Source organism: Cupriavidus sp. 05L310 (assembly GCF_056398185.1).
Window position 1 is genome coordinate 1 of the sequence record NZ_JBFTOX010000015.1, and the last position, 57,671, is coordinate 57,671.

47 protein-coding genes and 1 rRNA gene (1 of these 48 running past the window's edge) are annotated in these 57,671 nt (G+C 65.7%); 34 read left to right on the forward strand and 14 right to left on the reverse strand.

Annotated elements, in window-relative coordinates:
- Positions 1-92 (forward strand): 5S ribosomal RNA (gene rrf, locus AC1DS6_RS12955); the annotation flags it as partial.
- Positions 93-349: 257 nt separating this feature from the next.
- Positions 350-1,300, forward strand: coding sequence for a DUF3047 domain-containing protein (locus tag AC1DS6_RS12960; RefSeq protein ID WP_441625685.1), 951 nt, complete (start codon positions 350-352; stop codon positions 1,298-1,300).
- Between the two features lie 63 nt (positions 1,301-1,363).
- Here the strand turns inward: AC1DS6_RS12960 and AC1DS6_RS12965 are convergent, their stop codons facing one another.
- Complete coding sequence (locus AC1DS6_RS12965) at positions 1,364-2,557, reverse strand: M20 aminoacylase family protein (protein ID WP_441625683.1); 1,194 nt, start codon at positions 2,555-2,557, stop codon at positions 1,364-1,366.
- Between the two features lie 312 nt (positions 2,558-2,869).
- Between AC1DS6_RS12965 and AC1DS6_RS12970 the strand changes: the two genes are divergently transcribed.
- From AC1DS6_RS12970 to AC1DS6_RS12990, 5 genes are all read left to right on the forward strand, one after another.
- A complete protein-coding gene (locus AC1DS6_RS12970; RefSeq protein ID WP_441625681.1) occupies positions 2,870-4,456 on the forward strand; it encodes an ABC transporter substrate-binding protein in 1,587 nt (528 codons plus the stop codon).
- Positions 4,457-4,675: 219 nt separating this feature from the next.
- Positions 4,676-5,653 (forward strand): ABC transporter permease, encoded by a 978-nt coding sequence (locus AC1DS6_RS12975; RefSeq protein WP_045237205.1) that lies wholly within the window; start codon positions 4,676-4,678, stop codon positions 5,651-5,653.
- A gap of 4 nt (positions 5,654-5,657) precedes the next feature.
- Positions 5,658-6,584, forward strand: coding sequence for an ABC transporter permease (locus AC1DS6_RS12980; RefSeq protein ID WP_441625679.1), 927 nt, complete (start codon positions 5,658-5,660; stop codon positions 6,582-6,584).
- A 21-nt stretch (positions 6,585-6,605) separates the two neighbouring features.
- Positions 6,606-7,604, forward strand: coding sequence for an ABC transporter ATP-binding protein (locus AC1DS6_RS12985; protein ID WP_035875651.1), 999 nt, complete (start codon positions 6,606-6,608; stop codon positions 7,602-7,604).
- Complete coding sequence (locus AC1DS6_RS12990; protein WP_035875649.1) at positions 7,601-8,665, forward strand: ABC transporter ATP-binding protein; 1,065 nt, start codon at positions 7,601-7,603, stop codon at positions 8,663-8,665. Before AC1DS6_RS12985 ends, AC1DS6_RS12990 begins: the two co-directional genes overlap by 4 nt.
- Before the next feature lie 144 nt (positions 8,666-8,809).
- Here AC1DS6_RS12990 and AC1DS6_RS12995 read toward each other — a convergent pair whose 3' ends face one another.
- The gene (locus AC1DS6_RS12995; protein WP_441625675.1) at positions 8,810-9,982 is read right to left on the reverse strand and encodes an ABC transporter substrate-binding protein; all 1,173 of its coding nucleotides are present in this window, start codon (positions 9,980-9,982) and stop codon (positions 8,810-8,812) included.
- Between the two features lie 279 nt (positions 9,983-10,261).
- Between AC1DS6_RS12995 and AC1DS6_RS13000 the strand changes: the two genes are divergently transcribed.
- Together AC1DS6_RS13000 and AC1DS6_RS13005 are read left to right on the forward strand one after the other, a co-directional pair.
- Positions 10,262-12,394, forward strand: coding sequence for a molybdopterin-containing oxidoreductase family protein (locus AC1DS6_RS13000; protein WP_441625673.1), 2,133 nt, complete (start codon positions 10,262-10,264; stop codon positions 12,392-12,394).
- Positions 12,391-13,599 carry an aminopeptidase gene (locus AC1DS6_RS13005; protein WP_441625671.1) on the forward strand — a complete coding sequence of 403 codons (1,209 nt, stop codon included), beginning with the start codon at positions 12,391-12,393 and terminating at the stop codon, positions 13,597-13,599. The genes AC1DS6_RS13000 and AC1DS6_RS13005 overlap by 4 nt, the downstream gene beginning before the upstream one ends.
- Before the next feature lie 42 nt (positions 13,600-13,641).
- Here AC1DS6_RS13005 and AC1DS6_RS13010 read toward each other — a convergent pair whose 3' ends face one another.
- The 3 genes from AC1DS6_RS13010 to AC1DS6_RS13020 form a co-directional block, all read right to left on the reverse strand.
- Positions 13,642-14,916, reverse strand: a complete 1,275-nt coding sequence (locus tag AC1DS6_RS13010) for a branched-chain amino acid ABC transporter substrate-binding protein (RefSeq protein WP_441625690.1) — start codon at positions 14,914-14,916, stop codon at positions 13,642-13,644.
- Between the two features lie 92 nt (positions 14,917-15,008).
- Positions 15,009-18,320: a carboxyl transferase domain-containing protein gene (locus AC1DS6_RS13015; protein WP_477102586.1), complete on the reverse strand. Its 3,312-nt coding sequence runs from the start codon at positions 18,318-18,320 to the stop codon at positions 15,009-15,011.
- A gap of 47 nt (positions 18,321-18,367) precedes the next feature.
- Positions 18,368-20,098 carry an AMP-binding protein gene (locus AC1DS6_RS13020; protein WP_441625667.1) on the reverse strand — a complete coding sequence of 577 codons (1,731 nt, stop codon included), beginning with the start codon at positions 20,096-20,098 and terminating at the stop codon, positions 18,368-18,370.
- Between the two features lie 208 nt (positions 20,099-20,306).
- On the opposite strand from AC1DS6_RS13020, the gene AC1DS6_RS13025 reads away from it, so the two are divergent.
- Both AC1DS6_RS13025 and AC1DS6_RS13030 read left to right on the forward strand, forming a co-directional pair.
- On the forward strand, positions 20,307-20,993 hold the full coding sequence (locus AC1DS6_RS13025) for a TetR/AcrR family transcriptional regulator (protein WP_441625665.1): 687 nt from the start codon (positions 20,307-20,309) through the stop codon (positions 20,991-20,993).
- Positions 20,994-21,169: 176 nt separating this feature from the next.
- Positions 21,170-22,852, forward strand: coding sequence for a long-chain fatty acid--CoA ligase (locus AC1DS6_RS13030; protein ID WP_035875636.1), 1,683 nt, complete (start codon positions 21,170-21,172; stop codon positions 22,850-22,852).
- Between the two features lie 69 nt (positions 22,853-22,921).
- Here the strand turns inward: AC1DS6_RS13030 and AC1DS6_RS13035 are convergent, their stop codons facing one another.
- From AC1DS6_RS13035 to AC1DS6_RS13050, 4 genes are all read right to left on the reverse strand, one after another.
- Positions 22,922-23,377, reverse strand: a complete 456-nt coding sequence (locus tag AC1DS6_RS13035) for a hypothetical protein (protein WP_477102587.1) — start codon at positions 23,375-23,377, stop codon at positions 22,922-22,924.
- The gene (locus tag AC1DS6_RS13040) at positions 23,374-23,919 is read right to left on the reverse strand and encodes a MarR family winged helix-turn-helix transcriptional regulator (RefSeq protein WP_441625659.1); all 546 of its coding nucleotides are present in this window, start codon (positions 23,917-23,919) and stop codon (positions 23,374-23,376) included. Before AC1DS6_RS13040 ends, AC1DS6_RS13035 begins: the two co-directional genes overlap by 4 nt.
- A gap of 68 nt (positions 23,920-23,987) precedes the next feature.
- Complete coding sequence (locus AC1DS6_RS13045) at positions 23,988-25,004, reverse strand: Bug family tripartite tricarboxylate transporter substrate binding protein (RefSeq protein ID WP_441625657.1); 1,017 nt, start codon at positions 25,002-25,004, stop codon at positions 23,988-23,990.
- Between the two features lie 184 nt (positions 25,005-25,188).
- Positions 25,189-26,304, reverse strand: coding sequence for a porin (locus AC1DS6_RS13050; protein ID WP_441625655.1), 1,116 nt, complete (start codon positions 26,302-26,304; stop codon positions 25,189-25,191).
- A 338-nt stretch (positions 26,305-26,642) separates the two neighbouring features.
- Between AC1DS6_RS13050 and coq7 the strand changes: the two genes are divergently transcribed.
- From coq7 to lpxC, 18 genes are all read left to right on the forward strand, one after another.
- Complete coding sequence (gene coq7, locus AC1DS6_RS13055; protein ID WP_441625653.1) at positions 26,643-27,266, forward strand: 2-polyprenyl-3-methyl-6-methoxy-1,4-benzoquinone monooxygenase; 624 nt, start codon at positions 26,643-26,645, stop codon at positions 27,264-27,266.
- A 475-nt stretch (positions 27,267-27,741) separates the two neighbouring features.
- Positions 27,742-28,170 carry a division/cell wall cluster transcriptional repressor MraZ gene (gene mraZ / locus AC1DS6_RS13060; protein ID WP_035875627.1) on the forward strand — a complete coding sequence of 143 codons (429 nt, stop codon included), beginning with the start codon at positions 27,742-27,744 and terminating at the stop codon, positions 28,168-28,170.
- A 7-nt stretch (positions 28,171-28,177) separates the two neighbouring features.
- Positions 28,178-29,179, forward strand: a complete 1,002-nt coding sequence (gene rsmH, locus AC1DS6_RS13065; protein ID WP_035875626.1) for a 16S rRNA (cytosine(1402)-N(4))-methyltransferase RsmH — start codon at positions 28,178-28,180, stop codon at positions 29,177-29,179.
- Positions 29,176-29,499: a cell division protein FtsL gene (gene ftsL, locus AC1DS6_RS13070; RefSeq protein ID WP_035875624.1), complete on the forward strand. Its 324-nt coding sequence runs from the start codon at positions 29,176-29,178 to the stop codon at positions 29,497-29,499. Before rsmH ends, ftsL begins: the two co-directional genes overlap by 4 nt.
- The gene (locus AC1DS6_RS13075; protein ID WP_441625650.1) at positions 29,496-31,295 is read left to right on the forward strand and encodes a peptidoglycan D,D-transpeptidase FtsI family protein; all 1,800 of its coding nucleotides are present in this window, start codon (positions 29,496-29,498) and stop codon (positions 31,293-31,295) included. Before ftsL ends, AC1DS6_RS13075 begins: the two co-directional genes overlap by 4 nt.
- Positions 31,292-32,839 (forward strand): UDP-N-acetylmuramoyl-L-alanyl-D-glutamate--2,6-diaminopimelate ligase, encoded by a 1,548-nt coding sequence (locus tag AC1DS6_RS13080; RefSeq protein ID WP_441625647.1) that lies wholly within the window; start codon positions 31,292-31,294, stop codon positions 32,837-32,839. Before AC1DS6_RS13075 ends, AC1DS6_RS13080 begins: the two co-directional genes overlap by 4 nt.
- Positions 32,836-34,251, forward strand: coding sequence for a UDP-N-acetylmuramoyl-tripeptide--D-alanyl-D-alanine ligase (locus AC1DS6_RS13085; RefSeq protein ID WP_441625642.1), 1,416 nt, complete (start codon positions 32,836-32,838; stop codon positions 34,249-34,251). The genes AC1DS6_RS13080 and AC1DS6_RS13085 overlap by 4 nt, the downstream gene beginning before the upstream one ends.
- A gap of 76 nt (positions 34,252-34,327) precedes the next feature.
- The gene (mraY, locus tag AC1DS6_RS13090; RefSeq protein WP_035875618.1) at positions 34,328-35,497 is read left to right on the forward strand and encodes a phospho-N-acetylmuramoyl-pentapeptide-transferase; all 1,170 of its coding nucleotides are present in this window, start codon (positions 34,328-34,330) and stop codon (positions 35,495-35,497) included.
- Between the two features lie 48 nt (positions 35,498-35,545).
- A complete protein-coding gene (gene murD / locus AC1DS6_RS13095) occupies positions 35,546-37,072 on the forward strand; it encodes a UDP-N-acetylmuramoyl-L-alanine--D-glutamate ligase (RefSeq protein ID WP_441625640.1) in 1,527 nt (508 codons plus the stop codon).
- Positions 37,069-38,310 carry a putative lipid II flippase FtsW gene (ftsW, locus tag AC1DS6_RS13100; protein WP_035875613.1) on the forward strand — a complete coding sequence of 414 codons (1,242 nt, stop codon included), beginning with the start codon at positions 37,069-37,071 and terminating at the stop codon, positions 38,308-38,310. The genes murD and ftsW overlap by 4 nt, the downstream gene beginning before the upstream one ends.
- Positions 38,307-39,377 (forward strand): undecaprenyldiphospho-muramoylpentapeptide beta-N-acetylglucosaminyltransferase, encoded by a 1,071-nt coding sequence (gene murG, locus AC1DS6_RS13105; RefSeq protein ID WP_035875611.1) that lies wholly within the window; start codon positions 38,307-38,309, stop codon positions 39,375-39,377. Before ftsW ends, murG begins: the two co-directional genes overlap by 4 nt.
- A gap of 12 nt (positions 39,378-39,389) precedes the next feature.
- Positions 39,390-40,829 carry a UDP-N-acetylmuramate--L-alanine ligase gene (murC, locus tag AC1DS6_RS13110; protein WP_276291242.1) on the forward strand — a complete coding sequence of 480 codons (1,440 nt, stop codon included), beginning with the start codon at positions 39,390-39,392 and terminating at the stop codon, positions 40,827-40,829.
- A complete protein-coding gene (locus AC1DS6_RS13115) occupies positions 40,826-41,809 on the forward strand; it encodes a D-alanine--D-alanine ligase (RefSeq protein WP_035875606.1) in 984 nt (327 codons plus the stop codon). Before murC ends, AC1DS6_RS13115 begins: the two co-directional genes overlap by 4 nt.
- A gap of 53 nt (positions 41,810-41,862) precedes the next feature.
- Positions 41,863-42,765: a cell division protein FtsQ/DivIB gene (locus AC1DS6_RS13120; RefSeq protein ID WP_441625636.1), complete on the forward strand. Its 903-nt coding sequence runs from the start codon at positions 41,863-41,865 to the stop codon at positions 42,763-42,765.
- Positions 42,762-43,994 (forward strand): cell division protein FtsA, encoded by a 1,233-nt coding sequence (gene ftsA, locus AC1DS6_RS13125; protein ID WP_035875601.1) that lies wholly within the window; start codon positions 42,762-42,764, stop codon positions 43,992-43,994. The genes AC1DS6_RS13120 and ftsA overlap by 4 nt, the downstream gene beginning before the upstream one ends.
- 165 nt (positions 43,995-44,159) lie before the next feature.
- Positions 44,160-45,359, forward strand: coding sequence for a cell division protein FtsZ (gene ftsZ, locus AC1DS6_RS13130; protein WP_035875600.1), 1,200 nt, complete (start codon positions 44,160-44,162; stop codon positions 45,357-45,359).
- A 517-nt stretch (positions 45,360-45,876) separates the two neighbouring features.
- A complete protein-coding gene (locus tag AC1DS6_RS13135; protein WP_045237181.1) occupies positions 45,877-46,383 on the forward strand; it encodes a peroxiredoxin in 507 nt (168 codons plus the stop codon).
- A gap of 174 nt (positions 46,384-46,557) precedes the next feature.
- Positions 46,558-47,475: a UDP-3-O-acyl-N-acetylglucosamine deacetylase gene (lpxC, locus tag AC1DS6_RS13140; protein ID WP_441625631.1), complete on the forward strand. Its 918-nt coding sequence runs from the start codon at positions 46,558-46,560 to the stop codon at positions 47,473-47,475.
- A 78-nt stretch (positions 47,476-47,553) separates the two neighbouring features.
- Here the strand turns inward: lpxC and AC1DS6_RS13145 are convergent, their stop codons facing one another.
- Positions 47,554-48,093 (reverse strand): hypothetical protein, encoded by a 540-nt coding sequence (locus AC1DS6_RS13145; protein ID WP_035875596.1) that lies wholly within the window; start codon positions 48,091-48,093, stop codon positions 47,554-47,556.
- 94 nt (positions 48,094-48,187) lie between these two features.
- Here AC1DS6_RS13145 and AC1DS6_RS13150 point away from each other — a divergent pair, with 94 nt between their 5' ends.
- The 5 genes from AC1DS6_RS13150 (at position 48,188) to AC1DS6_RS13170 (ending at position 54,950) form a co-directional block, all read left to right on the forward strand.
- Complete coding sequence (locus AC1DS6_RS13150; RefSeq protein ID WP_441625629.1) at positions 48,188-49,123, forward strand: M23 family metallopeptidase; 936 nt, start codon at positions 48,188-48,190, stop codon at positions 49,121-49,123.
- A gap of 237 nt (positions 49,124-49,360) precedes the next feature.
- Positions 49,361-52,144 carry a preprotein translocase subunit SecA gene (secA, locus tag AC1DS6_RS13155; protein WP_477102588.1) on the forward strand — a complete coding sequence of 928 codons (2,784 nt, stop codon included), beginning with the start codon at positions 49,361-49,363 and terminating at the stop codon, positions 52,142-52,144.
- 140 nt (positions 52,145-52,284) lie between these two features.
- The gene (argJ, locus tag AC1DS6_RS13160) at positions 52,285-53,514 is read left to right on the forward strand and encodes a bifunctional glutamate N-acetyltransferase/amino-acid acetyltransferase ArgJ (protein ID WP_441625625.1); all 1,230 of its coding nucleotides are present in this window, start codon (positions 52,285-52,287) and stop codon (positions 53,512-53,514) included.
- 96 nt (positions 53,515-53,610) lie between these two features.
- The gene (locus tag AC1DS6_RS13165; RefSeq protein ID WP_045237177.1) at positions 53,611-54,513 is read left to right on the forward strand and encodes an ATP-binding protein; all 903 of its coding nucleotides are present in this window, start codon (positions 53,611-53,613) and stop codon (positions 54,511-54,513) included.
- On the forward strand, positions 54,510-54,950 hold the full coding sequence (locus tag AC1DS6_RS13170; protein WP_441625622.1) for an NUDIX domain-containing protein: 441 nt from the start codon (positions 54,510-54,512) through the stop codon (positions 54,948-54,950). The genes AC1DS6_RS13165 and AC1DS6_RS13170 overlap by 4 nt, the downstream gene beginning before the upstream one ends.
- Positions 54,951-54,980: 30 nt before the next feature.
- On the opposite strand, the gene AC1DS6_RS13175 is transcribed toward AC1DS6_RS13170, so the two are convergent.
- From AC1DS6_RS13175 to AC1DS6_RS13190, 4 genes are all read right to left on the reverse strand, one after another.
- Positions 54,981-55,166: a DNA gyrase inhibitor YacG gene (locus tag AC1DS6_RS13175; protein WP_035875584.1), complete on the reverse strand. Its 186-nt coding sequence runs from the start codon at positions 55,164-55,166 to the stop codon at positions 54,981-54,983.
- Between the two features lie 18 nt (positions 55,167-55,184).
- On the reverse strand, positions 55,185-55,943 hold the full coding sequence (gene zapD / locus AC1DS6_RS13180) for a cell division protein ZapD (protein ID WP_035875582.1): 759 nt from the start codon (positions 55,941-55,943) through the stop codon (positions 55,185-55,187).
- Between the two features lie 258 nt (positions 55,944-56,201).
- Positions 56,202-56,813, reverse strand: a complete 612-nt coding sequence (gene coaE / locus AC1DS6_RS13185) for a dephospho-CoA kinase (protein WP_441625620.1) — start codon at positions 56,811-56,813, stop codon at positions 56,202-56,204.
- A 65-nt stretch (positions 56,814-56,878) separates the two neighbouring features.
- A protein-coding gene (locus tag AC1DS6_RS13190) for a prepilin peptidase (protein ID WP_441625618.1) crosses the window boundary here: on the reverse strand, positions 56,879-57,671 show its 3' portion. 125 nt of this gene lie beyond the right edge of the window; the window shows 793 of its 918 coding nt (coding positions 126-918); its start codon lies off the right edge, out of view; the stop codon is at positions 56,879-56,881.

Here is a 57,671-nt window from a genome sequence, read left to right on the forward strand (position 1 = left end):
GAACCACCCCTTCCCATCCCGAACAGGACCGTGAAACGACTCCACGCCGATGATAGTGCGGATACCCGTGTGAAAGTAGGTAATCGCCAGGCTCTCCCTTGAAACCCCCCAGTACGAAAGTACTGGGGGGTTTTGCTTTTGCGGCGGCGTCAACGTTGTCGCAGAAGTCCCCCAATCAGGGTACTGGAGCCTTCCTTCCCCCATATCGTTCTGTTACCGTAGCCCCAAGCGAGGGCACAGTCCCCCGTGACGCAGTTCGATGCATCGACGCAGTTCGAAAGATTTCAAAGATCCGATGCCGGCGAGCGCGATAGCGCACCGCCGGCAGTGGCATCCAGGCGGGGGATCAATGGCGGCCAGATTTTGCCTGTCGGCACTGACCGGCGTGGTAGGTGCGCTTACTTTGGCGGGTTGCGGCACACTGGAAACGGCGTCCACCGAGCGTGCGCCGGTCGTGCAATCGGGCCCTGGGGCCATGGCTGCCGCCTCGGCGATCGATTGCGGCAGCTTTGCCACGCATATCGATCAACTCAGGCATGCCGTGCCGACGGACACGCTGGTTCCACCCGGGCCGCCGGCTCGGGACCTCGCTTCGTCGAGCGAGGAACACGCCGAAGTCGACCATGGCAGCGAGGTGGAAGAACACCCTACACTAAAGGGGCTGCCGTTGTTTTCGGCGGCTCCCTATGGGCTTAGCAAGCCAGCAGGCTGGCAGCCCTGGACCGTCAACCGAAACAAGCTTCCCACCCGTTATACCTTGACCGAAGTCGACCGACGCATGGTGTTACATGCAGAAGCCGACAGTTCGGCCTCGGGCCTGTATGTGCCGTTGGTGGGGCGCGAGCCGGGCATGCTGAACTGGACGTGGAAGACGCGCGACGTAATCCGCAGTGCCGACAATAGCCAGGCCCCGCGCGAGGACTCGCCGCTGCGCATCTTCGTCGCGTTCGATGGCGACAAGGGCAGTCTCTCGCTCAAGGATCAACTGATGTACGAGATGGCGCGGCTGACGACAGGGCGTGAGATGCCCTATGCCACGCTCATGTACATTTGGGGAGGGCGCAAGCCGGAAGGCTCCGTGCTGTCGAACCCGCACACCGAGCGCGTGCGCATGATCGTGGTGGATTCCGGTACCCGCCACACCAACGAATGGCGTTGCCATCGGCGCGACTTGCGCGCCGACTACCGCAAGGCCTTCGGGACCGATCCGGGGAAGGTAGTGGCGATCGGGCTCATGACCGATACCGACAATACCAAGAGCCGCGCTGAAAGCTGGTACGGCGACATCGCGCTGGACTGATACCCTTTCAACGTCATGACTCCGCGCCGGCGTTGCAGGCCGGCGCGGCGCTGATCTGCGTACTCAGGCAGGAGCCAGCCACTTTTCCACCAGCTTTACGAAGAAGGTCGAGCCAACAGGCAGGATCTCGTCGTTGAAGTCATAGCTCGGGTTGTGCAGCATGCACGGGCCAAGGCCATGGCCGGCTTCGCGGTGCACGCCTTCACCATTGCCGATGAACAGGTAGCACCCCGGTTTTTCAAGCAGCATGAAGGAGAAATCCTCGGCGCCCATGGTCGGCTCGATCTTGTCGTCGACGTTGTCCGCACCCACCAGTTCCCTTGCCACTTCCGCGGCAAACACCGTTTCCGCCTCGCTGTTGACGGTGGGTGGGTAGTTGCGATGAAACTCGAAATCCACGGTGCAATCGAACGCGCTTGCCACAGCCCGCGCGACTTCTTCCATGCGGCGCTCGATCAGATCAAGCACAGGCAGGGTGAAGGTGCGCACCGTGCCGCCGATCCAGGCCTCATCCGGCACGATATTGGTGGCGTCGCCGGCATGGAACTGCGTGACCGAAATCACCGCGGCATCGATCGGACGCTTGTTGCGCGTGATGATGCCTTGCAGCGCCGAGACAATTTGCGTTCCGGTGAAAACGGGATCGTTGCCATTGTGCGGCAGCGCAGCATGCGCGCCCTTGCCGTGCACGACGATGCGGAATTCGTTGCTCGACGCCATCAGTGGCCCGGCCGTGGTGCCGAAGCTGCCGGCAGGCATGCCGGGCCAGTTGTGCATGCCGAACACGGCATCGCAGGGAAAGCGCTCGAACAGGCCGTCCTTGATCATTTCGCGGGCGCCGCCGCCGCCTTCCTCGGCCGGCTGGAAAATCAGGTTGATGGTGCCGTCGAAGTTCCGGTGCTCGGCCAGATAGCGCGCTGCCCCCAGCAGCATCGCCGTATGGCCGTCGTGGCCGCAGGCGTGCATGCGTCCATCGTGCTGCGAGCGGTGGCCGAAGGTGTTGGCCTCCTGCAGCGGTAGCGCATCCATATCGGCGCGCAGGCCGATGCTGCGGCCGCTATTGCCATTGCGGATCACACCAACCAGGCCGGTGGTGCCAAGGCCGCGATGAACTTCGATGCCCCAGGCGGCGAGGTTCTGCGCCACCACGTCCGAAGTCCGTTCCTCCTTGAAGCAAAGCTCCGGGTGGGCGTGGATGTCGCGTCGGATGGTGCGGATCTCGGCTTGCGCCTGAAGAATTTCGGGGATGAGTGTCATGATGCCAGTTTGGGCGAGGGATATCCGGATCATACGACGCCTTGCGTGAAAGCGCCAAAACAGGCGCCCGGCAGGCCACAAGTGCGCGATTACGCGCGTGCGCGTGATGCACTGCGGGCAAGACAGCGCGGGGGTTTCCCCGCATTGCCCCGCAGGGTCCACTGCTGGAACAGTTCATGCTTGATGTGCCTGCCCGGCAACGTTGCCGCTGATCGCCCATCCAGCCGCACCAAAATGCGGCGCCCGGCGCGATGTGCCAACGCTGCCCTTAGTAGTTGTTTGCTACCATTTTTCCCCTGGGAGAGTTGCGCGATGTCCCTTCGCACATGCAAGAAGGCATTCGGTGCCATGGTGGTAACCGCGGCCATGAGCTTCGGTTTTGCCAGCCAGGCCCACGCGGTCGATTTCAAGCTGGCCATGAGTTCGCCCCCGACCTCGATGGATCCGCATTTCTATAACCTGTTCTCGAACATCAACGTCTCCGAGCACATGTTCGAGTGTCTCGTGAAGATGGACGCGGACAGCAAGATCATTCCCGGCCTGGCCGAGTCCTGGAAGCTGGTCAACAACCTGACCTGGGAATTCAAGATCCGCAAGGGCGTGAAGTTCCACGATGGCTCCGAGCTCACCACCGAGGACATCATCTGGTCGCTCGAGCGCCCGGCCACCATCCTGAACAGCCCCGGCAAGTTCGACGTCTACACCAAGGCGATCATCAACAAGAAGGTGATCGACAAGTACACCATCCAGCTCACCACCAACACACCGTACCCGCTGATGCTGAACGACCTGACGTCGATCTTCATCGTGCAGAAGAAGGCGACGCAGGGCCTGACCTCGGACGACTTCGCGCAGGGCAAGGGCATGATCGGCACCGGCCCCTTCAAGTTCGTCAACTATGCGCGCGACGACCGGGTGGACCTGGTGAAGAACCCTGACTACTGGGGCCCCAAGCCTGCGTGGGACAAGGTGACGCTGCGCTTCATCCCGAATCCGGCCACGCGCATGGCGGCGCTGCTGTCCGGCGACGTGCAGGCCATCGAGAACGTGCCGACGCCAGACCTGCCGCAGGTGCGCAAGGATCCCAAGCTGACGTTCTTCTCGAAGATCTCGCACCGCGTGATCTACCTGTACACCGATGACAAGAAAGACAAGTCGCCCTTTGTCACCACCAAGGAAGGTGCGCCGATGGACAAGAACCCGCTGAAGGATGCGCGCGTGCGCAATGCCATCAGCATGGCCATCAACCGGCAGGGCATCAAGGACCGCTTGATGGAAGGCCTGTCCGAACCGACCAACAACCTGGTGCCGCCCACGCTGTTCGGCTACAACCCCAACCTGAAGACGGTCAAGTACGACCCGGAAGGCGCCAAGAAGCTGCTGGCGGAGGCGGGCTATCCGAACGGCTTCGGTATTACCCTGCACACGCCTAACAATCGCTACGTCAACGACGAGAAGATTGCCCAGACCATTGCGCAGAACCTGACCCGCATCGGCATTACGACAAAGGTGGAGGGCATGCCGATGGCAACCTACTCGTCCAAGGGCATCAAGCACGAGTTCTCGTTCGGCTTGCTGGGCTGGGGCGCGCAAACCGGCGAAGTCAGCTCGCCGCTGCGCGCGCTGCTGGCTTGCGAGGATCCGAAGAAGGGCTTTGGCACGACCAACTGGGGTGAGTACTGCAATCCGAAGATGGACGTGGTACTGGAAAAGGCGCTGGCCACCGTGGATGACGGCGAGCGTTCCAAGCTGTTGCAGGAAGCTACCGCGATTGCCATCAACGATGGCGGTATCATCCCGATCCATCAGCAGGTGACGACCTGGGCTACCCAGAAGGGCATCACGTACGTGCCTCGTACCGACGAACGGACGTACGCGCACAATTTCAAGCCGCAGTGAAGTGACAAGTGAAACGCCGGGGGCGCGGCCATGACATCGTGCCCCCGGACAAGAATGCATCCGCAGGTATAAGCGGGAAGCATCCGCGGTCTGTGCGGCCGCTTCCCTACGATTCATCCCCGGACGGTAGCCGGGCCTAGCCACGAGCCGACTGCCGGTGCAGCCAGGCGGCGCCCACAGGCGCCGTGGCCTGTCATCGGCGAAGGAAAGCTTCCGAACATGCTGGTTTTTATCATTCGACGCTTGATGCAGAGCGTAGTTGTGCTCTTCGTCATGTCCTTGCTGGTCTTCCTGGGCGTCTTTGCCATCGGCAACCCGGTCGATATCCTGATCAATCCTCAGGCCGACCAGGAGGACATCAAGCGCACCATTGCCGCGCTTGGCCTGGACAAGCCACTCTGGGAACAGTACTGGATCTTCCTGCGCAATGCGTTGCACGGCGATCTGGGCACTTCTTTCGCGCACGGCACGCCGGCGCTCAAGCTGATCTTCGAGCGCATGCCGGCCACCATGGAGCTGGCCGTGTGCGCCATCCTGCTGGCCGTGCTGCTCGGCATTCCGCTCGGCTTGTGGGCGGGCCTGCGTCCCGGCGGCGTAGCCGGCAAGACCATCATGGGTGTCTCCATCCTCGGCTTTTCGCTGCCGACCTTCTGGGTCGGGCTGATGCTCATCATGGTGTTCGCGGTGCAACTGGGCTGGCTGCCGTCCAATGGGCGCGGCGAGACCGCATCGCTGCTTGGCATCCCCGTCAGCTTCCTCACGATGGACGGTTTGCGCCACCTGCTGCTGCCGGCGGTGACGCTGTCGCTGCTCAATATCGCCATGGTGATCCGGCTCACGCGCGCCGGCACGCAGGAGGCGATGATGCAGGACTACGTCAAGTTCGCGCGGGCCAAGGGCCTGTCCAACTCGCGCATCGTGGGCGTGCATGTGCTCAAGAACATCATGATCCCCATCGTCACGGTGATTGCCCTGCAGTTCGGCTCGATCATCGCCTTTGCCATCGTGACCGAATCGATCTTCGCGTGGCCCGGCATGGGCAAGCTGATCATCGATTCCATCCAGTTGCTCGACCGCCCGGTCATCGTGGCCTACCTGATGGTGATCGTGACGCTGTTCATCCTGATCAACCTGCTGGTGGACATCATCTACAGCGTGCTCGATCCGCGCGTGCGTATCGCCGACAACAAGGGCTGAGCTCATGACAACCGCAATCGAAACCGAATCCGCGGCGGCACCGCTGCCGCTAGCCGAACAGACCCCGCTGCGGCGCTTCGCCAGCCAGTTCTTCTCCAGCAAGATCGCGGTGACCGGCCTGGTCCTGCTGATCGCCATCGTGCTGATCGCGCTGCTCGCGCCATGGCTGTCGCCGCAGAACCCTTATGACCTCGCCACACTGAATGTGCTCGACTCGCGCATGGCCCCTGGCGAGAAGTCCGACGACGGCATGACCTTCCTGCTTGGCTCGGACGAGCAGGGCCGGGATATTCTCTCCGCCGTGATGTACGGCCTGCGCATCAGCATCGGCGTAGGCGTTGTCAGTACGGTGATCGCGCTGCTGCTGGGCGCCACGCTGGGCCTGATCGCCGGCTTCCTCGGCGGCCGGGTCGAGGCCATCATCATGCGCGTGGCCGACCTGCAGCTGTCGTTCCCGCCCATCCTGCTGGCGCTGATCCTGCTGGCTTTCCTGCGTCCGGGCATCGGCAATATCGTGATCGCGCTGGTGGCTGTGCAGTGGGCTTATTACGCGCGCACCACGCGCAGCGCGGCGCTGGTCGAGCGGCGCAAGGAATATATCGAAGCCGCCACCTGCCTCGGGCTGTCGCCAGCGCGGATCATGTTCCGCCACCTGCTGCCCAATTGCCTGCCGCCGCTGATCGTGATCGCTGCGCTGCAGGTGGCATCGGCGATCACGCTGGAAGCCACGTTGTCCTTCCTCGGCCTGGGCGTGCCCATTACCGAGCCGTCGCTGGGCTCGCTGATCGCCAACGGCCAGCAATACATGTTGTCCGGCAAGTACTGGATCAGCTTCTTCCCGGGTATTGCGCTGGTGGTCACCATCGTGGCCATGAACCTGGTCGCCGACCAGCTGCGTGACGTACTCAATCCGCGCCTGCAAACGCAGTAACGCAGCACGACAGGAGCGAACATGAGCAAACCGACCCTAGTGGTAGAAGGTCTCAAGACCCAGTTCTTTACGCGTGGCGGTGTCGCGCGCGCCGTCGACGACGTTTCGTTCTCGGTCGGCCGCGGCGAGATCATGGGCCTGGTGGGCGAGTCCGGCTCGGGCAAGTCGATGACCGGTTACTCGATCATGGGCCTGATCGATCCGCCCGGCAAAGTGGTGGACGGCCGTATCGAGCTGACCAGCCGGGATGGCGTCACGCGCGACCTGCGCAACCTCACGCCGGCGCAGATGCGCGACGTGCGCGGCAACCGCATCGCGATGATCTTCCAGGATCCGATGATGACGCTGAACCCGGTCCTGCGCATCGATACGCAGATGATCGAAGCGGTGCTGGCGCATGAGAAGGTCGACAAGGCGGTGGCGCGCGAGCGTGCCCGCAACGCGTTGGCCCGCGTCGGCATTCCCTCGCCGGACGAGCGCTTGCGCGCCTATCCTCACCAGTTCTCCGGCGGCATGCGCCAGCGCGTGGCGATTGCCATCGCCCTGTTGAACAAGCCCGACCTGATCATCGCCGACGAGCCCACCACCGCGCTGGACGTAACCATCCAGGGCCAGATTCTCTACGAGATGCAGAAGCTGTGCCGCGAATCCGGCACCGCGCTGATCTGGATCACCCACGACCTGTCCGTGGTGGCCGGCCTGGCCGACTCCGTTTGCGTAATGTATGCCGGCAAGATTGTCGAAGCCGGCGACGTGCGCCAGGTGCTCGAGCGGCCCCAGCATCCCTATACCCATGGCCTGATCAGCTCCGCGCCTTCGCGCAATCCGCGCGGCGCGCCGCTGCGCCAGATTCCTGGCATGACGCCGTCGCTGCTGAACCTGCCGGCTGGCTGTGCTTTTCGCGAACGTTGTGCCTATGCTACCGATGTGTGCAAGACGACACCACCGCTGGATACTGCTGCGGACGGACGTCGCCTGCGCTGCTTTCATCCGGTCCTTGCAGAGCAGGAGGCCGCATGAGCGCCACCGTTGTTGATCCCGCACTCGCTGCCATGACGTCCGAACCCGTTGCAGAACCCACGCCCAGCGCACCGATTCTCGAGCTGAAAGGCGTATCCAAGCGATTCGTCAAATCGCTCGACACCGCAGCCAAGATCGCCAATGTGTTCGGCGCCGGCGCGCAGGAAGAAGTGGTGCATGCCGTGGACCGCGTCGACCTGGCCATTCGCGCCGGCGAGGTGGTCGGCCTGGTCGGCGAGTCCGGTTGCGGCAAGTCCACGCTGGGCCGCATGGCCGTGGGCCTGCATTCGCTGACGGAAGGTTCGCGGTACTGGAAGGGGGTCGATCTGGACCGCCTGCCGCCCGAGAAGAAACGAGAGAAGCAACTGGCGATCCAGATGATCTTCCAGGATCCCTATGCCTCGCTGAATCCGCGCCTGCGCGTGATGGACATCGTCGGCGAGGCGCCGGTGGTGCACGGCATGGTGCCGCGCGGCGAGCAGAAACGTTATGTGGAGGACATGCTGGTGCGGGTGGGCATGGACCCCACCGTGCTGCGCCGCTTTCCTCACCAGTTCTCGGGCGGGCAGCGTGCGCGGATCGGCATCGCGCGGGCGCTGGCGGTCAAGCCGGAATTCCTGGTGTGCGATGAGTCGGTGGCTGCACTCGATGTGTCGATCCAGGCCCAGGTGCTGAATCTCTTCATGCGCTTGCGGCAGGAGCTGAACCTGACCTATCTCTTCATCAGCCACGATCTCGGCGTGGTGAAGCACATCAGCGATCGCGTGGTGATCATGTACCTGGGGCGGGTGGTGGAGTCGGCGCCGGCGGAGGATGTGTTTGCCAGTCCGAATCATCCTTATACGCAGGCGCTGCTGGCGGAGGCTCCCAAGCTGGAGGTTGGCAAGAAGACGTTTGTGGCGATCAAGGGGGAGATTCCGTCACCGTTGCATCCGCCGCCTGGGTGTCATTTCCATCCGCGTTGCCCGCATGCGATGCCGCGTTGCCGGGAGGAGCAGCCGTTGCTCAAGGAGATTGCGCCGATGCGCTTTTCGGCTTGCCATTTGAATGATATGGCGTAGGGAGGATCGGGCTTGACTGCCTGACGTCAACGTCAGTTTCACCTCCCCTCCGGGGAGGTGGTGGCCTGCTTTTCCGTCTTGGTTTCTGTCCTGGCAAAAAGGTGGGCAAAAGAGCGCCCACATTTGGCGTGGGACGCCTTTACGTCAGCGAATCACCTGCCCCCTTGAGTTGATGATGGTCATCTCGACAAATTTCGAGCCGATGTGGCTGTCGGGGCTGAAGTTGATGATGTAGCCGCCCAGGTCGAGGCTCTTCATGCCTTCCAGTGCTGTGATCAGCTTTTCGCGGGTCAGGTCTTTGCCGGCCCGGCGCAGGCCTTCGGCGAAGGCCTTGGCGGCAATAAAGCCTTCGATGCTGGCGTAGTCGAACTCGTTGGGCTTGCCGGCCGCCTGCAGCAGGCGCAGGTATTCGCGCACCACCGGCAGCGTGGCATTGCCGGGATGGGGCATGACCTGCGAAATGATCACGCCACTGCCCTTGGGGCCGACTTCCTTGGCCAGCGCCTGGGTGCCGACAAACGAGACGTTATAGAACTGGCCATTGAAGCCGCGGCGCAGGGCTTCCTTGACGAAGGCGCCCGTGGTCCGGTATGCGTTGATCATCACCACCGCGTCGGGCTTGGATTTCATCGAGCCTTGCATGGCGTCGCCGATTTCCACGGTATTGCGCACCACGCCCTCGCGCGCGACGATCTGCACGCCGCTGTCGGGCGCCGCCTTGAGCGCGCGTTCGAGTGCTCCCAGGCCTGCCTTGCCGTAGGCATCCTCGTTGTACACCACCGCCACCCGCTTGAGGCCGGTCACGCGGATCTGGCGCAGGATGGCCGCGGCCTCTTCGTTGAAGCCCGCACGCACGTGGAAGGCGTAGCGGTTGAATGGTTCGCGCAGCGACTGGGCGCCGCTGTAGGGGGCGAAGAACGGCACCCGGGCCTGGGTTGCCAGTGGCAGCGAGGCCTCGCCGGTCTCGGTGCCCACGTAGCCGAACAGCGCGAAGACATGGTCGTCGTCGATCAGCGCGCGCGTGTTCTTGGCGGCGGATTCCGGCTCGTTGAAGTCGTCGAGGACCTTGAGTTCGATCTTGCGGCCGTAGATCCCGCCCTGCTGGTTGACGTAGTCGAAGTAAAGCCGCGCGCCGGCATTCAGCTGCTTGCCGAGCATGGCGGTCGGCCCGGTGAGCGCGGCCGACTGGCCCAGCAGGACGGTGTCGGCGCTGACGCCGCTTTCGGCGTTGGCACTGGCAATGAATGACGAGCCGATGGCGCACGCCACCAGCAGGCCGGCAATGCGCCAGCCCCTGACCCCAGAATGCACTTGCATGGTTTCCCCGTGAAAGACGGTGTTTTCTTTACCCGTGAATGCCTTGCCGGTCTGTGCCGGCGCTGCCCTGTCGCCATCTGCTGGCGCAGCGTCGGGCTATCATAATCGAATACAATCGGAGCCTAACAATTTCCCCAGCGGCGCCCGTCGGGACGACGCCGGCGTACAACACGCGAGGCCGCCAGGATGCCCGGCATGCCCGCCTCGCGTGCCTGGCCGTCCAGCCGCCCCCCGATCCCGGCCATGCCGCCCGTCCCCAATCGTTTGCCAGGAGATTCCATGGCCTCCCGCATCGTCCGTGCCGCCTGTCCGCACGATTGTCCCGATACCTGTGCCTTGCTGGTCACCGTCGAGGACGGCCGCGCCACCAAGGTGGCGGGTGATCCGGACCACCCTGGCACCCAGGGCGTGCTTTGCACCAAGGTGTCGCGCTATACGGACCGCACCTACCATCCCGACCGCCTGCTGACACCGATGAAGCGGGTCGGCCCCAAGGGCGAAGGCAAGTTCGTGCCGATTTCCTGGGACGAGGCGCTGGACACCGTGGCTACCCGCCTGTCGGCCATCGCCGGGCGGGATCCGCAGGCGATCGTGCCGTATAGCTATGCCGGCACCATGGGCCTGGTGCAGGGCGAGAGCATGGCGGCGCGTTTCTTCCACAAGCTGGGCGCCTCGCTGCTCGACCGCACCATCTGTGCCAGTGCCGGTGCAACCGCGCTGCGCTATACCTACGGCGCGAGTATCGGCATGGACATCGAGCATGTTCCCGACGCCAGGCTCATCATCATCTGGGGCGGCAACCCGATTGCCTCCAACCTGCACTTCTGGACACGCGTGCAGGAAGCCAAGCGGCGCGGCGCCACGCTGGTGGCGATTGACCCGTACCGGTCGCTGACCGCCGAAAAATGCCATCGCCATATCGCCCTCATGCCCGGCACGGACGGCGCGCTGGCGCTGGCGATCATGCATGTGCTGATGCGCGACGATCTGCTCGATCACGAGTACATCGACAGCCACACGGTGGGGTTCGAGGCACTGCGCGAGCGTGTGCGGGCCTATACGCCGGCGCATGCGGCCAAGCTGTGCGGCATCGACCCCGAGGACATCGAGTGGCTGGCCGGCCTCTACGGGCAACTGGCGGTGCGCGAGCGCCAGCCGGTGGTGATCCGGCTGAACTATGGCATGCAGCGCTCCCACGGCGGCGGCCAGGCGGTGCGCGCTGTCGCCTGCCTGCCGTCGCTGGTGGGGGCGTGGCGCCATGCGGCCGGCGGCCTGCAACTGTCCACTTCGGGCTTCTTCCCGGTGGACAACGCGGCACTGCAACGGCCGGACCTGCTGCCGGACCTGCCGGCGTTGCCGCGCACGGTCAATATGAGCACCATCGGCGATGCGCTGCTGGACGCCGGCGGCGAGAGCGGACCCAGGATCGAGGCGCTGGTGGTCTACAACAGCAACCCGGTGGCGGTGGCGCCGCAGTCGACCAAAGTGGCGGAAGGCTTCGCGCGGGAAGACCTGTTCACCGTGGTGCTGGAGCAGTTCCGCACCGATACCGCGGACTATGCCGATATCCTGCTGCCGGCCACCACCCAGCTCGAGCATGTGGACGTGCACAAAGCCTACGGGCATACGTACTTCCTCGCCAACAACCAGGCCATCGCTCCGTTGGGCGAGGCGCTCCCCAATACCGAGATCTTCCGCCGGCTGGCGCAGCGCATGGGCTTTGACGAGCCGTGCTTTGCCGACAGCGACGAAGACATTGCCGCCCAGGCCATCGTGGCGACCGACCCGCGCGCCGCCGGCATCAGCTGGGAATCCCTCAAGGCGCAGGGCTGGCAGAAGCTCAACCTGCCGGCGGCGCCGCTGGCCGAAGGCGGCTTCTTCACGGCATCGGGCAAGTGCGAGTTTTACTCGGAGGCCATGCGCCGCGACGGCCTCGATCCCTTGCCCGGCTATGTGCCGCCCTACGAGACGCCCGCCTCCGCGCCGGAACTGGCGGCGCGCTATCCGCTGGCGATGATCTCGCCGCCCGCGCGTAACTTCCTCAACAGTACTTTCGTCAATGTCGACAGCCTGCGCGCAACCGAGGGCGAGCCGCACCTGGATATCCATCCCGAGGATGCAGCGCCCCGAGGCATCGTCAACGGCGGCATGGTGCGCGCCTTTAACGACCGGGGCAGCATGATGGCGCGGGCCCGCGTGACAGACCGCGCGCGGCGCGGGCTGGTGGTGGGGCTGTCGATCTGGTGGAAAAAGCTGGCGCCGGACGGCAAGAACGCCAACGAGCTGACCAGCCAGCGGCTGACCGACCTGGGCCGTGCTCCGGTGTTCTACGATTGCCTGGTGCAGGTAGAAGCAGCAGCGCCCGCCAGGATGGCGCAGGCGGAACCGGCGGCGTCCGCACTGGCATCATGATCCGGCGGCCGGCACGCGCGCTACAGGCCCTGGCTACGCTGGGGCTTGCCGCGTTGCTGGCCGGCTGCGACACGATTGGCTATTACGCGCAGTCCATCGGCGGCCACTTCGGCGTGATGGCGGAAGCCCGGCCATTGCCGGATGCCATCGCCGCGGCGCAGGAAGCCAAGGATACGCGGCTGGCACAGCGCTTGGCGCAGGCCGGCAGCATCCGCGATTTCGCCTCGCACGAGCTGAAGCTGCCCGATAACGGCAGCTACCGGCGCTACGCCAACCTGCATCGGCAGTATGCGGTGTGGAGCGTGTTCGCTACCCCCGAGCTGTCGATGGAACTGCACAAGTGGTGCTTCCTGGTGGTGGGCTGCATCAGCTATCGCGGCTACTACGCCCAGTCCGATGCGGACAGCTATGCGGAAGGGCTGCGCAAGCAGGGGCTCGAGCCCTACGTCGCCGGCATTCCGGCCTATTCGACGCTGGGTTACTTTGACGACCCGTTGCTCAACACCTTCGTCTACCAGCCGGAAGGCGAGCTGGCCAGGCTGATCTTCCACGAACTGGCGCACCAGGTGGTCTATGTGCGCAACGACACCACCTTCAACGAGTCCTTTGCCACCGCAGTGGAAACGGCCGGCGTGGAGCGCTGGTTGGCGTTGGCGGCATCTCCCGATGCCCGCGCCAGCTATCTCCAGTACGACATGCGCCGCCAGCAATTCCGCGCCATGCTGCTGGACACGCGGGACCGGCTGGACGCGCTCTATCGCTCGCCCGTGCCCGACGAGGTCAAGCGCGCCGGCAAGGCGGAAATCTTCGCCGGCCTGCGCGCGCGCTATGCGCAGCTCAAGGAGGAGTGGGGCGGCTACACCGGCTACGACCGCTGGTTCGAGCGCCCGCTGACCAATGCGCAACTGGCCGCCGTGGCGACCTACCAGCAATGGGTGCCGGCCTTCACGGCGCTGCTGGCGCAGAGCGGCGGCGACTGGACCGCTTTCTATGCCGCGGCGCGGCGCATTGGAGACCTGCCGCGCGACGAGCGTGACGCCGCCTTGCGCCAGTTGGCGCCGCCGGCCAGCGGTGGCGATGTGCAGACCGCCGGCGAGAGCGGTGCCACGGTTGGCGCTGCGATGGGGGCGGTACGTGCCGGGGGCGCACCTGATACGCCGTCCGCGCCCGCGGCGGCCGGTCCTGTGACCGGCGCCAAGCCCTGATGCCGTGACGTCGCCGATGTCACGAAGACCGGAATCGGCGCACTAGGCGCCCGCCGGGCGCTTCATCCGGCAGGCCGACGGCAGGTTCAGGTCCCGCCCCGCCGTCACGCCGTCGAGGCGGAAGCCGTATTGCGTGCCTTCCACGCCCACCTTGACAGACTTGCCGTCCACCGGTGCAATCGTCGACACAACCTGCGGCAACAGCAACTGGTGATCGCCCTTGCGCATCAGCACATCTCCCACGGGCGACTGGTATTGCATGCCTTCGAGCGCAAATGCAACACTGGTGGGATCGTCGGATTTCGCGCGGCGGATCGCCTCGCTCAGCATTTGCACGGAGATCAGTACGCGCGGGGCGAAGTATTCGCCGGCCGGCGTCTGCTTCACCCGGGCTGCCAGCGCCGCCAGCACCGGATCGTCGCTGTTGGGCAGGTATTCGGCCACCCACGTCAGGTGCGCGTTCTTCGCCTGCGACACGGCCAGCACCGTGCCGGGCGCGCCGCCCCCGCTGTGGTTCAGGTAGTTCAGCTCATAGCCGGCGTCGCCCGCGGCCTTGATCAGCAGGCTCAAGTCCTGGCCCCAGTTTCCCGTGACCACGGTATCGGCGCCGCTTTCCTTGATCCTGCTGACATACGGCGCGAAGTCCTTGACCCTGGCCAGCGGGTGCAGCGCCTCGCCGACGAACTGCACATCGGGCCGAGCGCCGGCGATCATCTGCCGGCCCAGCGCGGCCCAGATGCGGCCCTGGGTGTAATCCTGGTTGAGCAGGTACACCTTGTGCATGCTTTTTTGCTCGCGCGCGAAATTGGCCAGCGCGCGCATCTTCATCGCCGTGTTGGCCTCGGTGGCGAAATGCCAGAAGCTGCAGCGCGCGCCCGTCAGGTCGGGGTCGAGCGAGGCGTAGTTGATGATCAGGATGCGCTGCGCGGGGTTGCGCTCGTTGTTCCGGTTGGCGGCCTCCACCAGCGCGGTCACCACCGGCGAGCCGGAGGCGCCGGTGAATACCACGCGGACGCCGGCATCGATCGCGCTTTGCAGTGCCGTCAGGCTTTCCTGCGGAGAGAGCTTGTTGTCGTAGCTGAGCAACTCGTAGTTGCGCCCCAGCACGCCGCCCTGGGCATTGGCGTCGTCGAGCGCGAACTTCAGGTTGGCCTGGAAGATCTGCCCGACATTGGCCAGCGGCCCGGATAGCTGGTCGATGAAGGCGACCTTGATGGGCGGCGCGCTGGTGGCCTGGGCCTGGGCCGGGGCTTGCGCCTGTGCCTGCAGGGGCAGGCCCGCGGCGAGCGCGAACGCGGCGGCGGCCGCGCAGCGCATGAGCACACCTGCCGCGCGCGTAGCGATCCGGGCGGCGGCGCCCGCTGCGTGCTTCAAGTCGTGGGGCATGGCTTGTCTCTCTCCTGTGGGCATTACCACGTGTCGATGAAGCGGCGCGATTCGGCGCGGCGCGTTTCGTCCAGCGGCGGTACCGAGGCCAGCCCGCGCAGCAGCCAGTGCCGGGTGTCGGCGGGGTCGATGACCGCATCGATCTCCAGGTGACTCGCCATGTTAAGGGCGCGCCCGCGCTGGTAGGCCGCTTCCACCATACGCGCAAACAGCGCTTCGCGTTCGGCCGGGTCGGCCACGGCTTCCAGTTCCTTGCGAAAGCCCAGCCGGATCGATCCCTCGATGCCCATCGCGCCGAATTCGCCGCTGGGCCACGCCGCGGTGAAGAAGGGCGCGGAGAAACTGCCGCCGGCCATGGCCTGCGCCCCCAGGCCATAGCCCTTGCGCAGCACCACGGTAAAGAAGGGCACGCGCAGCGCACCGGCGGTGACGAAGAGCCGCGAGACGTGGCGCACCGTGGCGGTCTTCTCGGCCTCCGGGCCGACCATGAAGCCGGGCGTGTCGCACAGCGAGACGATGGGCAATCCATGCGCATCGCACAACTGCATGAAGCGCGCGGCCTTGTCGGCGGCCGCGGCATCGATGGCGCCGCCCAGGTGGCGGGGGTTGTTGGCGATGCAGCCGAAAGCGCGCCCCTCGATGCGGAGCAGCGCGGTGATGATGCCGTTGCCAAAGGCGGCGCGCAACTCCAGCACGGAATCGTGATCGGCGAGCGCGGCGAGCACGCTGCGCATATCGTAGCTGCGCAGCCGGTTCTCCGGGATCAGGTGGCGCAGCGCGCGGGCGTCGCCCGCCTGCCATTCGGGCAGGTCGCCCTGGAAGTAGGAGAGGTAGCGGCGTGCCGCGTCCACGGCGGCAGTTTCGTCGTCGACCAGGACGTCGATCACGCCGTTGGGCGCTTGCACGCTCACGGGGCCAACTTCCTCGGGCGCGAATACGCCCAGGCCGCCGCCTTCGATCATGGCCGGGCCGCCCATGCCGATGGTGGCGCTGCGGGTGGCGATGATGACGTCGGCGCAGCCCAGCAGCGCGGCATTCCCTGCAAAGCAGCGGCCGGAGACGATGCCCACCAGCGGTACCTGTCCGGATAGCCGCGCGAACTGGATGAAGGACGTGCAGTCCAGTCCGGCCACCAAGGGTATGTCGGTATCGCCGGGCCGGCCGCCGCCGCCCTCGGCGAACAGCACCACCGGCAGGCGCCACTGGCGCGCCAGCGCCAGCATGCGGTCCAGCTTCTTGTGGCCGTAGAAGCCCTGCGTGCCGGCCAGCACTGTGTAGTCGTAGGCCAGCACCATGCAGCGCGCGTCGGCTGTGGGGAAACTTCCGGCATTGACGGTGCCGATGCCGGTGACGATGCCGTCGGCCGGCGTTGCGCGTTCCAGGTCTTCGACGCTGCGGCGCTGGCGCTGGGCGGCAATGGCGAGCGCGCCGTATTCGATGAATGAGTTGGCATCGCACAGTTGCGCGATGTTTTCCCGCGCGGTGCGTCCGCCCTGGCGATGGCGCTTGTCCACCGCCTGCGCGCGCGCCGCGTCCTGCGTGAGTGCCTGGCGCGCCAGGGCGTCGCGCAGGTCGGCGCGGATATGGGCCGGATCCACGGTGGCGCCCGCATCCATCGCATGGTGGCTGCCGTCGTGCGCGGACAGCGCGATCACCGGCGCGCCGGTGCGCAGCACATCGCCGGCCGCGGCCAGCACGCGCAGGACTTCTCCCGCCACCGGCGCTTCCAGTGGATGTTCCATCTTCATGGCTTCGATGATGGCGAGCGATTGCCCGCGCCGCACGATGTCGCCGGGGCACACCTGCACCGCGGCCAGCGCGCCGTCCATGGGCGCGGTGACGAGTTCGGCATCGTCCGGCAGGTCGTCCAGTTGCGCGGAGCCCGACGCCTGGACGTTCGCGGTTGCGCCTGTCGCGTGCAGCGCCGGATGGGCCTGGTCGCCGTCCCGCAACTGTGCGGCCATCGCCGGTAGCGCGGCATCAAGGTATTGGGTGTGGACGTTATTGCGCCGCACATCCTCGCGCAGCAGCAGGTCCTGCAGCAGCCTGCGGTTGGTGTCGATGCCTTCGATACGGAATTCGCACAGGGCGCGATAGGCATGGGACAGCGCGCGCTGGTAGTCGCCGCCAGGTTCATGCACGATCAGCTTGGCCAGCAGCGAGTCGAAGCGCGGGTTGACCGTCATGCCCGCATGACCGGCGCCGTCCACGCGCACGCCGGGGCCGCTGGGCGGCTCGTAGGCGTCGATGCGGCCGCTGGCGGGGCGCAACTGGCCCTGTGCGTCGAGGTGCTCGGCGTTGATGCGCAACTGCACCGCGATGCCGCGCGGCGCGGGCGGCTGCGCCAGTCCAAGCTGGGCCAGCGTCTTCCCGGCGGCGATGGCCAGCTGCGCCTGGACCAGGTCCACGCCCGTCACCACCTCGGTGACGGTGTGCTCCACCTGGAGGCGCGGGTTGGCCTCCATGAACCAGAACCCGCCGTCCGCGCCCACCAGGAATTCAAACGTGCCGATGCCACGATAAGCGCTGGCGCGCGCCAGCGTCACCGCGGCCTGCGCCAGCCGCGCGCGCATGGCATCGTCCAGCGACGGGCTGGGCGCCATCTCCACCAGCTTCTGGTGGCGCCGCTGCAGGCTGCATTCGCGCTCGCCCAGTGCGATCACGCCGCCTGCGGCATCCGCCACCACCTGGATCTCGATATGGCGGGGCGCGTGCACGATGCGCTCGACATATACGGCGCCGTTGCCGAACGCGGCCGTGGCTTCGGACACGCAGCGGGCATAAGCCTCGTCGATGTCCGCCGCGGCGTGCACCGCGCGCATGCCGCGGCCACCGCCGCCGGCCAGCGCCTTGATCATCATGCCGACATCGGCGCCTGGCGCATGCAGCGACGCGAAGAACGCGTGCGCGGCTGCCAGCGTGGTTGGGCCGGTGGAGCCCGGCACCACGGGCACATTGCACTCGCGCGCCAACGCGCGCGCCCGTGCCTTGTCGCCGAACAGGCGCAGCACATCGGGGGCGGGGCCCACGAAGGTGAGGCCGGCATCCAGGCAGGCCTGGGCGAATTCCGCGTTCTCGGACAGCAAGCCGTAGCCGGGGTGGACCAGGTCGCAGCCGCTGCGGGTGGCCGCGGCCACCACTTGCGCGATATCGAGATAGGCGCGCGGACCGGTGCCGGGCAGCGCAACGGCGCCGTCGGCCTTGCGCACGTGGAGGGCGTCGCGGTCGTCTTCGCTGTACAGGGCGACGCTCTCCAGCCCCGCGCCCGCGGCGGCGCGTGCGATGCGGATGGCGATTTCACCGCGATTGGCGATCAGTAGCTTGCGGAACGTCATGATGCGAAGGAGTTGGACAGCGCTGAATAAGGAAAGACCATGGCGGCTCAGCCAAGCTGCCCGGCCAGCGGCGCCAGGTCCTGCTTGCGCACCTTGCCCGTCGCGGTGAGCGGCAGGGCGTCGACGATATGCACCAGCGGCACCTTGTACACCGCCATATTGGCGCGGCACCACTGCACCAGCGCTGTGTTGTCGACGGTGCCGACGGCTTCGGGCTTGAGCATGACAAAGGCCACGGGCAACTGGCCACGGTCTTCATCGGCGCGCCCCACCACCGCGGAGCCGAGAATGGCCGGATGCTGGCCCAGCAGCGCCTCGATCTCGGCAGGAAAGACGCTCATGCCATTGACCTTGAGCATCTCCTTGCGCCGGCCCAGGTAATGGAGATAACCCTGCTCGTCGATGGAGCCGATGTCGCCGGTGTGGAACCAGCCGTTGCGCAGCGATTCGCGCGTGGCGTCGGGTTTGTTCCAATAGCCCTTGAGCAGGGTCGGCGTGCGCACGCACAGTTCGCCTTCGGCGCCCGGCGGCAGCAGTTCGCCGCTGTCGAAATCGCAGATCTTGAACTCGGTGCCGGGGACGGGCAGCCCGACAAAGATGGGCTGGGCCCGCAGGTCCAGGTCGTCGTCCTGCATGCCGCAGGTAAAGGTATTGCAGGTCTGCGTCTCGGTCATGCCCCAGGCGGTCTCGGCGATGACCGAGCCGGTCAGCGCCTGCCAGGCGCGGCGGTAGGGCAGGTTGAGCTTCTTGACGAAGGACGATACGCCGACATGGCGCAGCGAGCGCAACTGGTATTGCGCCGCGCGCGGATGCTCCATCACCTCGACCGCGTTGTCCACCAGCATCGAGGCATTGGTGACGCGGTAGCGCTGGACTGCCGCCATGAAGGTCTCGGGATCCCAGCGCGCCAGCAGCACCAGCGGGATGCCGAAGAAGGCGGGGAAGATCAGGCAGAGGTTTTCGCCGGCGATCCAGAACTCGGGGAAAAAGCCCAGCATGACGCTGTCGTGGGTGATGTCCAGTGAAACGGCGCCGAACGCGGCTGCCATGTCGACCATGTCGCCTTGCGTGTGGATGCAGCCCTTGGGCAGCCCGGTGGTGCCGCCGGTGTAGTTGAGCGCGGCCACCGCGTCGAGCGATGGCGCCGCCGTGGGCGCCGCGTGCGTGCACGCGGCCATGGCCGGCAGCAGGTCGATGGCGCGGTCGTCCGCTTCGCATTGGTAGCGTGGCGCCTGCACCATGGGCGGCAGCGCCAGCGTGGGCTCGGCGGGGACCATGTCGGCGAAACTGGTCACGAACAGCAGCGAGAGCGGATCCTGTGCGCCGAGCGCGGCGCGCGTTTCGCGCACCAGCGGCACCAGCTGGTCGAGTGCGATCAGGGCGCAAGGCGTGCTGTCGCTCAATGCGTGCTGCAACTCGGCGCGCTGCGATAGCGGGCTGACCGGCACGTAGACCGCGCCCAGCTTGAGGATGCCGAAGAAGACGATGTGGAACTGCGGGCAATTGGGCATCAGCACCGCCACCCGGTCGCCGGCGCCGATGCCGTGCGCCGCCAGCAGCGCGGCACAGCGGTCGCTTTGCGCATCGAGCTGGGCGTAGCTGGTTTCGTGGCCGTAGAAGATCACCGCCGGGCAGTCGGGGCGGGCGCGGCCCCAGTGCCGCAGCATCTCCGTGAGCGGCTGGCGCCCCAGCGGATAGTGCGGCGAGCGCGGGGTGCGCTCGGGCCACGCGCGCTGCCAGCGTGCGTGCAGGTCTGCCAGGTAGGCGGTCTCGTCCATTGGCGGTGTCTCCTTGCTGGTGGGCCGCCAAGCCGGTAGGCTGGCGAAATTTACTCTTTGGTATATTTATGTACCCTTGGGTATGATCCTATTGGCATCGCCACCATGCGTCAAGTCGGGATCCCAGGCCGTGGCGAGGTGGCGAGCGGAACATGTCCACGAGGACCGCCAGGCCTTCCCGGGCCCGGCGCCATGCGAGAATCGCGTCATGCCGACTGCACAGAAAACCGCTCCCGCCATCAAGTCCAGCGAGACCGAGCCGGAAATGACACCGGAGATCGCGCTGGATACTGCTCCCGCCCGCTCGCATATCACCGAGCGGCAGGAAGCCCGCCGCCGCCAGATTCTCGATACCGCCGCACAGCTCTTCTATACCAAGGGCTATCCCGGCATGACGATGAACGACCTGTGCCGCGCACTGGGCGTGACCAAGCCCGCGGTCTATTACTACTTCACGGACAAATACGAGATCTTCGACATCCTGTGCCGGGAGTCGGCCCAGACCTGCCTGCCGGTCATCCGCGAGACCGCGGATCCCGCGCTGCCGGTGCGCGAGCGGCTGCAGGCCTGTCTGCTGGAAATGGCGCGCCGCTGCATCGCCTGCTATGTGCCGGCCACGTTGAGCTTTCGCGATAACCAGTACCTGCGGCCGGAAACGGTGGCCTGGCTGGGCAATATGGCGCGCGCCTTTTACCGCGACCTCTATGCCCTGCTGGAGGAAGGCAAGCGTATCGGCGTATTCAGCTATGGCGACGCGCGCGTCGCCGCGCATGCAATCGGCAGCGTCGTTGGCTTCATGTACACCTGGCACGAGCCCGGACGCATGGAAGCGGAAGCGCTGGCGCGGGAACTGGCTACCAATATGATGAAGATGGTGCTGCCGGCGCACGCCTGACGGTTGCCGCGACGGAGCTAGGGGAATTCCCGAGTCCTCATTGAACTGTGCGCTAAACTTCACGTCAGAAGGTGTGCGGCATCCAGAGGACTTCATCTAACGTGTTGTCTTAAGCGGGACGCACGTTTAGCATCTGTCGAAAATCGAACGATCATTCAGAAATCAGGAGACGGCGCATGGAAAGACTGTGGCTGAAGCATTACCCGGCCGGCGTACCCGCCGAGATCGATAGCAGCCAGTTTCGCTCGCTGGCCGAGTTGCTTGAGGCATCCTTTCGCACCTACGCCGATCGCCGCGCCTTTGTCTGTATGGACAAGTCGATCACCTACGGCGAGCTCGACCGCCTCTCCCGGCAATTCGCCGCATGGCTGCAGTCGCGCGGGCTCAAGCCCGGCGCGCGCGTGGCCATCATGATGCCCAATGTGCTGCAGTATCCGGTGGTGCTGGCCGCCGTGCTGCGCGCCGGCTTCGTCGTGGTCAACGTCAATCCGCTCTACACCCCGCGCGAACTGGAGCACCAGCTCAAGGACAGCGGCGCCGAGGCCATCGTCATCCTGGAGAACTTCGCCACCACGCTGCAGCAAGTGCTGTCCGCCACGCCGGTCAAGCACGTGGTGGTGGCCAGCATGGGCGACCTGCTGGGCGGCCTCAAGGGGGCGATCGTCAATTTCGTGGTGCGCAACGTCAAGAAGATGGTGCCGGAGTGGGAGCTGCCGAACTGCGTGCGCTTCAATACCGTGCTGGAGGAGGGCCGCGGCATGCAGCTGCAGCCTGCCAATACAGGGCCAGATGACATCGCCTTCCTGCAGTACACGGGCGGCACTACCGGCGTGTCGAAGGGCGCGGTACTGCTGCACCGGAATATCGTCTCCAACGTGCTGCAGTCCGAAGCCTGGATGCAGCCCGCGCTGGCCAAGGGCGCGCCGATCGACCAGGTGATCACCATCACCGCGCTGCCGCTGTATCACATCTTCGCGCTGACGGTCTGCTGCCTGCTGGGCATGCGCAGCGGCGGCCTGAGCGTGCTGATCCCCAATCCGCGCGACATCCCCGGCTTTATCAAGGAACTGCAGAAGTACAAGTTCAATATGTTCCCGGCGGTCAACACCCTGTACAACGCGCTCATCAACAACCCGGAGATCGACAAGGTCGACTTCTCCGGCCTGCGCGTGGCCAACGGCGGGGGCATGGCCGTGCAGGAAGCGGTGGCGAAGAAATGGCTGGCCAGGACCGGCTGTCCGATCATCGAGGGCTATGGCCTGTCGGAAACCTCGCCGTCGGCCACCTGCAACCCCACGGATACCGACGCGTTTTCCGGCACCATCGGCCTGCCGATTCCCTCGACCGACATCGCCATCCGCGACGACGATGGCCGCGACGTGCCGCTTGGCCAGCCCGGCGAGATCTGCATTCGCGGCCCGCAGGTGATGGCCGGCTACTGGAACCGCCCGGACGAGACCGCCAAGGTCATGACGCCCGACGGCTTCTTCAAGACCGGCGATATCGGGGTGATGGACGAGCGCGGCTATACCAAGATCGTCGATCGCAAGAAAGACATGATCCTGGTGTCCGGGTTCAACGTGTATCCGAACGAAATCGAAGGCGTGGTTGCGGAATGCCCCGGCGTGCTCGAGGTGGCGGCAGTGGGGGTACCCGACGAGCATTCGGGCGAGGTGGTCAAGCTGTTCGTGGTCAAGAAGGACCCCGGGCTGACCGAGGCCGAGCTGATTGCCTTCTGCAAGGAACGCCTGACCGGTTACAAGCGGCCCAAGTACGTGGAGTTCCGCGGCGAGTTGCCCAAGACCAACGTCGGCAAGATCCTGCGCCGCGAATTGCGCGATACCCGCAAGGCTGCCTGAGCGAGGCCGCCAGCGACGGAAAAACGGCCTCCCGCGCGGAGGCCGTTTTTCATTTGGCGCGGGGATTCGTCAGCATTCGCGCGAAGGCGCAAGCCGCGGCTCGAGAGCGCCATCGGGATAGACCATCCGTACGCAGGCACCCGGCTCCAGGCCAGGCGCCGCCGGACCATTGACGGTGGTGCGGCTGCCATCGAGGGCCACCACCGTGTATTGGTACAGGTCCATCTGCGGCTGCGGCGGCGGGTTGAGCAACCGGTTCAGGTCGATGGAAAAACCAACGCTGCCGCCGCTCCAGCCGCCGCCGCCCCAGGCCGCGCCACCAACGCCTACCGCGGAATTCACCGCGCCGGCATCCGGTATATCGATCCGGCCCGCCAGCGTCTTCGCGCTGATGCGCCCAAGCTTGATGGTGGCATTGAGTGGCGTGATCTGCGGCCCCGGCGGCGCGCTCTGGCAAGCGGCTGCCAACAGCAGTGGCAGCAGCAAGGCGGCAAGCGCGGGCAGTCCCGGCCGGCGAGTGTTCATGCGCTCACCAGGCCAGCCTTGAGCTTGCCCAGCAGGCGGAACAGCGCGCGCCGGTCGGCTTGCGGCAGGCCGCTGAACAACTGCTCGATCCATGCCTCGTGCGCGCGCGCCATTCCGGAGAACGCCGTGCGCCCGGCAGGGGTGAGCCGGATCAGGTAGGCGCGGCGATCGCTTGGCAGCGCCTCGCGCGAAACCAGGCCTTCCTGCTGGAGCTGGTCGGTGATGCCGGTGACGTTGCCGCCGGTGACCATCATGCGGCGCGACAGCTCGCCCATCTTCAGGCCTTCGGGATGGCGGTCGAGCTGGGACATCAGATCGAAGCGCGGCAAGGTACAGGCGAAATCCTGGCGCAGGCGCGATCGGATGTCGGACTCGACCAGGTTGGTGCAGGTCAGCAGCCGCAGCCACAGGCGCAGGGCATCATGGGTGGTGTCTTCGGCGCGGGTTTCGAGATCGACCGGCGCCTCTTCGGCGCCGGCCTTCTCAGGGATTCCGGAGGTCCCGGAGTTCCCGGCAGCTTCGGCGGCAGGTGTGATGGGCATCGCGGCACGCAGGTTGTTTGATGCCTCAAGTATATGCGCTCGCGTGCGGCCACGGGCCGCAAGGGGCCTCAATCCACCTTGGCGCCCGAATCCTTGACGACCTTGGCCCACTTGGCGTGTTCGGCGCGAATAAAGGCCGCGAACTGCTCCGGCGTATTGCCGACCGGCTCCGCGCCCTGGGCCTGCATCTTCTCCCGCACCGCTGGCGTGGCTAGCGAGCGGGCGACTTCCTGCTGGATGCGCGCGACGATGTCGTGCGGTGTACCTGCGGGTGCCAGCAGGCCGAACCAGGAACTGGCCTCGAAGCCGGGCAGGTGACCGGCTTCGGCCACCGTCGGCACGCCGGGCAGCGCCGGAGAGGGTTTGGCGCTGGTGACCGCCAGCGCCTTGAGCTTGCCGGACTTGATCAGCGCCATCGACGAAGGCAGGTTGTCGAACATCAGCTGCATGGTGCCCCCGGCCAGGTCGGTCAGTGCCGGGCCGCTGCCTTTGTAGGGGAAGTGCACCATGAAGGTACGGGTCTGGGTCTTGAACAACTCGCCGGCGAGATGGATCGAGGTGCCGTTGCCGCTCGATGCCATATTGAGCTTGCCGGGATTGGCGCGCGCGTAGGTAATCAGGTCGTTGACGCTGTTGATGCGGTTCTGCTGGGCGAAGGCCGGATTGACCACCAGCACATTCGGCACCGAAGCCACCTCGGTGATGGGTGCGAAGTCCTTGATCGGGTCGAATGGCAGCTTGCCATAGAGCGACTGGTTGATGCCATGCGTGCCGACCGTGCCCATCAGCAGCGTGTAGCCATCCGGCGCTGCCTTGGCCACCATGTCGGCGCCGATGTTGCCCCCCGCGCCCGGCCGGTTGTCGACCACCACATTCCATCCCTGCAGCTTCGACAGTTCGGCGGCCACCGCGCGGGCGAGGATGTCGGTGGTGCCGCCGGCGGGGAACGGAACCACCAGTCGGATCGGCTTGTTGGGGTAAGGGTCGGCGGCCAGCGCGGGGGCTTGCCAGGCTAAGGCGCCAAGGCATGCGCCGGCGATAGTGGCCAGCAGCATCTGGGCCGCGCGGCGGCGGGTGCGGTGCATGGGCTGTCTCCTTGTTGGTTTTGCGGCCGCACGGCACGATTTGAATGCGGCCGAAGAGGTTGCTGCATTGTAGTGTCGGCATAACAAAGTGCCGATGGGGTGATGCCCTAGGATGGAGCGCGAGGCGCGGCCGGAAAGCAAAAAAGGCACCCGAAGGTGCCTTTGCAAAAGAACGCGGATGCGCTCAGAACTTGTGGCGGATACCCACGGCCGCGCCGATCATGGTGTTCTTGCCGGTGCCGAGGAAGTAGCCATTGGCGAAGCTGATCGCCGAGGTGTCGAAGTTCAGGCCTGCATTCTTCGAGAATGCGGTGGTCAGGTAGACGTCGGTGCGCTTGGACAGGTTGTAGTCGGCGATGAACCCGATCTGCCAAGGGTTCGTGACGTTCACATTGTTCAGCTTGATAACGTCGTCGTAGGTGTACTGCAGCGTCAGGCCCAACGCCGGCAGGACCTGATAGTTAGCGCCAATCCAGTAGTAGTTGTCACGCAGCAGGGCCGTGCCGTTCTGTGCCTTGGACTGACCCCAACGATAGCCGCCCATAATCTTGGCCGCGCCGAAGGCATAGCTGCCTGCTACCGCGGCCTTTTTGAAGGTGCCGGTGTCGCCGGCCGCGCTCAGGGTCGGGTTGTACTGGTCGTAGGCGACGGTCACGCCGAACGGACCGGCAGCGTATGCTGCACCGGCGCCGTAGCCCGTATCACGGCGGAACTGTCCCGGGACTTCGCCGTTGCCGGCCACGCCGTTGCCGAACGACCAGTGGGCGATGGCGGTTACCGGGCCGAATACGCCGGTGTACTTGGCGGTATTGTCCGAGCGGAAGTTCAGGCCGAGCTGGGCCACCACCGGTTCATACTGGGTGGCATAGCCGCTGGGCGAGAAGTTGGCGAGCAGGTCGAACAGCGTGGTGTACTGGCGACCGAAGGTGAAGCGGCCAGCCTGGGCGCTTTCCAGGCCGACGTACGCTTGACGACCGAACATGCGGCCGCCCTGCTGAAGCGATCCATTGTCAAGGCCGAAACCACTTTCGAGCACGAACAGGGCTTTCATGCCGCTGCCCAGGTCTTCCACGCCACGCAGACCCCAACGCGAACCGGACAGGCCGCCGGACGACATGCGGTACAGGTTGTTGCCCTGGCCGGCATTAAAGCCGTTGGCAATCGTCGGCGTTTGCGAGCCCATGTGACTGACGTATTCGAGGTTCATATCCGCCACGCCGTACAGCGTCACGCTGGACTGTGCCTGTGCGGCACTCGCAAATGCACCCAGCGCAGCCAGCGCGAGAAGCGATTTTTTCATGCTCGATGATCTCCATGTAAGAATTATTGGTGGTCAGCGGAGAAACCTCCTGAGTCTCCATGCACCGCTTACCCAACTTCGTCAGAAGCTGCCAAGTACTGTAACAAACCGCCCCCTTTTCACAATCGGGGCGACTGCCCTTGTCAGCTTTTCACAACTCAGGGTTTTGGAGTATCGGATGCGGCAGGCACTGGCCTAGCGGGGGGGGGGCTGCAGGGCGGGGCGCGATGCGCTCACGGTACAATGCGGGAAATCCCGAGGCGATTTCACAAGCGTTGTGTCCGCCTCGGCGGGAGCGGGCGGCGCGCCTGTCCCGAGCAACCACCAGCGATGCATTCATGGATAACTTGATTCGCGAATTCGATGTGGCCTTGCGCGCGATCGCAGGCGTCACCCGTGCCAGCCGCGCCAATCCGGCGGAAACGCTCGCGCCCGATACGGACAGCCTCGACCAGTCGCAACGCCGCCATGTGGCCGGGCTCATGCGGGTCAACCACGTGGGCGAGGTTTGCGCGCAGGCTCTTTACCAGGCGCAGAAGCTGACCGCGCGGACCGCGCAGGTGCGCGCGCAGATGGACGAGGCCGCGCGCGAGGAAGAAGACCACCTCGGCTGGTGCGCCGAGCGTCTGCGCGAGCTTGGCTCGCGTCCGAGCCTGCTCAACCCGCTCTGGTATGCCGGCGCGTTTGCCATCGGCTGGGCTGCGGGGCGGACAGGTGACCGGGTCAGCCTGGGTTTCGTGTCCGAGACCGAGTATCAGGTCGAGCAGCACCTTAACGGCCATCTTGAACAGATTCCCGTTGCCGACGCCCGCTCGCGCGCGATCCTGGAACAGATGCGCGACGATGAGGTCCGCCACGGCGCCGCCGCCCGCGAGGCGGGTGGCATGCCGCTGCCCGCGCCGGTGCGGGCGATGATGCGAGCTGCCTCCCGGGTCATGACCACCGCCGCGTACCGGATCTGACGGCGCTACGGTACGGCGCAGGATGAATCCCCGCGGCATTCGCCGCTCGCCACGCGCAGTTGCCTGGCGCAGCGCGGCAACTGGCACCCTCCGTACGCAGGGTAGACGCCAAAACGTTGTATCCTTCCATCGGTCCCGTGTGGCTGAATTTCGTGCCGCAGGCAGTTCCTCCCCTTGCTGTTCTCAGGTGGTTTCTCTGCTTTCCTCCATAAGATCTTCATTTCATTAGGGATTCACTTTTTCGGTGCGTGAAGTGTGCGCGCTAAGTCATTGTTCTAATTCAAAAAACCCGGTTTGTTGCCTTGCTGCGAGCCTTGACCCGCCAAATCGCTTCCTCTAAAGTGGGAAATAGTGTGAGGAAGTGTATTTTTGTGTGAAAAGGTAGTCTGGCTGTGGGATCATCGCCCAACGTCGGATTCCGAAGGATTCACGCGCCAACCGGCAGTAAAGATGCCGGCGCGGATCGGGGGCTAGCTTGTTTCAGGGAGCATCGGCGCTGTCACTGGATGCCAAGGGCCGGATGTCGATTCCGGCGCGGCACCGTGAAGCGCTGCAACAGCAGGCCGAAGGCCGGGTGACGCTGACCAAGCACCCGGACGGCTGCCTGCTGCTGTTTCCCCGCCCTGAATGGGAAAATTTCCGTAGTCGCATTGCGGCCTTGCCGATGGACGCGCATTGGTGGAAGCGCATCTTCCTGGGCAATGCCGCTGACGTCGACATGGACGGCGCGGGTCGGGTGCTGATTGCCCCCGAGCTGCGCAATGCCGCCATGCTCGACAAGGAAGTCATGCTGCTTGGAATGGGCAGCCATTTCGAAGTCTGGGACGCCGCAACCTACGCCGCCAAGGAACAGCAGGCGATGGCACAGGGCATGCCGGATGCATTGAAGAACTTCTCTTTCTGACGAGGTCATGAGCTCAACCCAAACGCCAGGGACCACCGCCCTGCGCCATCGCACCGTGCTGCTGGACGAGGCTGTCGAAGCCCTGGTCTGGCGGCCGGATGGCGTCTACGTGGACGGCACCTTCGGCAGAGGGGGGCACAGCCGGGCAATATTGGCCCGGCTGGGCCCGGCCGGAGCCCTGGTGGCATTCGACAAGGATCCGGCAGCAATCGCAGAGGCGGGCACCATCAAGGATGCCCGCTTCTCCATTGAGCACACCAGCTTCGCCGAGATGTCGGACCGGTTGGCAGGACGCGGCAAGGTAACCGGGATACTGCTCGACCTGGGGATCAGCTCGCCCCAGATCGACGATGCGGAGCGGGGCTTTTCCTTTCGCTTCGAGGGACCGCTGGACATGCGCATGGACACCACGCGCGGCATTACCGCCGCGCAATGGCTGGCGCAAGCGGATGAGCAAGACATCGCGAGGGTGATACGGGACTATGGGGAAGAACGGTTTGCTGTACAGATTGCAAAGGCGGTTGTTGCTCGCAGGAGCGAACCCGGCCATGGCGGACCTCTCACCACTACTGCCGAGCTTGCCGCGCTCGTGGCGAAAGCCGTCAAAACACGCGAGAAGGGTCAGGACCCTGCGACCCGCACCTTTCAGGCTCTACGGATTCACATCAATCAAGAGCTTGCGGACCTCGAAAGAGGCCTGAGCGCGGCTTACGACTTGTTGCAGGCAGGAGGGCGGCTGGTGGTCATCAGCTTTCACTCGCTTGAGGACCGCATCGTCAAGCGGTTCATGCAGGCGCACGCCCGTCCGCAGCAGAACGCCGACCCCGCCATGCGCCGCGCGCCTCTGCGCGCCGACCAGTTGCCGCAGCCCACGCTGAGGCTGCTCGGCCGGGTCAAGCCGGGCGCCGAAGAGATCGCCGCCAACCCGCGCGCGCGCTCGGCGGTGATGCGCGTGGCCGAGAAGCTGCCCGCCGTATCCGCATCCACCGAGCAGGCGGGCCGCGCATGAACCGCCTGACCTTTTTCCTGCTGGCAGCACTGATGCTGTGCGCGCTCTCGCTCGTGAGCGCTCAGCACCAGGCCCGGACCCTGTTCGTCGCCTACGAGCGTGCGCAGGCGGAAGAAAAGCAGCTCGACATCGACTGGTCCCGCTTGCAGTACCAGCAGAGCGCGCTTGGCAAGAGCGCACGCATTGCCGAAGCGGCGCGCACGCAGCTGAAGATGACGCCGGTACTTCCCGGCAGGACCCAATATCTGGCCGGCGTGGTGCTTGATGCGCCACCTGCGAACGCGCCTGCGGCCGCCGCGCCGGAGGGGAGCAAGCCATGACCATCGCCCGGCCCTCGCAAAACGCCCAGCGCGGAAACCCTTCGCGCCCACGCACCGGCCAGTTCGCGGCCAGCCCCGTGCTTGGCCTGCGCCTGCCGATGTGGCGCTCCAAGCTGGTGGTTTTCATGATGTTCGCCGCCTTCGTCGCCTTGGCCGGACGCGCGCTGTGGATCCAGGGTCCGGGCAACCAGTTCTATGAGGCCGAGGGCAAGAAGCGATTCCAGCGCACCCTCGAGTTGCCGGCAACACGCGGCAAGATCCTCGACCGCAATGGCCTGGTGCTGGCTACCAGCCTTCCCGTGAAGGCGATCTGGGCGGTCCCCGAGGACGTTCCGGACGAAATCGACGCGGACAAGATTCGCCAGTTGAGCAAGCTGCTCGACATGAGTGACAAGGAACTGCGCCGCAAGTTTACGGAGGACAAGAGCTTCGTTTACCTGAAGCGCCAGGTGCTGCCGGACGCCGCGGACAAGATCGCCGCGCTCAAGATCGACGGCATTCACCAGACCCGCGAATACAAGCGCTTCTACCCGGAGGGCGAGGCGATGGCGCACATCGTCGGCTTTACCAATGTGGAAGACCGCGGCCAGGAAGGCGTGGAACTGGCGCGCGAGGCTGTGCTGGCCGGGAAGTCCGGTGCGCGCCAGGTGATCAAGGACCGCCTCGGCCGCGTGGTGGAGGATGTGGGCATCCTCAAGGCGCCGCGCGACGGCGAGGACCAGCAGCTCTCGATCGACGCCAAGATCCAGTACCTGGCCCACAACGAGGTCAAGGCCATCGTCGAGCGCAGCAAGGCCAAGGCGGCCAGCGCCGTGGTGCTCGACGCGCAGACCGGCGAGGTGCTGGCGCTGGCCAACTGGCCGACCTACAACCCCAACGACCGCACCCGGCTGTCGGGCGAACAGCTGCGCAACCGGGTGCTGACCGATACCTTCGAGCCGGGTTCGATGATGAAGCCGATCACGGTCGGCCTAGCACTGCAGCTCAAGCGCGTCACGCCGTCGACGGTCTTCGTCACTACCGGCAAGTTCAACTACGAAGGCGCCACCATCAGCGACACCCATAATTACGGGTCGTTGACGGTCGCCGGCATTATCCAGAAGTCGAGCAACATCGGCACGACCAAGATCGCGATGCTGCTCAAGCCGCAGGAAATGTGGGATATGTATACCAGCCTGGGCCTGGGGCAGGCGCCCAAGATCGGCTTCCCGGGCGCGGTGGCGGGACGGGTGCGCCCGTTCAAGAGCTGGCGGCCCATCGAGCAGGCGACCATGTCCTATGGCTACGGCCTGTCCGTGTCGCTGTTCCAGATCGCCCATGCCTACACCATCTTCGCCCATGACGGCGAACTGATCCCGGTCACGATGTTCCGTGCCAATGGCCCGGTTACCGGAGAGCGCGTGCTGTCGCCCGAAGTGGCGCGCCAGGTGCGAGCCATGCTCGAGACCGTGACGGCGCCCGGCGGCACCGCGCCCGAGGCGCAGGTGATGGGCTACCGGGTGGGCGGCAAGACCGGCACCGCCTACAAGCACGTTGGCCGCGGCTACGACCGCAGCAAGTATCGCGCTTCCTTCATCGGCCTGGCGCCGATGTCGAACCCGCGCGTGATCGTGGCCGTCAGCGTGGACGAGCCCACCTCCGGCAGCCACTACGGCGGCGCCGCGGCGGGCCCGGCTTTCGCGGCGATTACCGGTGGCGCGCTGCGTGCGCTCAATGTGCAGCCGGATTCGCCGATCCGACAACTCGTGGTGAGCGACAAGGTGCAGGAAAGCGAACCGTGGAGCGCGACGCAATGAGCCAGCCACTGCTTCCCCTCGAAGTGGCCGCACAGGCCGGCGACGCGCTGGACTGGTTGCACCAGCACGCGCCGGCCGGCGCCAGGCTGACCGGTGACACGCGCCGGCTGACCCAGGGCGACGTTTTCTTCGCCTACGTGCTCGGCAACGAGCGCCTGGCGACCGATGCGCGCCCGCATATTGCCCAGGCCATCGCCCGCGGCGCCAGCGCGATCGTCCACGAGGCCGATGGCTTTGCCTGGCCGCACGGCGAGACCGTGCCGCACCTTGGTGTGTCGGGCCTGCACCAGCTCGCCGGCCCGATCGCCGCGGGCTGGTATGGCAACGGCGCGCGCGATCTCGCGGTGACCGGCATCACGGGTACCAATGGCAAGACTTCGTGCAGCCAGTGGCTGGCGCGCGCGCTGCAGGCGGCCGGTACGCGCTGTGCCACCATCGGCACCCTTGGCACCGGTTTTCCTGATGCGCTCACGGCTACGGGTTTCACCACGCCCGACGCGGTCCAGTTGCAGGACAGCCTGGCGGAGCTGAATGCCGCCGGCGCGCGAGCCGTGGCAATGGAAGTGTCCTCGCACGGGCTCGAGCAGGGCCGGGTGGCCGGCACGCACTTCGCCGTGGCGGTGCTGACCAACCTGACCCAGGACCATCTCGATTACCACGGCACCATGGCCGAGTACGAGGCGGCCAAGGCTTTGCTGTTCCAATGGCCCGGCCTGCGCGCGGCCGTGATCAACCGTGACGACGCCATGGGCCGGCGCCTGCTGGCTGGCACGCTGGTCACCGGGCAGGTGATCGAATACGGCATCGACGGCGCCGCCGGCGCCACCCGCAAGGGCGGCCAGTGGCTGCGCGCCACCGGCGTGCGCGCCACGGCTGCCGGCACCGCCTTCCATGTCGACGGCAGCTTCGGCGGCGCCGATGTCGCCACGCCGATGATCGGCGAGTTCAATGTCAGCAACCTGCTCGCCGTGCTCGGCGCCGCGCTCGCCAGCGGCATCGAGTGGGCTGCAGCCATCGACGCGCTGCGCACGCTCAGGCCGGTCGACGGCCGCATGGAGTTGTTCGGTGGCAGCCACGGCGCCCAGGATGGCCCGCTGGCGGTGGTCGATTACGCCCACACGCCGGACGCGCTGGAAAAAACCCTGGCCGCGCTGCGCCCGGTGGCGCAGGCGCGCAAGGGCCGGCTGTGGTGCGTGTTCGGCTGCGGCGGAGACCGCGATCCGATCAAGCGCCCGCTGATGGGCGCGGTGGCCGCGCGCCTTGCCGACGAAGTCGTGCTGACCAGCGACAACCCGCGTAGCGAAGACCCGCTGGACATCCTGAACGCGATCGCCGATGGCATCGACGACCACAGCCACACCCACCTGATCGAAGACCGGGCCGCCGCCATCCTGTATGCCATCAAGCACGCTGCCGCGGCCGACGTGGTGCTGGTGGCCGGCAAGGGGCACGAAGCCACCCAGGAGGTGCATGGCCGCAAGCGGCCATTCTCCGACCGCGAGCACGTCCGGCTGACGCTGGGTACGCGTGGGGTGTCGGCATGACGCAATTCACCATGACTGATCTGCAGCAAGCCGCCGGCTGGATCGCCGGCGCGCGTATTTCCGGGCCCGATGGCGCCGCCAGCCGCGCCTTCTCGCGCGTGCTCACCGACAGCCGCACGGTCCAGCCCGGCGACCTCTTCGTCGCGCTCAGGGGCGAGCGCTTCGATGCGCATGACTTCCTGGCCGATGTGGTGGCGCGCGGCGCCGCCGCGGTCTTGGTGGAGCGCGAGCCCGATGCCGGGCTTGGCATTCCCGCCATCGTGGTGCCCGATACCCGCCTTGCGCTGGGCCAGCTGGCAGCCGGCTGGCGCCGCCGCTTCAGCCTGCCCGCGGTTGCAGTGACGGGCAGCAACGGCAAGACCACGGTCAAGGAAATGATCGCGGCGATCTTCGCCGCGGCGGTAGGGGAGGGCGCCAGGCTCGCCACCGGCGGCAACCTGAACAACGATATCGGCTTGCCGCTGACCGTGCTGCGCCTGACCGACGCGCACCGGCTCGCCGTGCTCGAACTGGGCATGAACCACCCGGGCGAGACGGTTTACCTGGCCGGCATCGCCCAGCCCACCGTGGCCGTGGTGACCAATGCCCAGCGCGAGCACCAGGAGTTCATGGTGAGCGTCGAGGCCGTGGCGCACGAGCATGCGGCGGCCATCGCGGCATTGCCCGCCGACGGCGTGGCGGTGTTTCCGCTCGACGCCGAGGGTGGCGGGGCACATGCCGGCATCTGGCGGCAGGCGGCCGGCCAGCGGCGCGTGCTGTCGTTTGGCCTGGAGGCGGGCGCCGATGTCAGTGCCGGCGTGCATCTGGAAGATGGTGTGCAAGTGATGCAGGTACGGGCGCCCGGCGCCACGTTCGAGGTCCGCCTGTCGGTGCTTGGCACCCACAACGTGCGTAACGCGCTGGCGGCGGTCGCCTGCGCGCTGGGCGCCGGCGTGGGCGTTGAGGCGATCCGCGCCGGCCTGGCCGGATTCGCCGCGGTCAAGGGACGGCTGCAGGTCAAGCACGCTGCCGGCGGCACGCTGGTGATCGACGATAGCTACAACGCCAATCCCGATTCGGTGCGCGCGGCTATCGACGTGCTCGCCGGGTTTGCCGCGCCGCGCCTGCTGGTGCTGGGGGATATGGGCGAAGTGGGCGACCAGGGGCCGGCTTTCCATGCGGAGATCGGTGCCTATGCGAGCGCCCGCGGCATCGAGACGCTATGGGCGACGGGCGCGGCAGTGGTGCACGCGGTGCAGGCCTTTGGCGCGCAGGCCCGGCATTTCGAACGCGCTGAAGACCTCGCGCAGGCGTTGGCGGAAGACAAGGACGGTACCGTGGCGGCAGCAAGCGCGGTACTTGTGAAGGGATCTCGGTTCATGCGGATGGAACGGATGGTGAATGCGCTGGTCGCAGACACTCCCGCGCATTAATCGTCATCAACACTTAATCAAGCAATCAGATAGCCCGGCCACGCCGGGCGGTTGTCGAAAGGAATACGGAAACACGATGTTATTGGCTCTGGCCCAGTGGCTGCAAAACGACTACAGCTTCCTGCGGGTCTTCAACTACCTGACCTTCCGCGCGGTGATGGCCAACCTCACCGCGCTTTTGATCGGGCTCGGCCTTGGACCCTGGGTGATCCGCAAGCTGACCGAACTCAAGATCGGCCAGGCGGTGCGCACCATCGGCCCGCAGTCGCATCTGGTCAAGGCCGGCACGCCCACCATGGGCGGTGTGCTGGTGCTGGTGTCGATTGCCATCTCCACGTTGCTGTGGTGCGACTGGGGCAATCGTTTCATCTGGGTCGTGATGCTGGTGACCTTCGGCTACGGCGCGATCGGCTGGGTGGACGATTACCGCAAGGTGGTCTATCGCGATCCGCGCGGCATGTCGAGCCGCGAGAAGTTTTTCTGGCAGACCCTGATCGGCCTGGTGGCCGCGGTCTACCTGGCGTTTTCGGTGTCGGAAAGCAGCAATGTGCGGGTGTGGGACCTGTTCCTGGGCTGGGTCGAAGGCGGACTGTCGCTGGACATGCCCTACAAGTCCAACCTGATCGTGCCCTTCTTCAAGGAAGTGAGCTATCCGCTGGGCGTGGCCGGCTTTATCGTGCTGACCTACCTGGTGATCGTGGGTTCGAGCAATGCGGTGAACCTGACCGACGGCCTGGACGGGCTGGTGATCATGCCCGTGGTGCTGGTCGGCAGCGGGCTGGGTGTATTTGCCTACGTGATGGGGAGTTCGGTCTACAGCAAATACTTGCTGTTCCCGCATATCCCGGGGGCTGGCGAGTTGCTGATCTTTTGTTCGGCGATGGCGGGGGCGGGCCTGGCCTTCCTCTGGTTCAACGCCCATCCGGCCCAGGTCTTCATGGGCGACGTCGGCGCGCTGGCGCTGGGCGGCGCGCTGGGCACGGTGGCGGTGATCGTGCGCCAGGAGATCGTGCTGTTCGTGATGGGCGGCATTTTCGTGGTGGAAACCTTGTCGGTGATGCTGCAGGTGACGTGGTTCAAGATCACCAAGCGGCGTTACGGCGAGGGCAGGCGGTTGTTCAAGATGGCGCCGCTGCATCACCACTTTGAATTGTCGGGCTGGAAGGAAACGCAGGTGACGGTGCGCTTCTGGATCATCACCATGTTGCTGGTGCTGATCGGGCTGTCGTCGCTCAAGTTGCGCTGAACCGGCGCATATCTATCAACGCAGAAACGAAAAAAGGCGGGAATCGAAGTGTTTGGCGAGTTGCAAAAACCTCATGTGCTGGTGCTGGGCCTCGGCGAATCGGGCCTGGCGATGGCGCGCTGGTGCGGCCAGTATGGCGCGCCCGTGCGCGTTGCCGACACGCGCGAGGCGCCTGCCAACCTGGTCTTCCTGCAAGCCGAGCTGCCTTCGGCCGAATTTCATGGTGGTTCCTTCACGGACGCGCTGCTGGACGGCATCGCACTGGTGACGATCAGCCCCGGCCTGTCGCCGCTGGAAGGCGCCACTGCCGCGCTGCTGTCCGCGGCGCGCGAGCGCGGGATTCCCGTGTGGGGCGAGATCGAGCTGTTCGCGCGTGCGCTGACGCACCTTCAGGCAGAGTCGGGCTATGCGCCGAAGCTGCTGGCAATCACCGGCACCAATGGCAAGACGACGACCACCGCGCTGACCGGCCGCCTGGTCGAGCGCGCCGGCAAGAGCGTGGCGGTGGCGGGCAACATCAGCCCCTCGGCGCTGGACAAGCTGGCCGCCTGCATTGCCTCGGCCACGCTGCCCGAGGTCTGGGTGCTGGAGCTGTCGAGCTTCCAGCTGGAAACCACGCACACGCTGGCGCCGCACGCGGCCACGGTGCTCAATATCACCCAGGACCATCTTGACTGGCACGGCAGCATGGAAGCCTATGCCGCCGCCAAGGCCCGCATCTTCGGCGCGGCGCCGGCGCCGGGCGAAGCCGGCTGCGTGCAGATCCTGAACCGCAACGACCGCCTGAGCCTGGACATGGCGCGCCCCGGCACGGCGCCGGTGACTTTCGGCACCGACCTGCCCGAGGTACCGGGCAGCTTCGGCGTGCTGCGAGAGGGCGGCATGCCCTGGCTGGTGGTGGCGGAACCCGATAGCGAATCCGACGGCGAGAACAAGCCGCGCCGCCGCAAGGCCGCCGCCGCCGAAGAAGCGGAAGCCGTTCCTGTGCGCCACAAGCGCCTGATGCCGGCGGATGCGCTGCATATCCGCGGCATGCACAACGCCACCAACGCGATGGCCGCGCTAGCGCTGTGCCGTGCCATCGACCTGCCGCTGAATGCCTTGCTGCACGGCCTGCGGGAATACCGCGGCGAGCCGCACCGGGTGGAGTGGGTCGCCACGATCGACGACGTCGAATTCTTCGATGACAGCAAGGGCACCAATGTGGGCGCCACCGTGGCCGCGCTGTCCGGGCTGGCCAAGCGCGTGGTGCTGATTGCCGGCGGCGAAGGCAAGGGGCAGGATTTCTCGCCGCTGGCCGCGCCGGTGGCGCAGTACGCCCGCGCCGTGGTGCTGATCGGCAAGGATGCGGGCGAGCTGCGCCGCGCGCTGCAGGAGACCGGCGTCACGCTGGCCGACGCCGCCACGCTCGAACAGGCTGTCAGCCTGGCCGCCACTGCGGCGCAGGGCGGCGATGCTGTGCTGCTGTCGCCGGCGTGCGCCAGCCTCGACATGTTCCGTAACTATGTGCATCGCGCCGAAGTCTTTCGTGCCGCGGTGGAAGAACTGGCGATGTCCAGGGGGATCGTGCCATGAGCGACGCACCGGTCAAGCGCAGCGGCTTTATCGGAGCCACCATCGGCAACGCCTGGGGCGGATTGCGCGATGCGGTGTCCGGCGTCAAGCCGACGCGCTCGCGCATGATGGAGTACGACCAGCCGCTGCTGTGGGTGGCGATCGTGCTGCTCGCGCTTGGCCTGGTGATGGTCTTCTCGGCCTCGATCGCGCTGCCGGACTCGCCGCGGTACGCCAACTACCGTGAAAGCCATTTTCTCGCACGACATGCGTTCGCGCTGTTCATCGGGCTGTCCATGGGCTTGCTGGCCTTCCAGATTCCGGTCAAGTTCTGGGACAAGTACGCGCCCAAGCTGTTCGTGATCGCGCTGGTGATGCTGATCCTCGTGCTGGTGCCCTTCGTGGGCAAGGGCGTGAATGGCGCGCGGCGCTGGATTCCGCTCGGCATCATGAACTTCCAGCCGTCCGAGTTCATGAAGCTGGCGGTGGTGCTGTACACGGCCAACTACACCGTGCGCAAGCAGGAGTGGATGCAAAACGTGGGCAAGGGTTTCCTGCCGATGGGCGTGGCGGTGGTAGTGGTAGGCATGCTGCTGCTGCTGGAGCCCGACATGGGCGCCTTCCTGGTGGTGGCCACGGTCGCCATGGGCATCTTGTTCCTGGGCGGCATCAACGGCAAGCTGTTCGCCGGTCTGGTCGGCGTGGCGGTGGGTGCCTTTGCGCTGCTGATCACGGCGTCGCCATGGCGGCGCGAGCGGATCTTCGCCTATCTCAACCCGTGGGAAGAGGCCAACGCGCTCGGCAAGGCCTACCAGCTCACCCACTCGCTGATCGCCTTCGGCCGCGGCGAGTGGACCGGGGTGGGGCTGGGCGGCAGTATTGAAAAACTGCACTACCTGCCCGAGGCGCATACCGACTTCATCCTCGCCGTGATTGGCGAGGAATTCGGCTTTGTGGGTGTGCTGGTGGTGATCGTGCTGTTCTACTGGATGGTGCGCCGCGCCTTCGAGATCGGCCGTACCGCCCTGCAGCTCGACCGCACCTTTGCGGGGCTGGTGGCCAAGGGCGTCGGCATCTGGATCGGCTGGCAGACCTTTATCAATATGGGCGTGAACCTGGGCCTGCTGCCCACCAAGGGGCTGACCCTGCCGCTGGTGAGCTACGGCGGCTCGGGCATTTTGATGAACTGCGTGGCGCTGGCGATCCTGCTGCGCATCGACTATGAGAATCGCGTCATGATGCGCGGAGGGAAAGTATGACCGCACCGCGCACCTTGCTCGTGATGGCCGGCGGCACCGGGGGGCATGTCTTCCCCGGGCTGGCGGTCGCTCGCGCATTGCGCGAGCAGGGCTGGCGCGTCGTGTGGCTGGGCAACCGGACGGGCATGGAAGCCACGCTGGTGCCCAAGTACGACATCCCGATGGAGTTCATCCAGTTCGGCGGCTTGCGCGGCAAGGGTCCGCTGACCAAGCTGATGCTGCCGCTGAACCTGTTGCGCGCCTTCTGGCAAAGCGTGCAGGCGTTGCGCCGGGTGCGGCCCAATGTGGTGCTGGGCATGGGCGGCTATATCACCTTCCCGGCCGGCATGATGGCCTCGCTGTTGGGCCGGCCGCTGGTGCTGCATGAGCAGAATTCGATCGCCGGTCTGGCCAACAAGGTGTTGGCGAAGGTCGCGGACCGGGTGCTGTGCGCCTTCCCGAACGCGCTGCCGGACAGCGAGTGGACCGGCAACCCGGTGCGTGACGAGGTCGCGCGGATGCCGGCGCCCGAGCAGCGCTACGACAGCCGCAGCGGCCCGTTGCGGCTGCTGGTGGTGGGCGGCAGCCTGGGCGCGGCGGCGCTCAACGAAGTCGTACCGAAGGCGCTGGCGCTGCTGCCGGAAGGCGAGCGCCCGCTGGTCAGGCACCAGGCCGGCGCCAAGCAGATCGACACGCTGCGCGCCAATTACCAGGCCGCCGGCGTGGCGGCGGAAGCATTGCCCTTTATCGACGACATGGCAGCGGCCTACGCCGAGGCGGATCTGGTGATCTGCCGCGCGGGCGCGATGACCGTGTCGGAGGTGGCGGCGGCAGGCGTGGCGGCACTGTTCGTGCCTTTCCCGCATGCGGTCGATGACCACCAGACCACCAATGCGAAATTCCTGTCGAGCCAGGATGCCGCCTTGCTGGTCCAGCAGAACGAACTGACCGCGAGCGGGCTGGCGCAGACGCTGGCCTCGCTGTCGCGGCCCCGACTCAAAGAGATGGCGCATCAGGCGCGTGGTCTTGCCAAGCCGGAAGCAACCCGGCGCGTGGCGGAGATCTGCAGCCAGATGGCCAGGGATTGATACAACGGATTCATGAAGCACATCGTCAAGAACATCCACTTCGTAGGCATCGGCGGCGCCGGCATGAGCGGCATCGCGGAGGTCCTGCTGAACCAGGGATATAAGGTCTCGGGGTCCGACGTGGGCAGCAATGCCGCCACGCGGCGCCTCGCATCGCTGGGTGCGACCGTGATGCACGGCCACGACGCCGCCAACATCAACGGCGCCAATGCCGTGGTTGTGTCCACCGCCGTCACCAACGACAACCCCGAGGTGCTGGCTGCGCGGGCCAAGCGCATCCCGGTGGTGCCGCGCGCGGTGATGCTGGCCGAGCTGATGCGCCTGAAGCAGGGCGTGGCCATCGCCGGCACCCACGGCAAGACCACCACCACCAGCCTGGTGGCGTCGGTGCTGGCCGAGGGCGGGCTTGACCCCACCTTTGTGATTGGCGGCCGCTTGAATTCGGCGGGCGCCAACGCGCGCCTGGGCACGGGCGACTTCATCGTGGCCGAGGCCGACGAGTCGGATGCCTCGTTCCTGAACCTGTTCCCGGTGATCGAGGTCATTACCAATATCGACGCCGATCACATGGACACCTACGGGCACGACTTCGCTCGTCTCAAGCAGGCGTTCGTGGAATTCACCCAGCGCCTGCCGTTCTACGGCATCGCGGTGCTGTGCGTGGACGATCCCAACGTGCGCGAGATCATGCCGTTCGTCTCCAAGCCGATCGTGCGCTATGGCTTTGCCGAGGACGCGCAGATCCGCGCGGTCAACGCGCGCGCGGTCGACGGCCAGATGCACTTCACCGTGTTGCGCCAGCTCAACAGCCATGCCGAGGCGCCGCTGGATGTGGTGCTGAACCTGCCCGGCATGCACAATATCCAGAACGCGCTGGCGGCCATCGCCATCGCGACCGAACTGGAAGTGCCCGATGCCGCTATCGTCAAGGCGCTGCGCGAGTTCCACGGCGTGGGACGCCGCTTCCAGCGCTATGGCGAAGTTGCTTGCGTCAGCACGGATGCGCAGGGCGAAACCAGGAGCGAAGGCACCTTCACGCTGGTCGACGACTACGGCCACCACCCGGTCGAGATGGCCGCGACGCTGGCGGCGGCGCGGGGTGCGTTCCCCGGACGCAGGCTGGTGCTGGCCTTCCAGCCGCACCGCTTTACCCGCACGCGCGATTGCTTTGAAGATTTCATCAAGGTGCTGGGCACCGTGGATGCGCTGTTGCTGGCCGAGGTCTATGCCGCCGGCGAAGCCCCGATTGTGGCCGCCGACGGCCGCGCGCTGACGCGCGCGCTGCGCGTGGCCGGCAAGGTTGAACCCGTTTTTGTGGAGCAGATCGACGAAATGCCGCAGGCTATCCTGAATGCCGCCCGGCCCGGCGACGTGGTGGTGACAATGGGCGCCGGCACGATCGGCACCGTGCCCGGACAACTGGTTTCGCAACAGGCTGGGGGGCAGGCATGAGTTTCGTCGCCCATCCCAATATCGATCCCAAATCGCTGGGCAAGGTCGGCGTGCTGCTCGGCGGCCGCTCGGCCGAGCGCGAGATTTCACTGCTGTCGGGCAACGGCGTGCTTGCCGCGCTGCGCTCGCGCGGCGTCGATGCCCATGCCTTCGATCCCGGCCTGCAGTCGGTGGCCGAGCTGGCCACGGCCGGTTTCGATCGCGTATTTATCGCCCTGCACGGCCGCTACGGCGAGGATGGCACCATCCAGGGCCTGCTGGAGCAACTGGGCGTGCCCTACACCGGCAGCGGCGTGCTGGCCTCTGCGCTGGCCATGGACAAGCAGGCAACGAAGCGCCTGTGGATGACCCACGGCCTGCCCACGCCGCGCTTTGCCATGCTGCATGCCGATACGGATTTCGACGCCGTTGCCGCCGACCTGGGCCTGCCGCTCATCGTCAAGCCGGCGCGCGAGGGTTCGTCGATCGGCCTGACCAAGGTGACCGAGTCCGGCCAGATGCGTGCCGCCTTCGAGAAAGCCGCGGCGCTGGACAACGACGTCATCGCCGAGACATTTATCGACGGCGCCGAGCTGACCTGTCCGATAGTCGGGGAGGGCGCTAGCGCCGAAGCCCTGCCGGTGATCCGCATCGTCGCGCCCGGCGCGAACTACGACTATCAAAATAAGTACTTTACTGACGATACCCAATATCTGTGCCCGTCGGGCCTGCCGGACGACGTGGAAGCCGAGGTCCGGCGCCTGGCTGTGCAGTCCTTCCGCGTGCTGGGTTGCCGCGGCTGGGCGCGCGCCGATGTGATGCTGAGCGCCGACGGCAAGCCTTTCCTGCTCGAGATGAATACTTCGCCCGGCATGACCGGCCATTCGCTGGTGCCGATGGCGGCGCGCGCGGTGGGCATCAGCTACGAGGATTTCGTCATGCAGGTGACCGCGGCCGCCACGCTGGACCTGCATCCCAGCGAGGCCTGGAAACCCGATTGAGCACTGGACAAACACTGCAACCCGACCGACCGGAACCGGAACAACGCTAAGCCATGTGGCACAACACTCGCCTGCTCAACCTGATCGCTTCCACGCTCTACGCGCTGGTGGCGGTGATGGCGTTCGCGGCCGGCCTGCTGTGGCTGGCGCAGCGGCCGGTATTTGCCATCACGCACGTCGAGCTGGCGCCGATGGAAGGCGGCTCACTGCGGCATGTCAATGCGCCGAGCGTGCGCGCCAACGCGCTGGGCAAGCTGTCGGGCAGCTTCTTCACGCTCGATCTCAACGAGGCGCGGCAGATTTTCGAGTCGGTGCCCTGGGTGCGCCGCGCCAGCGTCCGCCGCGAATGGCCCAACGGGCTGGCGGTCGAGGTCGAGGAGCACGAAGCGCTCGGTACGTGGGGCAATGCAGACAGTAGCCGCCTGATCAACACCTATGGCGAAGTGTTCGTCGCCAACCCGGCGGAAGCCGAGGAAGATGCCCAGTTGCTCGCGCTCGACGGCCCGCCGGACAGCGAGGGCGACGTGGTCGACAAGCTGGAGACCATGCGCGAATGGTTCAAGCCGCTCAAGGTCGAGCCGCTGGCGGTCACGCTGTCGTCTCGCTATGCCTGGCGCACCAAATTGTCCAACGGCATGGTGGTGGAGCTCGGGCGCGAACAGAACGACGAGGAGCGCGACGCCATGGCGCAGCGCGTCAAGCGATTCGTCGTGGCCTGGCCCCAGGTCACCGAGCAGTGGGGCAAGCAGATCGAGTACGCGGACCTGCGCTACCCCAACGGGTTCGCCATCCGCGCGGCCAACGTGCGGTTCCTGACCGATGCCCAGGCAGCCGCGGCCGCCAAGGCGAAACCCGGCGGCGCCGGCACGAATACAAGTACGAGTACAAGTACCAACACCAATCCGAATAACAATCCGACGCGACTCAAGAGCAAGAACGCGGAGAAAAACCGATGAGCAAGGAATACAAGGACCTACTGGTCGGTCTCGATATCGGCACTTCCAAGGTGGCCGCGGTAGTGGCGGAGTTGCGCCCCGACGGCAGCTACGAAGTGATCGGGATGGGCCAGTCAGAGTCCAAGGGTCTGAAGAAAGGGGTCGTGGTCAATATCGAGGCCACCGTGCAGTCCATCCAGCGGGCGCTGGAAGAGGCTGAGCTGATGGCCGACTGCAAGATTTCCGAAGTGTTCACCGGCATTGCCGGCAGCCATATCCGCAGCTTCAATTCCAGCGGCATGGTGGCGATCAAGGACAAGGAAGTCACCCAGACCGATGTGGCCCGGGTGATCGAGACCGCCAAGGCGGTCAATATCCCGACCGACCAGCAGATCCTGCACATTCTCACGCAGGAATTCATCATCGACGGCCAGGAAGACGTGCGCGAGCCCATCGGCATGAGCGGCATCCGGCTGGAGGTGAAGGTGCATATCGTCACCGGCGCGGTCAGCGCGGCGCAGAACATCGTCAAGTGCGTGCGCCGCTGCGGGCTGGAAGTGCACGACCTGATCCTGCAGCCGCTGGCGTCGAGCCTGGCGGTGCTGACCGAGGACGAGAAGGAACTGGGCGTGGTGCTGGTCGATATCGGCGGCGGTACGACCGACATCGCCATCTTCAGCGAAGGCGCGATCCGGCATACGGCCGTGATCCCCATCGCCGGCGACCAGATCACCAACGACATCGCCATGGCGCTGCGTACGCCTACACCCGATGCCGAAGACGTCAAGATCCAGTATGGCATCGCCAAGCAGGCTATCGCCGATCCGGAAGACATGATCGAGGTGCCCGGCGTGGGCGACCGCGGCACGCGCTCGCTGTCGCGCCAGGCGCTGGCGGCGGTGATCGAGCCGCGTATCGAGGAGTTGTACTCGCTGGTGCATCAGGTGGTGCGCGAGTCGGGCTATGAAGAACTGCTGTCGTCGGGCGTCGTGATCACCGGCGGTACCGCGATGATGCCGGGCATGGTGGAACTGGGCGAGGACATCTTCCTCAAGCCGGTTCGGGTCGGCGTGCCGGAATATCGGGGAAATTTGCACGAAGTTGTTAAGAGTCCGCGCTATTCGACCGTAATGGGACTACTGCTCGAAGGCCGCGTGCAACGCATGCGCGGCCGCAAGGTCGCGGTGCAGAGTGGTTCCGTCAAGCAGGTGTGGACCCGCATGAAGGAATGGTTCGTCGGCAATTTCTAAGTTGCCGCCGATTGGATTGCACTTGAATGAATGACGGGATTGTCCACGCTATTGTGGGCAATCCGTTGAACAGGCAGTTTTCTTTTGATGGTTTCTTGTTCAGTAACCAAGGGTTGCGGCGGGGAGGCTGCAGCGTTTGGCGGCTGATACTACTTGGAGGCAGTGATGGACTTTGACATGATCGAAACGGAATTGCAGGACGGCACCATCATCAAGGTGATCGGCGTGGGCGGCGCGGGCGGCAACGCTGTGCAGCACATGATCAGCCGTGGCGTGCAAGGCGTCGAATTTATCTGCATGAACACCGATGCGCAGGCGCTCAAGCGCTCCAGCGCTTCGCGTGTGCTGCAGCTCGGCAACACCGGCCTTGGGGCAGGCGCCAAGCCGGAGGTCGGCCGCAACTGCGCGGATCAGGCGCGCGAGCAGATCGCCGACTCGCTGCGCGGTGCCCATATGGTCTTCATCACTGCCGGCATGGGCGGCGGCACCGGTACCGGCGCTGCACCGGTCGTGGCCCAGGTTGCCAAGGAAATGGGCATCCTGACCGTGGGCGTGGTCAGCAAGCCCTTCGAGTTCGAAGGCGCGCGCCGTGCCAAGGTGGCGGAAGCCGGTTCCGGTGAGCTGGAGTCCTGCGTCGATTCGCTGATCGTTGTGCTTAACGAGAAGCTGTTCGAGGTCATGGGCGACGACGCCGAGATGGACAAGTGCTTCCAGTGCGCCGACGACGTGCTGCATAACGCAGTCGCGGGCATCGCCGAGATCATCAACGTCGATGGCTTGGTGAACGTCGACTTCGAAGACGTGAAGACGGTCATGGGCGAGCAGGGCAAGGCCATGATGGGCACGGCTACCGTGTCGGGCGTGGACCGCGCCCGCCTGGCTGCCGAGCAGGCTGTCGCCAGCCCGCTGCTGGAAGGCGTGGACCTGTCGGGCGCGCGCGGCGTGCTGGTCAACATCACGGCCAGCCGCTCGCTGAAGCTGTCGGAAACCAAGGAAGTCATGAACACCATCCGCAGCTATGCCGCGGAAGATGCCACCGTGATCTTCGGTACGGTGTACGACGATTCCATGGGCGACGCGCTGCGCGTGACGGTGGTGGCGACGGGCCTGGGCCGTTCGGCCAAGAAGCAACAGCCGATGACCCTGCTCAAGACCGGTACCGACAATATGCCGGTGCAGATGATGGGCAATATGACCAGCAGCGTGAACGCCGGCCACAGCAGCGCTCCCGATTACAGCAACCTGGACACGCCGGCGGTATGGCGCAGCTCGCGCGAGTCTGCGTCCGCCCACGTGGCCGCGTTGCAGGAAAAGGGTGTGGATACGTACGACATCCCGGCGTTCCTGCGCAAGCAGGCGGACTGAGTTGGCTCGGCAAGGTGTCGACAAGGCCGGCTGCCAGCCAGGCCCCGCCCCGGATCGGCGAAACACGCTAGCGCTCCCTATCCGCTCGTGTTGCGCCCGGTGGCGGTGGACTGACCAGCAGCCAGCCATGCCGCACCCGCGCTGACGCCCTCAGGCCGCATCCCGTCGCCGGGACAGGCGTGCCTCCGGCCGCCTCCCCGGACTGGTCTCCCGCCATCCCGGCCGGGATGTGCCGTCGTCCGCGCGTCGATCGCAAGATCGGCACGCGGACCCATTTGAAAAGCAGTGCGGCTCGAAGCCCTCCGGGCCTTGAGCCTGGCGCCATCAATGCCGCCCAGGAAACGAGTCTGGCGTGCCGCGCAGATCTGCGCGCGGCGCCATAGGCTCCCTCCGCCAGCCAAAGTCTCGCCTATGTCGGACAATTCCTACGGCATACCCGGCAGTGTCAGACTTGGGCGCCTGCGGCTGGCGCACTATGATGCTAAACAGGGTTTTTACCGAGACAGGAAGACACAGCATGATCGAAATTGGAGCGCGTGTGCCCGACGCCACGCTGAACGAGTTCTTTGAGGTCGAGACCGGCGGCTGCGCTCTCGGGCCCAATTCCTTCTCGGCCGCCGAACTCGCCCGTGGCCGCAAGATCGTGGTGTTCGGCCTGCCCGGCGCCTTTACCCCCACCTGCTCCGCCAAGCATGTGCCGGGCTACTTGGCGCAGGCCGAAGCGCTGCGCGCGGCCGGCGTGGACGAAGTCTGGTGCGTCTCGGTCAACGATGCCTTTGTCATGGGCGCCTGGGGCCGCGAGCAGAACACCGAAGGCAAGGTGCGCATGATGGCCGATGGCAGCGCCGAGTGGACGCGCCGCCTGGGCCTGGACCAGGACCTTACCGCACGCGGCATGGGTGTACGCTCCAAGCGTTACGCCATGGTCATCGACGATGGCGTGGTGACCCACCTGTGGCTTGAAGCGCCTGGCGAATTCAAGGTCAGCAGCGCTGAAGCGGTGCTTGCGGCGTTGCGCGCGTAATACGTGAATGTGTCATTGAGTAACTAACAAGTTACTTAAAGTGCACTTGTGGCGGCTTATTTCTTCGGTACTAACAGACCGAAACAAAGTGGCGCAGCGCAGCAAACGAAGCAATGGTAAAATCGCTATATTAGAAAGTGTACTTGATAGATTTTAATAATAGCTGAGAACGTCATGCTCAAACAGCGCACCATCAAATCCCTGGTCAAGACCGTTGGCATAGGCTTGCACTCGGGCCGTAAAGTGACGCTGACGCTGCGCCCGGCTCCGGTGGATGCCGGTATCGTATTCACCCGCGTCGACCTGCCCGAAGCCGTCGAGATCCCCGCGAGCGCGTCAGCCATTGGCGATACGCGTCTTGCATCGGTCCTGCAGAAGGATGGCGCGCGCGTGTCGACCGTGGAACATTTGATGTCCGCCTGCGCGGGCCTTGGCATCGACAATCTGTACGTGGATGTCGATGCCGAGGAAATCCCGATCATGGACGGCAGCGCTGCATCCTTCGTCTTCCTGTTGCAGTCGGCCGAAATCGAGCAGCAGTCCGCGCCCAAGCGTTTTATCCGCGTGAAGAAGGCCGTGGAAGTCCGCGAGGGCGACAAGCTGGCGCGCCTGGAGCCTTACTTCGGCTTCAAGCTGGCTTTCACCATCGACTTCCGTCACCCCGCGGTGGACAAGACCGGCCAGACCTTCTCCATCGATTTCGCCGATACAAGTTACGTGCGCGAGATTGCCCGCGCCCGCACTTTTGGCTTCGCCCACGAAGTCGAGGCGTTGCGGGAGATGGGGCTGGCGCGTGGCGGCAGTCTGGATAACGCCATCGTGCTCGATGAGCATCGGATGCTGAACAACGAGGAGCTGCGCTACGGCGACGAGTTCGTGCGCCACAAGATCCTTGATGCGATCGGCGATCTGTATGTGGTCGGCCATCCCTTGATTGGTGCCTATGTCGCCAACAAATCCGGCCACGGGCTGAACAACCAGCTGTTGCGGGCATTGCTGGCGGATCAGGAAGCGTATGAGATGGTGACGTTCGAGCGGGCCGAGGAAGCGCCGCCGGCGTTTTTGCCGCAGTTGCAGCCGGTGTTTGCATAACGCCTGCCGGGGGGGCAGGGTTCTGGTATCACCGGAAGGCCGGCGCAAGCCGGCTTTTTTACGTCCAGGGCACGGGCTTCAGGAACCAGCGCCGGTCGTCGTCTTTTGCCGATGATGCGACAACAGGGTATTCAGGGCATCCCGCAACGGCGACTCGGGCAACTCCTGCGCCAGTTGCGTCAGGCTGGACAAGCCGGTCGCCGACATCCGGGCCACCTTGGGCCGCACTACCGGCCCGGTGTCCCAGTCACTCTGCCGGCCCACCTCGGGTTGTACCCTCACCCGGATTGCGGTAATCTGCGATCCCCGCTGTTGCAACCTGGAAAGTAGTGTAGGAACCACTTGCCGGACACGTGCAGCGGCTGCCCCATGGGCGGCCAGCAACAGCAAAGTTCGCTCCGACTGGCCTTGGCCGACACCGCGGGCGTCCTGCTTGACGCCCGCGACAGCGATGCCGTCCTGCAGGCCGCGTGGCAGGAGCGACAGCACCTCAGCTTCCAGTACCGCCAGTTCCCGCGCCGTCTGCATCAGGGCCGAGACCGGGCCGGCTTTGTCCAGCCAGTCGTTAAGCGGCTTGGCGGCGGGCGTCTGGAGGGCGTGATGGGTAAACATGCGCATGCGCGCATTCTAGCGTGCCGTTCGCGCCAGCGCGGCGGCTTATGCGCCGCAGCCACGAAGCCGGCGCCAGGCCTTGCATGGGAAGGATTGCATCATGCAGATCATCGTGCTTCATCCGCGCCTGCCGCGCGTGCGTCATTTCACCTTGTCACGGGGGAAGATTTTCGCCGGCATCGTGCTGCTGTGCCTGGTTGTCGCGCTGGTCTCGTCGGCGCTGACCTGGATCGTGGCGCGGGCGGGCATTAGCGCGCCAGTCCGTGCACCGGGCGACGATGCCTACCTGCGCGCCAATCTCAATGTGCTGGCCGCCCGCGTGGGCGAGATCCAGGCCCGTATGGTGAGGCTGGATGCGCTTGGCGAGCGGGTTTCCGGGCTTGCCGGCATCGCACCCAAGGAATTCGACTTCAAGCAGCCGCCTGGCCGTGGTGGCCTCGCGCCCTCGGCGCAGTCGCGCACCTCGAGTCTGCCTGAGCTGCAACTCGCGCTGGCGAGTCTGTCCGAGCAGGCTGACAGGCATGCGGACTATTTCGATGTGGTGGCCAGCACCTTGCTGGATCGCCGGATCGAGGATCGCCGGGTTCCACGCGTGCTGCCGGTAGCGACCGGCTACGATGCATCCGGCTTCGGCTGGCGCTTCGACCCATTTACCGGGCGCCGCTCCCCGCATGACGGCGTCGATTTTTCCGCGCCCGCGGGCACGCCGATCGTCGCGGCCGCCGGGGGCGTGGTGGCGGCGGCGGAGTGGCACGCCGAATACGGCAACCTGATCGATCTCGATCACGGCAATGGCCTCAAGACCCGTTATGCGCATGCTTCCAGGCTGCTGGTGAAGCCCGGCGACCTCGTCAAGCCGGGCCAGCAGATCGCGCTGGTGGGCTCCACCGGGCGCTCCACAGGCGCCCACCTGCATTTCGAGGTGCATGTGGACGGTGTGCCGCAGAATCCGAATCGCTTCCTCGCCGTGGCGAAATCATCACCTGCGCAGGTTGCCCAGGCAATAATTCCAACCGATCGTACGGCAATCCGTTGAAGAATCCGCGACCCGCCCCGATGTCGGGGGGATTGGATGCGCGGGCCCCATCCGGACAGGTAGCGTTTCGCCCGCCGCTTGGTTCCGGTCGTGACCCGCGCGCGTGATAAACTCGGCGTTTTGCGCCAATCTTCCTATTTCCTCGCGCGGTCCGCCCTGGGCAGCCGGCCAAGCCGGCGGCCAGGCCGCCTAGTGCGTACCACGGCGGCGTACCACTCGCGTAGGTGAAAGCAATCGATGATCACGGGCCTTCTCAAGAAAGTCTTCGGCAGCCGTAATGAACGGCTGATCAAACAATATGGCAGGACCGTCGCGCAGATCAATGCGCTGGAGCCGAAGTTCGAGGCACTTTCGGATGACGACCTGCGTGGCATGACCGAGGTCTTCCGGCAGCGCCATGCCGCCGGGGAGTCGCTCGAGGCCTTGCTGCCCGAGGCCTTCGCGGTGTGCCGCGAGGCCAGCAAGCGGATCATGAAGATGCGCCACTTCGACGTCCAGATGATCGGCGGCATGGTGCTGAACGATAACAAGATCGCCGAAATGCGCACCGGCGAGGGCAAGACCCTCACCGCGACGCTGGCGGTGTACCTCAACGCCATCACCGGCAAGGGCGTGCACGTTGTCACGGTCAACGACTACCTGGCCCAGCGCGACGCCGAATGGATGGGGCGCCTGTACAACTTCCTCGGCCTGTCGGTCGGCGTGAACCTGTCGCAGATGCCGCATGACCAGAAGGCGGCGGCCTATGCGGCCGACATCACCTACGGCACCAACAACGAGTTCGGCTTCGATTACCTGCGCGACAACATGGTCTACGACCCTGGCCAGCGCGTGCAACGGCCGCTGAACTACGCCATCGTCGACGAGGTGGACTCGATCCTGATCGACGAGGCGCGCACGCCGCTGATCATCTCGGGCCAGGCGGAGAACCATACCGACCTGTACCAGCGCATGAACGGCGTTCCCAAGCTGCTCGAGCGCCAGATTGGCGAGGAAAAGGCCGATGGCACCGGCGTCGAGAAGCCGGGCGACTACTTCGTCGACGAGAAGGGCCACCAGGTCTACCTGACCGAGGCCGGCCATGAGAAGGCGGAGGTGATCCTGGCGCAGCAGGGCCTGATCGGCGAGGGCGAATCGCTCTACGCGCCGCAGAACATCACGCTGATGCATCACCTGTACGCGGCCCTGCGCGCGCACAGCCTGTTCCATCGCGACCAGCATTATGTGGTGCAGAACGACGAAGTCGTGATCGTCGACGAGTTCACCGGCCGCCTGATGACGGGACGGCGCTGGTCCGACGGCCTGCACCAGGCGGTGGAAGCCAAGGAAGGCGTGACCATCCAGCAGGAAAACCAGACGCTGGCCACGATCACCTTCCAGAACTACTTCCGCATGTACGAGAAGCTGTCCGGCATGACCGGCACGGCCGATACGGAAGCCTACGAATTCCAGGAAATCTATGGCCTGGAAGTGGTGGTGATCCCCACCAACCGCACGGCCCAGCGCAAGGACTTCCAGGACCAGATCTACAAGACCTCGACCGAGCGCTACGATGCCGTGGTGCGCGATATCCGCGATTGCTACGACCGCGGCCAGCCCGTGCTGGTGGGCACCACCTCGATCGAGACTTCGGAATACCTCTCGGACCTGCTGAACAAGGCAAAACTGCCGCACCAGGTGCTCAACGCCAAGCAGCACGCGCGTGAAGCCGAGATCGTGGCGCAGGCGGGCCGGCCCAAGATGGTCACCATCGCCACCAATATGGCGGGCCGTGGTACCGACATCGTGCTGGGCGGCAATGTGGAGAAGCAGGCCGGCTTTATCGAGGCCGACGAAAGCCTATCCGACGCCGACAAGGCCGCGCGCATCGCCCAGCTGAAGGGCGAATGGCAGTCGCTGCACGAGCAGGTCAAGGCCGCCGGCGGCCTGCATATCGTGGGCACCGAGCGCCACGAGTCGCGCCGTATCGACAACCAGCTGCGTGGCCGTGCCGGCCGCCAGGGTGACCCGGGCTCGTCCCGCTTCTACCTGTCGCTGGACGACCAGCTGCTGCGCATCTTCGCCGGCGACCGCGTGCGCGCCATCATGGAACGCCTGAAGATGCCGGAAGGAGAGCCGATCGAGGCGGGCATCGTCACGCGCTCGATCGAGTCCGCCCAGCGCAAGGTCGAAGGCCGCAACTTCGATATCCGCAAGCAATTGCTGCAGTACGACGACGTTGCCAACGACCAGCGCAAGGAAATCTACAAGCTGCGCAATGAAGTGCTCGAGTCGCAAGATGTCGGCGAGATGGTGAAGAACCTGCGCGAGAGCGTGCTGGTCGAGATGTTCCGCGACCACGTGCCGGCCGACACCATGGAAGAGCAGTGGGACATCGCCGGCCTGGAAGCCAAGCTGCGCGACGAATGGTCGCTGGAAGTGCCGCTGGCCAAGACCATCGAGGCCGCGCAGAGCATCGAGGACGAAGAACTGCTGAACCTGATCATGCGTGCCGCCGACGAGCGTTACGAAGCCAAGGTCAGCCAGGTCGGCCGCGAATCCTTTGCCGGGTTCGAGCGCTCGGTGATGCTGCAAAGCATCGACACCCACTGGCGCGAACACCTGGCGGCGCTGGACCACCTGCGCCAGGGCATCCACCTGCGCGGCTATGCGCAGAAGGATCCCAAGCAGGAATACAAGCGCGAATCGTTCGAACTGTTCGCCCGCCTGCTCGACGTGATCAAGGTCGAAGTCACGCGCGTGATCTTCAACGTGCAGATCCAGTCTCCGGAAGAGCTCGAGCAGGCCTCGGAGCAGATCGAGGAAGGCCTGTCGCATCTCGCCAACGTGCAGTACAAGCATGACGAGTTCGACGAGGCTACCCAGGTGGCCGAGGGCGCCGGCAGCAGCGCGCCCGAGCGTGCCGGCATCGCCTACGCCGCCGCGGCTGAGGCTGCCGGCATGGCCAAGGTGGGGCGCAACGATCCCTGCCCGTGCGGCTCCGGCAAGAAGTTCAAGCTGTGCCACGGCAAGCTCAGCTAAGCCGCGCACAGTGAAGTCAGCAAACATGCCCGCGCAAGCGGGCATGTTCGTCAGGGGAGGCGCACCATGTACTGTCCGCCGCCGCCTGGCAGCAGCAGAAACTGCATAACCAGCAACGTCGAACGCATAGAGGAACGCACATGGCCGTCAACCTGCCCCTGCCGCTGGCAGAGAACCTGAAACCTGTCGCCGGCGTCGAGCTCGGCTGGGCTGAAGCGGGTGTCCGCAAGGCCAACCGCAAGGACGTGCTGGTGGTGCGCGTTGCCGAAGGCAGCACCGTGGCCGGCGTGTTCACCCGCAACCGCTTCTGCGCCGCGCCGGTGCAGGTCTGCCGCGAGCACCTGGCCGCGGCCAAGGGCATCCGTGCGATCGTGGTCAACACCGGTAACGCCAACGCAGGCACCGGCGAACCGGGCCTGGCCAACGCCCGCGCCACGTGCGACGCGCTGGCCGCGCAACTCGGCATTGCTGCCGAGCAGGTGCTGCCGTTCTCGACCGGCGTGATCCTCGAGCCGCTGCCGGTGGACCGCATCGTCGCCGCGCTGCCTGCCGCGATTGCCAACGCCAAGGCCGACAACTGGCTGGCCGCGGCGGAATCGATCATGACCACCGACACGCAGCCCAAGGCCGCCTCGCGCACCGTGCAGATCGGCGGCAAGACCGTGACGCTGTCCGGCATCAGCAAGGGCGCGGGCATGATCCGTCCCAATATGGCGACCATGCTGGGCTTTATCGCTACCGACGCTACGGTGTCGCAGGACGTCGTACAGGCACTGGTGTCGTACGCGGCGGACCGCTCCTTCAACAGCATCACCATCGACGGCGACACCTCGACCAATGACTCCTTCGTGCTGATCGCCAGCGGCAAGGCAGGCGCGCCGGCCATCGAGCGTGCCGAAGGGGCGGATTTCGAGGCGCTGCGCGCCGCGCTGACCGACCTGTCGCAGGAACTGGCGCAGATGATCGTGCGCGATGGCGAAGGCGCCACCAAGCTGATGACCATCCAGGTCGAGGGCGGCAAGGACGTGGCCGAATGCCGCCTGATCGCCTACGCGGTGGCGCATTCGCCGCTGGTCAAGACCGCCTTCTACGCCTCGGACCCCAACCTGGGCCGCATCCTGGCGGCCGTGGGCTACGCCGGCGTCGACGATCTCGAGGTCGAGCATGTCAATTTGTGGCTGGACGATGTCCTGGTCGCGCGCGACGGCGGCCGTAATCCCGATTATCGCGAGGAAGACGGCCAGCGCGTGATGAAGCAGGCCGAGATCACCGTGCGCATCGCGCTCGGGCGCGGCGATGCCACCGCCACGGTCTGGACCTGCGACCTGTCGCACGATTACGTTTCGATCAACGCGGACTACCGTTCGTAAGCACCATCGCGTGCGTGCCGCTCCCGCCAGCGCGGGGCGGCGCGCTAGCCGCCAGCACTCCCGCCAACGATCCGCCAGCCTTTCCTTCAAGCCGCCATGTCCGACCTTGCCGCCCGCCTCGACAGTTTCCTCGCCCGCCTTGAACAATGGCTGCCGCCCCAGCTGACCGAGTCTGACTGGAAGGAAGCGGTCGCCTTCCGCTGGCGCAAGCGGCAGAGCCTGTTCGGCAACATCGGCTACCTGCAGGCGATCCGCCAGCTGCCGCCGATCCATCTCGACGACCTGAAGAACATCGAGCGCCAGAAAGACGCCATCGTCGCCAACACGCGTCAGTTCGTGCAGCGCCTGCCGGCCAACAATGTGCTGCTGACGGGCGCGCGCGGCACGGGCAAGTCCTCGCTGATCAAGGCCTGCCTCAATGCCTTCGTCAAGGATGGCCTGCGGCTGGTGGAAGTCGACAAGGACGACCTGGGCGACCTGGGCGACATCGTCGAGCAACTGTCGGGGCGTCCGGAGCGCTTCGCCATCTTCTGCGACGACCTGTCCTTCGAGGAAGGCGAGTCGGGCTACAAGTCGCTGAAATCGGCGCTGGATGGCTCGGTGGCGGCGCAGTCGGACAATGTGCTGATCTACGCCACTTCCAATCGCCGCCACCTGCTGCCCGAATACATGAAGGACAACGAAACCTACCGGCACACCGACGATGGCGAGATCCATCCCGGCGAGGTGGTGGAGGAAAAGATCTCGCTGTCCGAGCGCTTCGGGCTGTGGCTGTCGTTCTATCCGCCCAAGCAGGACGAGTACCTGGCCATCGTTGGCCACTGGCTCGGGCATTTCGGCTGCAGCGCCGAAGACGTCGCCGCGGCGCGCGGCGACGCGCTGGTGTGGGCCCTGGAGCGCGGCTCGCGCTCGGGCCGGGTGGCCTGGCAGTTCGCCCGCGACTGGGGCGGCAAGCATGGCAAGCCCTTCATCGCTTCCGCGCAGGACGGCCAGGCATGAGCGAGGCAGCGCGAGCAGCCGGCGAAGCCACGCCGGCGCGCAAGGTGACCGAGGTTGCCGTGGGCGTGATGGTGCAGGCCGACGGCCGTTTCCTGCTGGCCCAGCGGCCGGCTGGCAAGCCCTACGAAGGCTACTGGGAGTTTCCCGGCGGCAAGCTGGAGCAGGGTGAATCGGTGGAAGATGCGCTGGCGCGCGAACTGCACGAGGAACTCGGCATCGAGGTGGGCGCGTGCGTGCGCTGGCACGTGCTGGAGCATGACTACCCGCATGCCTATGTGCGCCTGCACTTCTGCAAGGTCACGGCGTGGACGGGCGAACTGGTCGGCCGCGAGGGCCAGGCCTTCTCATGGCAATCGGCGCCGGTGGACGTGGGGCCCTTGCTGCCCGCCACCATCCCCGTGGTGGACTGGCTGGCTGCCGAGGGCGGCGGCGCCTGAACTGGCGGGGCCGCAACGGCCCTGCGGAGCTTACTCCTCGTCTTCCTGGTCCTGCGAGGGGTTCTCGCCGGGTTTGCCGCCGATCACGTACTTCTCGGAAGCCCAGGCGCCCAGGTCGATCTGTTTGCAGCGGTTGGAGCAGAAGGGACGGAATTTATTCTCCGGCACCCAGGCCACGTCCGTACCGCAGGTGGGGCATTTGACTACGGTTGTCATTGCTTCAGAAATCAAAAATCAGAAATTGCAGAGCTTGAGCAGGAAAGGGATGTCGGCGTCGACCGAGCGCGGACGAAGGTCGCCATCCTGCTGCGTGAAACGAACCCACAGCATGTACTTGTTGGCGCTCATCTCTGGGATGAAAGCCAGCAGGGAATCATCCAGCAGCACCTGCATCAACTGGTAGCTGCGCCCGGACAGCATCTGCTGGTAGCTGCCGCCGGTGGCGATGACCTTGCCGCTCTGGCCGGACTCGCGCAACAGGCGCAACACGGTGTCGGTGCCAATGCGAAGCGGCACCAGCGGGCGTGCCCACTTGAGGATGTCCGAGCGGCGGTCTTCGGCGGGGCGATGCTGCCAGGCGTAGTAGGCCGGCAGGTCGAACTCGCAGGTGCCGCCCGGGATGATGGCGCGGCTGCGGATACTGGTCAGCCACTCGTTGTCGGTGAGCAACTGGCCGGCCTTGCCGACGGTCTGGTTGAGCTGGGCCATGGCCTGCTCGATCTCACCGATTACGCCATCCAGCGCGCCCTGGTCGATCTGCGGATTGGCGCGCAGCGCGGCCAGCGCCTGGCGCTGGCGCTCCAGTTCCTTGAGCAGGTCGGTCTTCAGGTCCGCGCGGCCGGCGACGTCAATGATCTCGAACAGAGTCGTCAACGCCACATGATGCTGCAGGGCGTGATCCTGGGCGAGGAAATAATCCAGCCGATCGAACAGGTCTTCCAGGCGCAGGAGAGTCCTGATGCGTTCGTTAAAAGGATATTCGTACAGAATCAATGGGTATGTCCGTGCAACAGGGCGGGTTGGCGGGTGGGCAGTCTGACCCTGGGCGGCGTATCGGAGCCGAGATTGCATCCGGTGCGCCTGGGTCCGCTCGATGTGACTCGGCGTGGGCCCGCGATATCGGCAGTATGCGGCCATTTCCCGCGTGGTTCCAGCGCATTCTATGCGAGTCCGCAAATCAGAACAAATGAAACAGCCGACTTAGGGTGCAGCATTCAGGGTGCGGCATTCGTCGCCGCACAAACATGGTGCCTAGCCAGCGGCCAGGCCGCGGTAAAGCTGGTCGAGACGGTCCACCTGCGCTGGCAGCGCCTCCGGCGGCCCATCGTTGTCGATCACATCGTCGGCAGCGGCCAGGCGGTCGCCGCGCCGCGCCTGCCTGGCCATGATGGCCTGGACCTGGCCCTGGCTGAAGCCGTTGCGCGCCATGACGCGGGCGACCTGGGTGGTCTCGCTGCAATCAACCACCAGCACCCGGTCCACCCGCGCGCGCCATGAGCCTGATTCGACCAGTAGCGGCACCACGTAGATCAGGTAGGGGTGAAGCCCGGAGGCGCGGATCGCGGCGGCGCGCGCTTCGGTCAGTTGGCGGATCAGGGGATGGGTAATGCCTTCGAGCCGGGCCTTGGCCGCCGGGTCGGAGAACACCAGCTCGCGCATGGCGTTGCGGTCCATGGCGCCGTCGTCGCGCAGGCACGTGGGGCCAAACGCTTCGAGCAGGGCCGGGATGGCCAGGCCGCCCGGCGCGGTGATCTCGTGCGCGAGCAGGTCGGTGTCGATCAGGGCGGCGCCGCGCGCGGCGAACAGGTCCGCCACGCGAGTCTTGCCGGAGCCGATGCCTCCGGTCAGTCCGATTTGCAGCATATCGATCTCAAAGCTTGCGGTGGTGCTTGTCGTGGTTCCATGGGCCGGCATGCGGCCGGCGTCATTCAGCCCGCGATGCCCAGCGGCAGCACATTGCTGCCGAAGAACAGCACGAGCAGGCCGGCGCCGGCGATATAGGGGCCGAAGGCGAAGTGCGTATCGCGATCCTGACGGCGCAGCGCGATATTGGCAAGCGCGAATACCAGGGCCACCACCGACGACAGCAGCACCAGCGCCGGCAGCGCCTGCCAGCCGAACCAGGCTCCCATCGCGCCCATCAGCTTGAAGTCGCCGTAGCCCATGCCCTCCTTGCCGCGCACCAGCTTGAACACCCAGTACACCGTCCATAGCAGCAGATAGCCTGCGGCGGCGCCGGTCACCGCGTCGGCCAGCGGGGCGAAGAGTCCGCCGAGATTGAGCAGCAGGCCCAGCCACAGCAGCGGCAGGGTGATCTGGTCGGGCAGCAGTTGCGTGTCGGCGTCGATCAGGGTGAGGGCGATCAGGGCCCAGATCATGGCGATGGCCGCCAGCGCCTGCCAGGTCGGCCCGAAGTGGGCGGCGGCCAGCGCGGTCAGCAGCGCGGTGGCTGCCTCTACCAGGGGATAGCGTGCGCCGATGGGTGCGCGGCAGGCCGAACAGCGTCCGCGCAGCACCAGATAGCTCAGCACCGGGATGTTCTCCAGCACGCCGATGGCATGTCCGCAGTGCGGACATGCCGAGCGCGGCACCATCAGGTTGTAGGCCTCGGGATGGGGAAGCGGGTCATCGCGTAGCTCGGCGATGTAGTTGGCTTCCTCGCGGTCGATCATGCGCGGCAGGCGGTGCACCACCACATTCAGGAAGCTGCCGACCAGCAAG

Bases quoted from the DNA above. Each gene is read 5' to 3' on its own strand.
- AC1DS6_RS12960 (WP_441625685.1), top strand. From the start codon at position 350: ATGGCGGCCAGATTTTGCCTGTCGGCACTGACCGGCGTGGTAGGTGCG.
- AC1DS6_RS12965 (WP_441625683.1), bottom strand. From the start codon at position 2,557: ATGACACTCATCCCCGAAATTCTTCAGGCGCAAGCCGAGATCCGCACC.
- AC1DS6_RS12970 (WP_441625681.1), top strand. From the start codon at position 2,870: ATGTCCCTTCGCACATGCAAGAAGGCATTCGGTGCCATGGTGGTAACC.
- AC1DS6_RS12975 (WP_045237205.1), top strand. From the start codon at position 4,676: ATGCTGGTTTTTATCATTCGACGCTTGATGCAGAGCGTAGTTGTGCTC.
- AC1DS6_RS12980 (WP_441625679.1), top strand. From the start codon at position 5,658: ATGACAACCGCAATCGAAACCGAATCCGCGGCGGCACCGCTGCCGCTA.
- AC1DS6_RS12985 (WP_035875651.1), top strand. From the start codon at position 6,606: ATGAGCAAACCGACCCTAGTGGTAGAAGGTCTCAAGACCCAGTTCTTT.
- AC1DS6_RS12990 (WP_035875649.1), top strand. From the start codon at position 7,601: ATGAGCGCCACCGTTGTTGATCCCGCACTCGCTGCCATGACGTCCGAA.
- AC1DS6_RS12995 (WP_441625675.1), bottom strand. From the start codon at position 9,982: ATGCAAGTGCATTCTGGGGTCAGGGGCTGGCGCATTGCCGGCCTGCTG.
- AC1DS6_RS13000 (WP_441625673.1), top strand. From the start codon at position 10,262: ATGGCCTCCCGCATCGTCCGTGCCGCCTGTCCGCACGATTGTCCCGAT.
- AC1DS6_RS13005 (WP_441625671.1), top strand. From the start codon at position 12,391: ATGATCCGGCGGCCGGCACGCGCGCTACAGGCCCTGGCTACGCTGGGG.
- AC1DS6_RS13010 (WP_441625690.1), bottom strand. From the start codon at position 14,916: ATGCGCTGCGCGGCCGCCGCCGCGTTCGCGCTCGCCGCGGGCCTGCCC.
- AC1DS6_RS13015 (WP_477102586.1), bottom strand. From the start codon at position 18,320: ATGACGTTCCGCAAGCTACTGATCGCCAATCGCGGTGAAATCGCCATC.
- AC1DS6_RS13020 (WP_441625667.1), bottom strand. From the start codon at position 20,098: ATGGACGAGACCGCCTACCTGGCAGACCTGCACGCACGCTGGCAGCGC.
- AC1DS6_RS13025 (WP_441625665.1), top strand. From the start codon at position 20,307: ATGCCGACTGCACAGAAAACCGCTCCCGCCATCAAGTCCAGCGAGACC.
- AC1DS6_RS13030 (WP_035875636.1), top strand. From the start codon at position 21,170: ATGGAAAGACTGTGGCTGAAGCATTACCCGGCCGGCGTACCCGCCGAG.
- AC1DS6_RS13035 (WP_477102587.1), bottom strand. From the start codon at position 23,377: ATGAACACTCGCCGGCCGGGACTGCCCGCGCTTGCCGCCTTGCTGCTG.
- AC1DS6_RS13040 (WP_441625659.1), bottom strand. From the start codon at position 23,919: ATGCCCATCACACCTGCCGCCGAAGCTGCCGGGAACTCCGGGACCTCC.
- AC1DS6_RS13045 (WP_441625657.1), bottom strand. From the start codon at position 25,004: ATGCACCGCACCCGCCGCCGCGCGGCCCAGATGCTGCTGGCCACTATC.
- AC1DS6_RS13050 (WP_441625655.1), bottom strand. From the start codon at position 26,304: ATGAAAAAATCGCTTCTCGCGCTGGCTGCGCTGGGTGCATTTGCGAGT.
- coq7 (WP_441625653.1), top strand. From the start codon at position 26,643: ATGGATAACTTGATTCGCGAATTCGATGTGGCCTTGCGCGCGATCGCA.
- rsmH (WP_035875626.1), top strand. From the start codon at position 28,178: ATGAGCTCAACCCAAACGCCAGGGACCACCGCCCTGCGCCATCGCACC.
- ftsL (WP_035875624.1), top strand. From the start codon at position 29,176: ATGAACCGCCTGACCTTTTTCCTGCTGGCAGCACTGATGCTGTGCGCG.
- AC1DS6_RS13075 (WP_441625650.1), top strand. From the start codon at position 29,496: ATGACCATCGCCCGGCCCTCGCAAAACGCCCAGCGCGGAAACCCTTCG.
- AC1DS6_RS13080 (WP_441625647.1), top strand. From the start codon at position 31,292: ATGAGCCAGCCACTGCTTCCCCTCGAAGTGGCCGCACAGGCCGGCGAC.
- AC1DS6_RS13085 (WP_441625642.1), top strand. From the start codon at position 32,836: ATGACGCAATTCACCATGACTGATCTGCAGCAAGCCGCCGGCTGGATC.
- mraY (WP_035875618.1), top strand. From the start codon at position 34,328: ATGTTATTGGCTCTGGCCCAGTGGCTGCAAAACGACTACAGCTTCCTG.
- ftsW (WP_035875613.1), top strand. From the start codon at position 37,069: ATGAGCGACGCACCGGTCAAGCGCAGCGGCTTTATCGGAGCCACCATC.
- murG (WP_035875611.1), top strand. From the start codon at position 38,307: ATGACCGCACCGCGCACCTTGCTCGTGATGGCCGGCGGCACCGGGGGG.
- murC (WP_276291242.1), top strand. From the start codon at position 39,390: ATGAAGCACATCGTCAAGAACATCCACTTCGTAGGCATCGGCGGCGCC.
- AC1DS6_RS13115 (WP_035875606.1), top strand. From the start codon at position 40,826: ATGAGTTTCGTCGCCCATCCCAATATCGATCCCAAATCGCTGGGCAAG.
- AC1DS6_RS13120 (WP_441625636.1), top strand. From the start codon at position 41,863: ATGTGGCACAACACTCGCCTGCTCAACCTGATCGCTTCCACGCTCTAC.
- ftsA (WP_035875601.1), top strand. From the start codon at position 42,762: ATGAGCAAGGAATACAAGGACCTACTGGTCGGTCTCGATATCGGCACT.
- ftsZ (WP_035875600.1), top strand. From the start codon at position 44,160: ATGGACTTTGACATGATCGAAACGGAATTGCAGGACGGCACCATCATC.
- AC1DS6_RS13135 (WP_045237181.1), top strand. From the start codon at position 45,877: ATGATCGAAATTGGAGCGCGTGTGCCCGACGCCACGCTGAACGAGTTC.
- lpxC (WP_441625631.1), top strand. From the start codon at position 46,558: ATGCTCAAACAGCGCACCATCAAATCCCTGGTCAAGACCGTTGGCATA.
- AC1DS6_RS13145 (WP_035875596.1), bottom strand. From the start codon at position 48,093: ATGCGCATGTTTACCCATCACGCCCTCCAGACGCCCGCCGCCAAGCCG.
- AC1DS6_RS13150 (WP_441625629.1), top strand. From the start codon at position 48,188: ATGCAGATCATCGTGCTTCATCCGCGCCTGCCGCGCGTGCGTCATTTC.
- secA (WP_477102588.1), top strand. From the start codon at position 49,361: ATGATCACGGGCCTTCTCAAGAAAGTCTTCGGCAGCCGTAATGAACGG.
- argJ (WP_441625625.1), top strand. From the start codon at position 52,285: ATGGCCGTCAACCTGCCCCTGCCGCTGGCAGAGAACCTGAAACCTGTC.
- AC1DS6_RS13165 (WP_045237177.1), top strand. From the start codon at position 53,611: ATGTCCGACCTTGCCGCCCGCCTCGACAGTTTCCTCGCCCGCCTTGAA.
- AC1DS6_RS13170 (WP_441625622.1), top strand. From the start codon at position 54,510: ATGAGCGAGGCAGCGCGAGCAGCCGGCGAAGCCACGCCGGCGCGCAAG.
- AC1DS6_RS13175 (WP_035875584.1), bottom strand. From the start codon at position 55,166: ATGACAACCGTAGTCAAATGCCCCACCTGCGGTACGGACGTGGCCTGG.
- coaE (WP_441625620.1), bottom strand. From the start codon at position 56,813: ATGCTGCAAATCGGACTGACCGGAGGCATCGGCTCCGGCAAGACTCGC.